We start from the raw sequence: 57,671 nt of genomic DNA, 5'->3' as shown, positions 1-57,671 counted from the left end.
AAGGCGTGGCTTTGCGCGAAAATGGCATCTACCTGCCCATTATGGTCATGAACCCCACAGTGGAAAGTTTCGAAACCTTGTTGCGCTATGATTTAGAGCCTGAAATATACAGTTTGCGCCTGCTGACCGAATACCTGCGCTTTTTGGAGGAAAACCAGAAAATGGCTTATCGCCAAAATAGTAAATTAAGCGAACAGGACTTGCAAAAACGCTATCCCATTCACCTCAAACTCGATACGGGCATGCACCGTTTGGGCTTCGAAGAGCAGGATTTGCCTCTCCTTTTAGACCTTTTGAAGCGCAACGAAGACAAGCTCAAAATTGTGAGCCTCTTTTCGCATTTGGCAGGGGCAGACCAAGCCCAATATGACGAATTTTCACAGGTGCAAATAGCCCAATTCCAACAAATGGCGACAAAGATTGAAGCCAGTTTGGGCATCAAAACGCTTAAACATCTTCTCAATTCGGCAGGTATCGCGCGTTTTCCACAAGCGCAATTTGATATGGTCAGATTGGGAATCGGTCTTTATGGCGTTGATAGTGCAGAGGTGCATCAAGACGCGCTTTTGCCTATTGGCACGCTCAAAACCACCATTTCGCAAATCAAGACGCTTGCCCCCGACCAGACCGTAGGCTACTCCCGAAAAGGAAAACTCAATAGAGTTTCCCGAATTGGTACGCTCGCGATTGGCTACGCCGACGGCTATTTGCGTGCCTTTGGCAATGGCGTTGGCTATGTCTATTTGCATGGCAAATTTGCGCCCACTATCGGCAATATCTGCATGGACATGTGTATGATAGACCTTACCGACATAGAGCAGGCAGCAGAAGGCGACGAAGTAGTGGTTTTTGGCGAAAAGCCTACCGTCAGCGAATTGGCAGAGCGAATTGGCACAATTCCCTATGAAATCTTAACGAATGTAGGCGAAAGGGTCAAGCGTGTCTTTTATGCTGATTAAATTTCTTCTCTTTAATTTACTACCCAAAATACATCAATCAAACTTATTCCTATGGATTTTCTTATCGCAGGCTTAGGAAATATTGGTCAGAAGTATGCCAATACGCGCCACAATATCGGTTTTATGATAGCAGATGCCCTTGCGAAGGAGGCTAAAATAGCATTTCGCACCAAACAAAATGCAGACCTTATGTTTTGGGACTATAAGTGGAATGGCGACATGCGGCGTATTCATATCATTAAGCCCACAACGTATATGAACAATAGCGGCACGCCTCTTTTGCATTGGAAGAAAAAAATGCAAATCCCGACCCAAAATATCTTGGTCTTGGCAGATGACATAGCCTTGCCTTTTGGTCAGATTCGCACCCGAACCAAAGGCAGCGCAGGCGGACACAATGGCTTGAAAAGCGTGGAAAATTCACTTGGAACCAACGAATACAACCGCATGCGTATTGGCGTAAAGGGCGATACCATGCCCGAAAAGATGGATTCCCACCAAACGCAAGTGGATTACGTCTTAGGCGATTTTACGCCGCAAGAAATGGAGCAGTTGCCCCTTATCATTGCGCATGCCGTAAAAGCCTGCCTTTATTTTCCTTTTTTGGGTATCGAAAAAATGATGAATAAATACAACGCCAATGTTTTAGAAGTGAAGACTCCGCCGCCACCACCCAAAACAGCACCCCAAGCACCGCCCCAAACATCACAAGATTAAAAATTGTATCTTAGAAAAGAAACCACACACCACAAAAAATGACCTTTCCTGCCTTCGCCCCTTCCGAACTTATCTTAAATCCTGACCAAAGTGTCTATCACCTGCATCTGCAAAAAGCGCATCTTTGCGACACCATCATTGCCGTAGGAGACCCTGAACGGGTAGGCGAGGTAAGCCGCCATTTCCAAAATATTACACACCGTATCCAAAAGCGCGAATTTGTAACCCACATTGGCACATACAAAGGCGAGCGGCTCATGGTCATTTCCTCTGGTATCGGAACGGACAACATCGACATCTTGATGAACGAATTAGACGCGCTGGCAAATATAGACTTCGAAAAACGCCAAGTCCGCCCCGATGTCCGTTCCTTTCGCCTTATCCGAATTGGCACTTCGGGAACGATACAGCCCAATATTCCTGTCGGTTCGTTTTTAGCCTCACAAAGGGCAGTCGGATTAGATGCTTTGGGTAGTTTCTACCAAATGCCACAAAGTGAGCAAGAAAAGCAAATGCTCGAAGCCCTACAAAAACAAATTGCCCTGCCTTTCCTACCCTACACTGCCCAAGCCGATAGTGCTTTGATAGACAAAGTTGGTTTTGATATGATACGCGGCACAACGCTTACGGCTTGTGGCTTTTATGCACCGCAAGGGCGCGTTTTGCGCTGCACGCCTGCTATGCCAAATCTAATTGAAAAATTGGCGGCGTTTCGGTATGATTTAGGGGCTGAATCCTTGCGTCTGACGAATTTGGAGATGGAAACGGCTGGTTATTATGCTTTTGGTAAGATTTTAGGGCATCAGGTGCTTTCGCTAAATGCCATTTTAGCCAATAGACAAACGGGCGAATTTGCTTCTAACCCTCAAATGTATGTAGAGGGGCTTATCGAGCAGACTTTGTCGCGCCTTTTTAGTTGAAATTGTGAATAAAAACGGAATCTTTATGCCTATTTTTCAAGCCAATTACGCGCGTGTGAGTCCTTTTTTTGAAGTGGCAAACCTACCGCAAAGGGAGGGGCAGATTGCCGATACGCCTTTGGATACGCTTACGCATTTTTGGGTGGCTTTTTTCCAAAAGCAAAGCCCTGCGCCTTTGAGCAGCTTTTTGGCGGAGAAATTAGGACAGGCGGCTTTTCCTACCGATACCTTCGAGCTATTGGCAGCCGAGGGGACAGCTTTGGTCTGGAATCGTTTGCAGGACGGTTCGGCAGCGAAAGAATTGTACTACCAACATCTGCCACAATATTTGGGCTTTTTTGCCTATCTGCACCCCCTTTGGCAGCCCGATTTCAAGTGGGATAGTGCAGAAAATTTAAAAATTGATTTTTATTTAGCACCCTTCAAAACTGCCATTTTAATAGACAAAACAGACATCTTGATAGATGAAAAACTCAAAAATGAAGGCGTGCAGGTTTTCTTTTTTTCTTCACAAGAAATTTTACAAAATAGTGCATCTTTGAAAGCGAAAATGGCTGCCTTGCACCATCATCTTTCCAAAAATCAGTTTAAAGAGCGTTTGCAAGCCTACCAAAGAGGGGCTTCTGTTTTCCTTTCACAGGCTTTGATGCGACAATTTTGGTTTCCTACCGCCTTAGCGCGTTTGGAACGCCTTTTTTTGGCACTTTTAGAAAGAAAGGCTTTGCGTTGGGACACAGAATGGAAACTTGCTTTTTTTTCTGTTGAAAGTGAGATAAAGCCTATTTTGGTTGAATGGGCATTTCAAAATTTGATGTTAAAATTTCAACATCTATCGGCTATCATAAACCCAAACTACCGCGCTACGCCTCCTCGCCTGACTTTGCACTGGTCAGAAGATAGAGAGGAATTGCGTCGTTTTAAAGCCCGCCACCAAGATTTTTTTGCGATAGATTTTTCTATTCGCCTGCACCAAACTGATGAACACCTTGCGGCACCCGAACTCATTTGGGTACGCAATACCTTTGATAATCAAGGACTTCGCGCCGAAAAGCACGCCTACGAGCCTACTTTTGCCCCTCCTCAAAATAAGACAAGCAATCAATCGAGTTGGGCTTATTTTTATGCCGAGTGGTTTTCACAAATGCCTCCTTCGGCTCAAAGGCAGTGGCATATTGCCCAGACCCTAAACCAAGTGCAGGGTGCAAATGCCTTTTTCTTTCCAGAGCGCAGCGAGCGACTTTTGCCGCTACTTTTGGTACAAAAAATGGCGGCTCTTTGGACAAAACAAACCACTTGTCTTTTCTTTCCTACCGAAAGTCTGATGCGTTTTTGGGTGAGAAGATTTGAAAAGTTGAATCTTAAAAACTACCTTGTCCTTCATAAAAAATTCGACTTCGCCCCTTTTCAGGATAATCCTGCACTTTTTTTGGCGCACGATTTTATTTTGCTCACTCCTGCCGCTTGGGATAATGCCATAAAAAATGAATTTTGGTCTAAAATCATAAAAAAAGCCAATGAAAATCATCAACTCTTTTGGGTCTTCGAGCAGGCGCATTTGCTTTTGGAATGGCATCAAGAGTTTAGTCTGCCCTATTTGCAGGCTCTAAGGCGCATCAAAGCCCTAACACAAGCCGATAAGTGGCGAGCGCAATTTCTTTCTTCTGCGGCTACTAAGGTGCTGCAAAAAGAACTGTGCCGTTTGGCAGAAATTTCACCAGAGGCGCGTTTTACGGCGTGGCACTATCAGCGCAACGATTTGAAAATCAACGTTTTAGAAGTAGGTGAAAATAAGTATTTGCCCCTAACGGTATTGTTGCGTCAGAAATTGGCAGCAGGGCAGAGGGGTATCGTTATCACGCCTCAAATCAATGGCAGTACGGGCTGTGTCCTATTGGCAGAAAGGCTCAAATTTGACCTCAAAACCGACGTTTTTTATTGGGCAGAGCAGCTTCCTACCGAACCAATCCAAGACGAGCGCGTCTTTTTGGCGTACCAGCAAGAGGTGGAGCAGCGTTTTTTTGAGGGTAGGATTGATTTGCTAACCACTACGGCGGCGTTGGCTTTGGGCATAGATTTGCCCGCCCTCGATTTTATTATCTTTTATGGGGCAAGCCTCACTTTTGACACTTTCTTCCAAACCATTGTGGCGAGTCGGGAAAGCGAAATTTTTGTGCTTTTTACGCCTGAAAAGCCTGAAAATGAAGAAGTTATGAAAAAACTTTTTCTGCCCCAAACGCCTCTGGACGCGCTTAAAAATCAAAGCCGTGAGATAAGTTGGTTCGGACAAGATGCCTATAAAGCCCTGCATCAATGGGCTTCCGAAAGGGATTCGCTTAGTGAAGATGCAGCTTTTGCCTTGCACCTTTATTCGCGTTTTGAAAAAGATTTCAAACAGAATTTGCCTTTTACCCTTTCCATCAAAGAGTTGGATTTCCGCTTTTTTGTGCGTGCTACGGATAGATTTTTAAAAGTAGAACAAATTTTAGAACTTTTTATCAAACTTCAAATCATTGAGGCTTGGCACTATAAAAGCGAAGATGCTTTTTATATCTTTCCGAAAGAACATCAAGACTTAACCTTAGAAAAAGCCTTCGAGCAGTGGCTACAAAGCACTTTTTTACCCGAAAGGATAGAAAGAGAAACCGTCAGCACTTACTTTCAAAGGGAAAAACACAAGACCAAAATAGAAACTTATTTAAAATATGGTTTGTATTTGCAATATCTTAGTGTAGGGGCATTTCAGCGAAAAGCCTATGAAAAGCAGTATGAATTTTGTTTGGCACAAAGCCGAAAAGAGGTCTTTGCACAGGAATTGCAGGCTGAATTTGAGGCACATAGCAGCACGCACCTATTTTTGGAATGGGCTACCTTGCCTTGGGAAAACGAAGATTTTGCCAAAAATGGCGAAGTACAAAATCAGATAAAGGAAGATATAGTACAATTTTTTAAATTTATAGAACAAGAAAATCTGCCTGCTTCGTTTTGGTTAGAAAAAATAAGGGCTTTCCTTGCCACTTTTGAAAAAGTTGCCCTTCTGCGGCTTTTGGAAGGCATCTGGGAGATTTGGGTAGAAGAGGCTAAAAAAGGTGCAGAAAAAGTAAAAGAAAATTTGTTTTTTATTCAAAAACATAGCTACTTGAAAGAGCTTTTTTTGGCGCAACTTTTAATCTGGATACAAGAAATGCCACAGGAAAGACGCGCTTTTGTGGCAGAGGCTTGGGCAAGCCATTTTCCTGACGACCTTGCACAGACTTTTGAGCAGTGGCAAGACGTATATAGCCTGCATTTTCTATTGGAAAAGGAAGCCGATAAACTTGAAGGGCTGACGCAACGGCTTCTTGGCGGTGCTTTTTTAGACCCAAATTAGACCCAAATTAGACCCAAAACATGGGCTAAAAGATAGTAAATTTGGCAGCACGATAATTGATAAGATAATAGATATGAGAAGACAACGAAAAGCGATAATCATACGTGGGTAGATTTTTTATATCTACGCGCACTTCAAACTGTTGGCTCAAATCTACAAGTGAAGTAAAAAAATCACGTGCCTCTGCATACTCTTCTAAAAAGACATGCACACGATTGCGCTTCAATTTACCCTCAGCAAGGGTGTAAATGTCCATTTTGAGCTTCTTGCCTAAGGCAGGTCTGATTTCTATGTGGTGAATTTGGGGGCTAAAAAAGCGCGTTCCATCTTGTCCGTATTGGGCTTCGATGCCATTTTGAGCGATTTTGAGCCAAGCCGCTCTTTTTCTAAGAATAAAGTAAAACAAAGAAGAAATAAAAAACTTTTTAGAAACCATAAATAAAACAAAAAGAGGAAAGAAAGAAAATAGAATAAAAATTATGACATAAACCATGTCAATATCAGTAGTTTCCATTTTCCAAGTTCCAATCGCACCTATCAGGAAAGCCAATAAAACGGGTGCGTCATCGACAGAGGGCAGATACCATTTGACAGTGCTGACCGCGCCGCGTGTCTGAAAAAGGGTTTCGCCGAGTTGGTATTTGGGCGATTTTAGGGTAAGATTTTCTGCCTGCGGCAGGGTGGCGAGTATTTTTTGTTGCCCACAGTGAGTCTGATTTAGGTAGAGCCAAGTGTCGACTAAAAAGACGGACTTGCAGGCGGCACAGAAGACGACGGTATCGCCTGCCTGAATGTTGTCGCCCGTGATGGGGTCTTGTCGCTTTTGTGCCAAAAAATCGGCGTGCAACTTTTCTTCTATAAGATGCTGATTCATCGTTGGGTTTAATCGGGTAGTTTTGGAGTGGGTCGCTGCCCTAATTTTGTGCTAATACGTAGCGGCTCCAAGATAGGTTTTTTTTCTAACTTTGCAGGCGTTTGAATTTTGATTACTCACCGCCTACCTTTTGCAGCCATGAGCCTTAGCGTTTCGCACCTTTTGGGTATAAAAAACCTAACCCTTGCCGACATAGAACTTATCTTTTCTACTGCCGACGAATTTAAAGACGTTATCAATCGTCCGATAAAAAAAGTGCCTTCCCTGCGCGACATCACGATTGCGAATGTCTTTTTTGAGAACTCCACACGCACGCGCATTTCGTTTGAATTGGCACAAAAACGCCTCTCTGCCGATGTCGTCAATTTTTCCGCCAGCGGCAGTTCGGTAAAAAAAGGCGAAACCCTCTTGGATACGGTCAATAATATTTTGGCTATGAAAGTAGATATGATAGTGATGCGCCACAGTAGCCCTGGTGCGCCGCATTTTTTGGCACGTCATACGCCTACTTGTATCGTCAATGCAGGCGATGGCACACACGAACACCCTACGCAAGCCCTTTTAGATGCCTATTCTATCCGTCAGAAATACGGCGAGGTAGCGGGCAAAAAAGTGGCGATTATTGGCGATATCGCCCATTCAAGGGTCGCGCTTTCAAATATTTTTGCCCTACAAAAGTTGGGGGCAGAGGTCATGGTTTGTGCGCCCGCGACTTTGATTCCTACTTATATGCAGGAATTGGGCGTGAAAGTAGAGCATCAGGTTCGGAAAGCCCTACTTTGGTGTGATGTGGCAAACGTGCTAAGGATTCAACTTGAAAGGCAGGAGGTCAAGAATATTCCTTCTTTGCGCGAATATAGCCTTTATTATGGCATCAATAAAAAACTATTAGAAAGCATAGACAAAGAAATTACCATTATGCACCCCGGTCCTATCAATAGGGGCATCGAGTTGGATTCTGATGTAGCCGATAGCGGACAGTCAATAATTTTAGACCAAGTGGAAAATGGAGTGGCAGTGCGTATGGCGGTCTTGTACCTTTTGGCAGAAAAACTCAAGCCCAATTTTAAAAAGTAAGTGGGCTTTGATTTGTTCGTTTTTTTCGCTAACTTGCTATTCAATTCTAATACAAGTGCATCTTCTTCAAAATACTTGCTGGTATGAACGATAGATTTGTCAATCTTTTTACAGATTTTGGCTTCAAAAAGATTTTTGGTGAAGAGCCAAATAAAGACTTGCTGCTTTCTTTTCTCAATAGCATCTTAGAAAAAGAGGGGGAGCAGATTGAAGAACTTACCTTTTTAGACAAAGAACGGCTGGGCTATCGTGCTTCGGAGCGAAGAGCCGTCTTTGACCTTTTTTGCAAAAATCAAAAAGGCGAAAAAATCATCATAGAAGTGCAAAGAGCCGAGCAGGAATTTTTCAAAGATAGGAGTATTTATTATTCTGCCTTTGCGATTCAGGAGCAGGCGCAGAAAGGTAAATTGTGGAATTACGAACTGAAAGCGGTTTATACGATTGCGCTTCTCGATTTTGCCTTCGAAAAAGAAAATAAGGAGAAACTGGCGCATTATATTCAACTTTTAGATAAAGAAACCTGTCAGGTTTTCTATAAAAAGCTAACCTATGTGTATTTAGAAGTTCCCAAGTTTTCCAAATCACTCGAAGAGTTAAGTTCTGACTATGAACGTTGGCTCTTTGCCTTTCAAAACTTACACAAGTTGCGCGATAAGCCTGCCCATTTGCAGGCAGGAATTTTTAGGCGTTTGATGGAATTGGCAGAAATTGCGCAATTCGAGCCGCAGGAGCAGGTGGCGTATCGTGAAAGTTTGAAAGAATATTGGGATTTGAAAAATGCCTTAGATACGTCTTTCAAAGAAGGCTTGGAGCAGGGTCTGCAACAGGGTTTGCAACAAGGTCTGCAACAAGGCGTAGAGGAGGGTAGGGTAGCGATGAAGCGCGACTTGGTTTTAAGTTTGTTACAAAAAGGAACTTTTACTGATGCGCAAATTGCTGAATTGCTCTCAATTGAGCGCGATTTCATTGAGAAAGTAAGGCAGAATTATTTATAGAATTTGGCTTTTGCCAAAAAGTGAGCTATCTTCGTATCGCTTTCTGTTATCTTTCCGCGCGTGCCTTTTTGCTTATTTTCTTGTGCTTGTCTTTCTGTGCGGGTACTCTTTTTTGTTGCTTTTTAAAACTTTATATGCGTATCTTCTCTTTTCCTTTGGTAGGGCGATGCTTTTGGGCGGCTCTTGTTCTTTTTATGATGGGCAATTCGGCTTGTCAATCGGATACCGCCGTAGAAACTTCGCAGGATTTGGCAGCGAATCAGTGGCTTTTTGAGGAAACCAAAACCTTTACCTTCGAAATTGCAGAGCCTAATGCCTATCAGCTTGATTTTTTTATCCGCCAGACTCCCCAATACCCTTTTTGCAACCTCTATACACATTACCAACTTATTTCTCCAAAGGGCGACACCCTCGAAAATAGGTTGGCACAGCACGACCTCTACGACTGCAAAACAGGAAAGCCCAACGGAAAAGGTATCGGCGACTACTACGAACACGCCCTGCCCCTACTGCAAAACTACCAACTTGACAAAGGAAAATATGAATTGCGACTACAGCAGTATATGCGCACTGATACCCTCTCTGGCGTAGCTTCTATCGGGCTGCGGCTTAAAAGGGCGGAGTAGCTTTCTAATAGTGAAATGTTTTTGGTAGGTCATTTTCAAAAAAAAAAAACCCACAAGGTCGCTTGTGGGGTTTGTTTTTAGCCTAATTTTTTGTACTTGATGCGCTTGGGGATTTCGTCGCCTAAGCGTTTTTTGCGGTCTTCCATATAATCGGAAAAGTTGCCTTCATAGAAGCGGACTTGCGAATTGCCCTCAAAGGCTAAGATGTGCGTGGCGATTCTATCTAAAAACCACCTATCGTGCGAAATGACAACGGCACAGCCTGCGAAGTTTTCAAGTCCCTCTTCTAAGGCGCGTAAGGTATTGACATCTAAGTCGTTCGTGGGTTCGTCTAAAAGCAGCAGGTTGCCGCCTTCTTTGAGCATCAGTGCCAAATGCACGCGATTGCGCTCGCCGCCTGAAAGGTCTTTGATTTTTTTCTGTTGGTCTGCACCATTAAAATTAAAGCGGCTTACGTAGGCACGCGAATTGACCTCTTTTTTACCCAAAAGCATCAAATCATTGCCGCCAGAGATGGTTTCCCAAATGGTTCTTTCGGGTTCTAAGTGGCGATGCTCTTGGTCGGCGTATGCAATTTTTACCGTCTGCCCAATCTTAAAGCTGCCTTTATCGGCGTTTTCCTGCCCTAAGATAAGCCTAAAAAGCGTTGTTTTGCCTGCCCCATTGGGACCAATCACGCCCACAATGCCGTTTTTGGGAAGCGAAAAGGTGAGGTTTTCGTATAAAAGCCTATCGCCATACGCCTTCGAAACGTCATTTGCCTCGATGACAACATCACCCAGACGCTCACCAGAGGGGATAAAGATTTCGAGTTTTTCTTCTTTTTGGTTGTTATCTTCCGAAACCATGCGCTCATAGGCGTTCAGACGCGCTTTCTGCTTTGCCTGTCTGCCCTTTGCACCTGCACGCACCCATTCGAGTTCCTTTTCTAAGGTCTTTTGGAAACGCGAAGCCGTTTTGTCTTGTGTGGCTAATTTTTGCTGCTTTTGTTCTAACCATTCCGAGTAGTTCGCTTTCCATGGCACGCCTTGTCCGTTGTCAAGCTCTAAAATCCAAGACGTAACGTTATCCAAAAAGTAGCGGTCGTGTGTAACGATAATAACCGTTCCTTTGTAGCCTCTTAGGTGGTGTTCGAGCCAATGCACCGATTCTGCGTCCAAATGGTTGGTTGGTTCGTCTAAAAGCAAAACATCAGGGGCTTGTAGCAGCAGGCGGCAAAGTGCCACACGCCTTTTTTCCCCGCCTGAAAGCGTGCCAATTTTGGCATCTTCGGGGGGCGTGCGCAGTGCGTCCATTGCTTTTTCTAAAACAGTGTCCAATTCCCAAGCATTGAGCGCGTCGAGTTTTTCCTGCACAGTGGCTTGCCTTTCGATGAGTTTTTCCATCTTGTCAGGGTCTTCCAAAACATCAGGGTCGGAAAAGGCGAGGTTGATTTCTTCAAACTCCTTCAAAAGCCTAACCGTTTCGGCTGCTCCTTCTTCTACAATTTGGCGGACGGTTTTTTCAGGGTCTAATTGTGGCTCTTGCTCCAAATAGCCCACTGTGTAGCCGGGCGAAAAAACGACTTCGCCTTCGTAATTTTTGTCGATGCCTGCAATGATGCGCAAGAGAGTAGATTTTCCTGCTCCATTCAGACCAATGACCCCTATTTTTGCCCCATAGAAAAAGGAAAGATAGATGTTTTTAAGAATTTGCTTATTAGGCGGATATTTTTTACTCACGCCTGCCATCGAGAAGATGATTTTTTCTTGACTCATTTTTTTGTTGGTTGTGAAATAGATTTGATAATAGGTAGGGAAAAGGCAAGCCCTGTCCGAATTTTGGTTAAATCATAGCACTAATATTTTCGCCTCACGCCGTTGTTTGTCGCCGTTGTTTGTCGCCGTTGTTTGTGTCCTCACAAACGACCAAACTCAACTACTGCCGCGTCGCCGTTGTTTGTGTCCTCACAAACGACCAAACTCACCAAACACAAGCCAAAGCCATAAACGCTAATTTTTTAAGCCTTTACAAAACGCAGGCTTGCGCCATATTGCTTGCTATTTTTTTCGCCTCTGATTTGAAGCAAATAAGTTCCTTGTTTGAGGCTTGGGGTTTGGCTTTTCAGATAGGCATTGAGCAGCGATAGCGTTCCTACTTTTTTAAATAAAACACTTCCCTTTGCATCGAGCAGGGTCAGATGCCATACTTGGGAGTCAAATTCTTGGGTTTCGAAGCGTATCTGCACTGCCTCTGGTGCAGGATTGGGGTAGAGCAGCACTTTTTGCGAAGCTACCAAATCTTCTACTGCCGTTGGGGTTTGGCTTTCTAAGGTTTTGAAACTTGCCGTATTGGAATAAAAAGAAAGACGGTTGCCGTTTTTGGCGCGTACCCTTGCGTAATAGAAAGTATTGGCTCGCAAATCGTTTAGGAGGGTGAAATTTTGGGTAAGCGTTTTGGGATTGTAGGCGGCTACGATTTGGCTAAAACGCGCATCAGTAGCAACTTGCAACTCGTATTCGCTGGCATCTGCTACCCCTTCCCAATCCAAATTTGCGCCCTTATCGGTGATATTCGAGGCTTCTATCCAAAGTGGTGCGTTCAGACCCTCGAAAAGGGCGGCATCAGGAAAGCCTACATAAATACCTCTGCCATGCGTACCAACGGCAATCGCGCCGTCTTTTTGGCGGTATTGCATCATCGTAACAACCGAATTGCCAATCACATCAGGACTTTCCAAGACCCATTCGGTCTGGTCGCCTGCCAAATTCTGACAAGAGTACAAACCCGTACTTGTGCCTGCCAAATAGAGCGTTTTGCCCCTGAAACTGTAAATCGTCGCCCAACGCACAGAAGCACCGGGTAGCGTTTCGCTGCCTGCCAAATTGCCCTCTACGGCGGTAAAACTTGCGCCCCCATCGGTGGAGTGGTACAAACTTACGACATTGTAGTTTGAAATTGAAATCATTAACTCATCGGCATTTTCAGGATTTACCGAAATATTAGAAATGAACGCGCCTCGTGGTATGTCGGCAGGTAGGGGCAGTTCGGTTGGCGTGCCAAATTCTGCGGTATGCGCCTCGTCCAGACGGTATAATTTGGGCGCAACATCATAGTAAGACGAAGCCGCCAAATAAAGCACGTGAGCAGGATTTTTTTGCGAAACTTCTATGGCAGAGATAAAATAATCGCGACCGGGATTGATAGAAGCGGCGCGTTTCCAACCTTGTTTTGTGCCTACGACATAATCGGGAATGGCTCTCAAATCATCTTGTCGCCAAACGGTGCGCCCGCCCAAATAGTACATCTTGTTGTTATCCGAAGGGTCTAAAATAAAAGGATTGATAAAACTCTGATTTTCAGCCTCTTCGGGGTATAAATAAGACCAAATAACATCATTTCCTACCAAACGAAAACGCGCCATAAAACCATTTTGAGAAGAAGCATACAGGATACGGTCTTTGACATCGAAGGCACAAAAAGCACCGTCGGCTTTGGTCAGGTCGTAAATTTTGGGTGAAAGGCTGCGCTGTTGGCTACTAAATTCTATCAAAGGCGAGCCATTGTCTTGGCAGCCGCCCATTGTAAAATCAGCCCAATTCGCAATCGCGACGGTGTAAAATTGGGTTACGTTGTAGCCATTATTGAGGCTTTCCCAAGCAATGCGCGGAGCGGTAATGTTGGTGCGCGAAAGTCCGCCGTCTGTGCCTGAAATGAGGATATTCGGATTCTGAACATCAAACCAAAGGGCTTGCTGGTCGGGGTGATGGTTGTCGTCGCCATAGCCGCCGCGGTTGTCGCTGTAAAAGCCGCCAATCCAATTTTGGGCAGGATTATTTACATCTACGGGCTGTGAAAAACCCGTAGCCGAGCGGAAAAGATTGATGCCTCCCATCAGCACAAAATTTTCATCATCGGGCTTTACTGCCAAGACCATGTTGTAATTGCCCTGCAAAGCCATCACGCCTACATTGCCATAGTTGGGAATATTGGCACTGCGGTCTTCGGCTTCGTTTGTTTGGAGGTTGTAATAAAAAAAGCGCGAATCTTCTACGGTATAAGGACTTTCTATCCCCGAAAGGCTATTGCCTGTGTTGGTAAAAGAGTAGAAAACGGCAGGATTAGAAGGGGCAAAGGCAAGTAGGGTGCGTTCGTGTTCGAGTGGAAAGCCGTCGGGGGTGATGTTTTGCCAACTTTGTCCGTCGTTGGTAGAAATATAAATCCCTGCACCTTCGCTTTGTTTTCCGCTCAAAGAAGCGACTAAATCGCCATTGGCATTGAGGGCGACATCAGAAAAGGTGTGCCTTCCGATTTGGGCTTCTTCCATTGCACCCAAGACAAGGGTGAAGGTTTCGCCCCCGTCGGTAGAGCGCAAGATGCCGTATCCGTTGGCAGCGACAAAGATTGTTCCGCTTGTCGGGCTAAGGGCAATGCGTAGGGTATAATTGAAGGCGTTGCGGCGGTTGTTTGTAAAACTTGTGGCAGGATTGCTCACGCGCTTCCAAGTAGTGGGTAGGCTAAGGGCTTCATATTGAAGGTAGTTCCACGTTTCGCCATTGTCAGAAGATTTGAAAAGTCCCGAACCGCCGTAAAAGGCTTTGAAGCCTCTATCGGCGGCACTATTTCCTACCAACTCGCCCATTGAATAGTACCAAGTATCCAAATTGATAGGGTCTTGTGTCAAAGAAGTAACACTAAGGTTGTAGTTTTTTTCCGTCTTCGATTGCCAAGACGCACCTCTATCAGTAGATTTCCAAACGCCCCCAGACGCGCCCCCTGCTATCATCACGTCAGGGTTGCGCAAATCTTGTGCAAAGGCGCGTGTTCTGCCCCCTACATCGGCGGGACCTACTTCTTGCCAAACGAAGGGCAAGTCGTCTTCTGTCCTGCCGTTGCGGTAGTCTTTTTTGGGCAAAGTGGCGGCGTATGCCAATTCTGCCATGCGGATACCCTGCGGAATTTCGTTGGTTTTGGGGTCGCGAAGGCGATAAAACCAGTAGTCGGCACGCGCTTTTTTGGCTAATTTCTTTTCGCTGCGGCTTAGTTTTTTGGTCGGGTGGTCTAATTTTGAAAAGGCGGTCTTCCAGTTGGTCTGTGTGAGGGTATGATTTGGTGTGTTTTCCTTTTGTAGCCAAAAAGAAAAGCCCAATAAGAGGAGCAAGACAAATCCGCTGCCTAAGCCGATTTGTAGGAAATGACGCTGGAAAAAGTGGTTTTTAGGCGGCATAAGTGAGAATGAGTTGGAGTGTGTAAAGGTGAAAATATTGGGTACGCCAAAACGCAAAGAGGTTTCAGAGCGATAGTATTAAATTCGGAAGGTTATCTGTTCAGGTAGGAATAAGGCACTGCTTTTTCTAAAATTTGATTAAAAAAAGACTTTTTTCAGACCTAAAACTTGCTTTCAATTTGAAAATACAAGGCTTTGGGCATAAACTCGTAGCATCGAGTTTTAACGATTTAGGAAAGGATAAAATCGGGGTCTTGATTAAAGGTACGCATAAGGTCGTGAATTTCAAAATTATCCTCGTCTTGCGTTTTTTTGAGCCTTTGTAGAAATTCGCTACGTGCGATGTGGCTTGCGCCAAAAGTGGCTAAATGTTCGGTATAGACTTGGCAGTCGATGAGCTTCCAATCATAACGCAGCAAGTTTTTGACAAAAACGACAAAGCCAATCTTAGAGGCATTGGGTTCTAAGGCAAACATGGATTCACCGAAAAAGCATTTCCCTAAAATTTCGCCATAGAGTCCGCCTACCAAACGCTCGCCCTGCCACACTTCTATCGAGTGGGCAAAGCCTTTTTGGTGTAAATTCAGATAGGCGGCTTCCATTTCGGAGGTTATCCAAGTGCCAAGCTGACCAGGGCGGTGGCGTGTCTTGCAGTTGCGAATAACTGCCTCAAATGCGCGATTGACGCTAATTTGATAGGGTGCTTTGCGAATTTGGGCGCGTAGGCTTTTGGCAAACTTGAAATCGGCGGGCAAGATAACGAAGCGCGGGTCGGGCGACCACCACAAGATAGGCTCGAAGCGCGAATACCAAGGGAAAATCCCCTGTGCATACGCCAAGCGCAGACGCGCCTCGGAAAGGTCGCCGCCTACTGCTAAAAGTCCATTGACATCGGCGTAGTGGGGGGCAGGAAAGGTAAGTTCTTGCTGATTTAGACGGTAAGCCATACAAAAAAAGGCAAAAAATAGGGAAACGGTAGCCAAAAGGGTTCGAAAAACAAAGATTGCGTAAAAATACAGAAAAATAGCCAACTTGCCTTTTTCCAAACCTTTTTATCGCAGCAGGATACTCAAATGGCACAAAAACGGCTAAAAAATCGTATCTTTACTACCCACCAAACCGCAAATTCTTATGGCAAAATACATCAATCCCTACACCGATTTTGGCTTTAAAAAGCTCTTTGGCGAGGAGGCAAATAAAGACTTATTGATTGATTTTCTGAATCAACTGTTGCCTTCTCACCACCAAATCGCCGACCTTAATTTTCGCAACTCTGAATCCTTATCTGAATCTTCGGAGGAGCGCAAGGCTATTTTTGACATTCACTGCCGCTCTTCTTCTGGGGAAAGATTTATCGTGGAGATGCAAAAAGCAAAAATTAAGTATTTTAAAGATAGAAGTTTATTTTATATTACCTTTCCGATTCGCGACCAAGCACAAAAAGGGGAATGGGACTTTAAATTAGAGCCGATTTATTTTGTTGCGATACTGGATTTTGAGTATGACGAGGCAGAAGAGCGTCGGAAATTTCGTCGTGATGTAGCCTTGAAAGACCAAGACGGTGATTTGTTTTTTGATAGACTTCACTTTAAATTTTTGCAGATGCCTTTATTTAATAAAAAGGCGAATGAGTTGGTAAGTAAGTTTGATAAGTGGTGTTATTTTTTGAAAAATTTAGAAAGTTTTGATAAAATTCCTGCCATTCTCAACGAGCCTATTTTTCAGAAAGCCTTTGACACGGCAGCTTTAGCGAGTCTAAGTGCTGAACAGCGCGATATGTACGAGCAGAGCCTGATTCATTATCGCGATTTGAAAAATGTCATCGATACGGCAGTGGAGGAGGCAGTGGAGGGAAATAAGGCTGAAATAGCCAAGACTATGTTGAGGGAAGATGAGCCGCTTGAAAAGGTGGTCAAATACACAGGTTTATCTCTCAATCAGGTGCAGCAACTTCGTCGAGAGTTGGATAAAAGTGGTTAAAAAGCCGTTTTTTTTTCATTTCTTTTTCTTTCAATACCCTTTCAATCGCCAATAAAGTCGTTTGATAAGTTTGATAGGATTGAGTGTGAATTTATTTTCTACCGTTATTACTTCGCCTATTGCTTCGCCATAGAAGACTCCGCCCAAAGTCAGGATTTCTTCCTCCAAAATGACATTAAGTTCTACTTTGGGGTGAATGGTTTCGATGATGGCATTTTCATAGCCAACAAAACTGAAATGTAGTCGCCCTCCTTCGGGCATATCAATTTGATAATTGCCGTTTGCGTCGGTTAGCGTTCCAATTTCTGTATCCACTACCAAAACCTGAACGCTGGGCAGTGCGTTCCCTTCCTTGTCTGTTACTTTTCCTTTGATTGTGTTTTTTTGATATAACTCTGAAACTACTTCGCTTACATCAATGACAATGCCTTCCATCTCGATTTTCACTTCCATGTCTACTGAATCGAGGATAATATTTTGATTTTCAATCATAAAAAGCTCCACGAAAGGCTCTGTTTTTATTTGGGCAGTGATGTCGAGAAAAAGAACTTCATAATTGGGGTGTGAAAGTATAAGTCTTTGATTTTCAGAAACTTCTATTTCAAAATATCCGTACTTGTCGGTTTGGGTATTTTGGTTTAGAAACTGAATTTGAACATTTGATAGGGCTTCTTTATTTTTACCTACTACCTTTCCTTTGAGCAAAAAAGGCACTTGGGCGGCTTTGTTTTGGGTAGGATTGATAACCTGCTGTGTCATGACATTCTGCTGCTGGTCGGATACATTTTGTGCCATCACCTGACCTTTGAAGGCAAAAAAAGAGAGAAAGGCAGCCACATAGCTCGAATGAGGTAGCCAATTTTTCTTTTTGGGTGCAAGAAGCGGACGATTGAGCTGCTTGGCGTGAAAGCGTCCGCAAGTAGGGACTTTGTTTTGCTTAAAAAAATCAATCAATTCTTGGTCGTTCATGCGGCTAAAATCTACAACAAGGGTCTGGCAGGAGGCGCAATGCCTACCTTTGTCTTGTGCCGTCATTTTTGCCCAATCTTGGTCGCAGGGCTTGGGGATTTGGATTTTCATGGCAATAAAATTTTGCGTTTTTTTAAGATTACGCTCAAAAGATGCGCTTTCGTTGCATTTTACACACATTAGAAGCGATAAAAGATAAAAAAGTAACTTGCCACGCAGAAAAGTAGGGACAAAAAAAAGCCGCTTACCAAATGGTGTGCGGCTATTCAGGGTCAGATTTATATTTCGTTCCGAGCGTAGTAAATTTTGTGTAGCAAACCTTCTCTGTGTGTGCGAAAACATGCCCCGATAAACAACAATTACGATTCAATAAAAAGCAACTGTACAAGGTATGCCGATTCAGTTTGCGCTTCGCCATTTGCTACGCTCTTCTGTGCAAATTTCAAATCTCGTTTCAATCTTACGACCCACTTACTCTGAAAACGGTTGCAAGCTACTCAAAAAAAAACGTAATTTTTTTCTTTCACCCGACTTTTTTTTCGGAAAAGACGCAACCTTTTCATAAATGCCTGATTTTGAGGCGTTTATTTTTTTCTATAAAAGAGAAATTGTGCCAAAAGAAGGCAGCTAAAGGTGAAAATTACGCTCACCAAACTTTTCAATAGGGTAGGAATCCATAGTTCGAGCGAAGCCGTATGGAGCATAAAAAGGAGTAGATGGTGCAATAGAAGCAGCGGAAAGGTGTAGAAGACAAACCACTGTCCGCCCAAAGCAAAAAGGCTGGGGAGGTAGGTATTTTCGTAGCCGCCCGAAGGTTTGGCAATTTGCAACGCCAAAGGGCGCAAAGCCGCCACCAAGACCGACGCTGCCGCCTGCATGCCCATTGTATCGTAGAAGGCATCAACGCAAAGCCCCATCAAAAAGGCTAACCCTAAGGCAAAACTGGTATTGATTTGCAGGGGTAGATAGAGGATAAAGCCGATATAAACGAAGGCGTAGGCACTCTCGAAAAGTACGACGTAGCGAAACAAAAAAACTTGCACCACGAAGTATCCTAAAAAACTAAGAAGCTGTTGTAGGTTTTGATTGAGCATAAGAGGGCAGAAAAAGAGAAGTTATTGCGCCTGCTGCTGGCTTTCCAATGTTTTCTGTTCGGTTTGGAAATAGTTGCGAATGACATAGACATAGGAAAGGTCGCTGAAATCACTTGCCAATCGGACGCGAACAATATTGAAGGTGCGTATCGGGCTGCGCTCGATGCTTTCTACATAACCAATGGTTAAATTAGGCGGAAAGATAGAGTTGAACGCCGAAGTAACGACGGTATCGCCTTTGATGATGTCGGCGGAAATGGTAGTTTCTTCCAAAAGCGTGTGTTGGTAGGATTTGCCGTCCCAACGGATACCACCAAAGACCTGATTGCGCTTGATGGCTGCCGAAACTTCGTTATTGAGGTGCAAAAGCGAGCGCACAGTGGCGTAGTTTTCAGATACCAATTCTACCTTCCCGATAATTCCTTCGGTAGAAACAACGCCCATGTTTTCTTTGATGCCATGTCGCCGCCCTTTGTTTAGGGTCAGATAGTTGTGTTCCAAAAATAGGGAGTTCTTCACCACTTTGGCAGGAATGTACTCGTATTGCGTCAGGCGCAGGCTGTCGGCAGATTCGGCAAAGGCTTGCTTATTAGATAAAGCCGCTCTTAGGCGTGCATTTTCAGCTACCAAACGCGCATTTTCAGGCTCTAAATTCCAGCGATGCGTTACCCATTGGGAGGCTTCCAAGAATGAGCCTACCACTACATTGGCAGAGGAGGCAAAGACTGTCCGTTGATAATGGTTGTTTTGTACCACCAAAATCAGACACAGCAATTCCAAAAAAAGGAAAAGTAGTAGGTTTTTAAACCGTACTAAAAGGAGTATGAGCTGCTGCATGCGGCACAGGAAAATTAAAACACAAGGAAATTAGAACGCAGAGAAATTAGAACACAAATGGAATTAAAACACAGACAAATCAAGAAAACAGAGGCATTGTTACAACGATAAAAGCCTTAAATGCACCCCACCCCAAACCCCGCCCCCATAGGGCGGGGCTTTTATGCGGTATCATTTTTTTATGCTCGCATAAAAAAATGATTTGTCTTTCGAACCCTTCCATAACGGCAGTGATGTTAAATTCTAAAAATCAAATGCAAATGTAGGGACAAGGCATTGCCTTGTCCGAAGTGAGATTGAAATAAAAAAGGATTTTCAGACCCCAAAATGGGTTCAGTCCAAATTTTATTTCGTGTCAAATTTGACAAAACAAGATTTTTTACAGAACTTAACATTACTGGGGCAGGGTGGGGGTTCAGGAGGCTTGAACGAAGCACCAAACCCCGTTTTTTTGACTTTCTGACCGTTGTAACAACGCTGAAAACAGAGAAATTAAAACACGAAGACCTCTGCCCTTGCAGCAAAAAGCCTTCGTGCCTATTCGCTCGTTTCTATCCTTAGTCTAATAAGACCGAACGGTAGCGTTCTACATTAGAAAGGGCAATCCCTGTACCACGCACAACAGCACGTAGGGGGTCTTCTGCAATATGAATCGGCAATTTAGTCTTGAGGCTCAAACGTTTGTCTAAACCACGCAAAAGTGCGCCGCCACCTGTGAGGTAGATGCCCTGTTCGTAAATATCCGCCGCCAATTCTGGAGGCGTAATTTCTAAGGCTTTCAAAACGGCTTCTTCTATCTTAGAAACGGATTTATCGATGGCAAAAGCAATTTCGCTATATGAAACCTTGACCACTTTGGGAATACCCGTCATCAAGTCGCGCCCACGAATGTCAAAATCATCAGGAGGGCTTTCCAATTCCGACATCGCCGCTCCTACTTCTATCTTGACGCGCTCGGCAGAACGCTCGCCAATAAGCAAGTTATGTTGGCGACGCATATAGTCTAAAATATCGCGGTTGAAAACGTCGCCTGCTGTGCGAATAGACTGGTCGCAGACAATACCCGAAAGCGCAATAACGGCGATTTCGGTTGTGCCACCGCCAATATCGACAATCATCGAACCCACAGGCTGCTCTATATCGATGCCAATACCAATGGCAGCCGCAATCGGCTCTTTTATCATATAAACCGTCTTGGCACCTGCTTGCTCGGCAGATTCTTTTACGGCGCGTTTTTCAACCTCTGTAATGCCCGAAGGAATACAAATGACAATCACTTTCGAGAGGCTCATCTTGCCGATGTCTATCATCTTGATAAGTCCCTTAATCATTTGCTGGGCAGCATCAAAGTCGGCGATGACTCCATCGCGCAGTGGGCGAATGGTTTTAATGTCTTCGTGCGTCTTTTCATGCATTTGCATCGCCTGCCTACCGATTGCCATCACCTTGCCTGTACGTTTGTGCAAGGCAATGATAGACGGCTCATCGACGACGATTTTTCCTTTGTGTATAATGAGCGTATTTGCCGTACCTAAGTCTATGGCAATGTCGCTGGTGAAGATATCGAAAAGTCCCATCTGGAAAGGGCGAAAAGGCTATAATTTGAGTAAATAGTTGAATTTGCTACTTTGCCTATTTCGCACAGTATTCGGTATGCTGCACGAAAAATCGCGGAAGCGCAGGTATTGTTTTTTCCCTTCGCGTCGCTTGCCTAACAAGCACGCTCAAAATCATCAAGGGGAAGGCAACTGTGCGTTTAAGACAACAAAATTAGGCAAAAAAAACGAACCCTAAGCAAATATTTCGCTTTTTCTCTACTCTTTTTCAGTACCTAAGCCTATTTTAAAATCCTTTTATGTTTTTTTTGCATTTGCACGCCTCTTATTTTATTTCAAAGCCCAGCGCAAACTCAACTCCAACTGCCTGCCTGCCATCGGATAAAGCGCGATAGATTGGTATTGAAAATTTAATACGTTGTCTATCCTAACCTGCAAAAATAAAGATTGTTTTTTTGAACCAGAAAAAAAGCCAAATCGCCACTCTTGCTGATAACCCAGATTGAATAGCCAATAATAAGGTAAAAATTGTGAGTTGCTGCTTGTCGTAAATCTGCGGCTAAAATATTGTGTTTCTAAGATGTAATTGCTCTTTTTGTGATACAAAGAAAGCGTACTTTTCTGACTCCAAAGTGGTACATAAATGAGCTGTTTGCCAAAAGAAGCATCACTGGCATTGAGCGCGGAGCGATTTATCGTTTCAGTGTAAGATTGTGTTAGAAAAAGCTCTAAATGTGCATCTTTTGTCCATTTTTTTGAAAACCTTACATTAGATTCTACGCCCAAAGCGCGTACCCTTCGCAAGTTTTCGGGTCGCCAATAGCCCGCAATGGCAGGCGACCAAAGTATCCAGTCTTCTATTTTGGCGCGAAAAAAAGTAGTTTCAAATTCTACCTGCCACTTCTCTTTGTTATTTTTTGAGGTAGAAGAGTTGCGCCAAATCAGACTCAACTCTTGCTGCCAACCCTTTTCAGGTCTAAGGTTTGGATTTCCTACGGGAAACCAAAATCTATCGTTGAGAGTGGGAAAGCGAAAATTCCTACTCATATTTGCCTTTAAAATCATTTGAGCAGAAAGGTTAAAATTCAGACCCAATACAGGCAGAAGTGGTGCGTATTCGTTTTGGCTTGGCGAAGGATTATTTTGTAAAGTGCTATCTATCAGGCTTCTATTTTGGTTTGTCTGCCAAAAGGTCTGTCTTAGCAAAAATTTGATGCCCCAAAAATCTTGTGGCTGCCATTCTATGTTTGTAAAAAAATTGTATTGCGTTTGGCTTGCCCTTTCTTTGTATGAAGTAGTTTGGGCTTGGTCGTGCTTGACTTGCAGGCTATTTTCTAAAAAAAGACTTTGAAACGGAAAGAGGGAACGCAAAACGCCTTTGGGCTGTGCCTGCCAACTAACTTTTCCTACCCAAGTTTGGGTACGGCTTTCCGAAACAACATTTGAAATTTTATTCTGATAAAGTAACTTATCTTGTAAAAAAGCACTATGAAATAAAATTTTGCTGTTCAGATTTTGCCTTTCATAACTAAAATTCAGCCGCAGGGCTTGGTCTTGTTGAAATTCGGCGTTTCTGCTCACCGTAAGCGGGGGAGGAAGCTCTCTATCCGATTTTTGCCACCAAAGGCGTAGGGCTATTTGCTCTCGCGCATTGATGAAAAAATAAAGCTCCTGCAAAAGTCCGCCCTGCACAAGGGCAGCATTTTGTTGTCGCCGTTTCGTGCCTGCAAAGCGAAAGGGAAAATCATTTTCCGCCCTTTTGAAAAAAAGGCGCGTGAGGCTCTGCCATCTTTTTGTTCCTATTTGGCTAAGAAAATGGGTCTTATAGGTTTGAAAACTACCCACACTTTGCAAAAGTAAGATTTGTTTTAAAAACGCATTTTCAGAGTCTTTTTCTTCACTGCTCAAAGGATTTTGTATCTGATTTTGCAGGTGAATAGCTCCACCAAACCCTCCTTCGCCACTTTGCAAACTTGCGCCGCCGTAGTCTATGCGTACCTTGTCGGTTAGTGCAATCGGAAAGAGTGAAAAATCTACCTGCCCCAACATAGGCGAGGCTATCGGAATGTCATTCCAAAAAACTTGCGTATGACCTGCCCCTGTGCCACGAAAGGCAGGCGTAGCCAAGCCTCCTACGCCATAGAACTTCAAAAAAATAGGCGTTTGGCGCGTTAGCAGTTCAGAAAGAGAGAGTTGCGCCATACGCGCAAGGGTAGCCGAATCGAAAGATTGGCTTTTGAAGCCCAAATCGAGTGGCGCAATCGGACTTGCCTCGATGGAAATTTCGGGCAGCAGGGTCGAATCTTGCTGCGCTTTTGCTGTGTTTTCTAAAAAAAAGCACAGGAAAAAAAAGATAGTGAGAAAGTGGAAATTGTACCCCACCCCAAACCCCTCCCCCATAGGGAGGGGCTTTAATTTCGCATCTTTTTTTTCGCATAAATGCAAAAAAAGAGATTTTATTTTCAAACTCTCCCCCTTGGGGGGAGGGAAGGGTGGGGGTTCGGAAACGCTATTCAATATGCTGACTACCTGCCGCAAGACTTTACAGACTTTGTTATTCCACATACAAAACTAATCCTTTGAGGTACTCGCCCTCTGGGTGATAAATATTGACGGGGTGGTCTAATGGCTGCGTGAGTTGTGCAATAATGCGGACTTCTCTTTTGGCAGCGGCGGCGGCGGAAAAGACCATCTTGCGGAACAAATCCCTATCTACACTACCCGAACAAGAGAAAGTAAAGACAATGCCGCCTTTTTTGACCTTTTTAAAACCCAACTCATTGAGGCTTACATAGCCACGCGCTGCCCTTTGTACCGCTTTTTTCGATTTGGCAAAGGCAGGAGGGTCTAAAATAATAACATCATAACTTTCGGCAGGCAGGGCTTTTAGGTAGTCAAAACAATCGGCTGCAATGGCTTTGTGGCGCGTCAGTTTGTCGTCTTGAGGCTCAAAATTTAGTTTGATTACTTGCTCACAGATGGCGGTTGCGGTTTTAGAAATATCTACCGAATCCACTTTTTTTGCACCTGCGGCTAAGGCATAGACGCTAAAACCTCCTGTATAGCTAAAACAATTGAGGACACTTTTATTGGCACTGTACGTGCCTAAAAGGGCGCGATTTTCTCTTTGGTCTAAAAAGAAGCCTGTTTTTTGTCCGTTTTCTATGTCTATTTCAAAAAGCAGGTTGTTTTCTTTCACGATAATAGGCAATTTGGGCGTATCGCCTACCCAACCCTTTGGAAGTTCTAATTGCTCTAAGTGCTTGACATTTTCTTTTACATTTAAAAAAATGTAGGAAAAGCCCAACTTTCTAAAAATTTTCTCTAAGGTAGGAAAAATAAGCTCTGTCCCTTTGATGAGTAGCTGCACGACCAAGACCTTGTCATAGGCATCAGCGATAATACCGGGCAGGAAATCGCCTTCGGCATGGAGGAGGCGATAGGCATTTGTAGTTTCAAAGTTGAGGTGTTGTTGTCTTAAATCAAAAGCCTGTTGTACTTTTGCTTCCCAAAAAGCCTCGTCTATGTGCAGGGGAGGGTCGTGTGCTGTTTGTGTAAAGGCAAAGACGCGGGCTGTGATTTGGCTGCTGGGGTCGTAAAAGGCATATCCTACGGCGCGTCCTTTGTGGTCTTGTACTTGAATGATGTCGCCGTTGTTGGCTTTTTTGGGCATCTTTTGTACTGCCCCCGAAAATACCCAAGGGTGGCGTTGGAGGAGAGATTTTTCTCTGCCTTCTTTTAAAACAAGAATAGGATAATCCATAAGTAAGTTGTAAAATGGGGCGTGTTGTTTTACCCCAAATCGATGACAAGTAGTGTGCAAAGTTACGGTTTAGGCGTTACATTTGGGTTTGTGGGGGCATTTTTTTTCGAGGGGTTTTATTTTTTCTTACCTTTGTTTGTCTTTGTCTGTTTTTTTTCCCTTTTTCAATATGCTTACGGTCAAAATCATCAACACTTCTACGAAGGCATTGCCACAGTACCAAACGCCTCTTTCGGCAGGCATGGACTTGTGTGCGCATCTGCCCTTGGGTAGTATTGCCTTAGCTCCTTTCGAGCGCAAACTTATTCCTACGGGCTTATTTATCGAGCTGCCCGAAGGATACGAGGCACAGGTTCGCCCCCGTAGTGGCTTGGCGATAAAACATGGCATTAGCCTTATCAATGCTGTCGGGACGATAGATGCGGATTATCGCGGTGAAATTTGTGTGCCTTTGGTCAATCTCTCACAAGAAACTTTTATGGTAGAAGATGGCATGCGGATTGCACAAATGGTCGTAACTTCTCATGAGCGTGTGTTGTGGCAGGCAGCCGAAAGCCTTTCCAATACCGAACGCGGCAGTGGCGGATTTGGAAGTACGGGAAAGTGATTTTGGTCTTATCCTACTTTATTCTGTCGCTCAATTTTCTTAATAAAGCATAGAAAATTTTGAAGGGCTGCTATAAAAACAATTTTTCATTATTTTGAACCCCAAAAATGGATTTTTCCTTTGTCATTACCTATCGCGATAGGGAAGTAGAGGCGGTCAAACGCTGCTTAGGCTCGCTTCTGAACCAGAAAACGACAAGCCGTTATGAAATTTGTTTTGTAGATTATGGCAGTCAGGAGCAATTTCGGCAGCCCTTAGCTGCTTTTATTGCCACGCAATTGCGTATCCGTTACGCCTACGCGCCTACGCGCGGGTGGCTTTGGTGTCGCTCGCATGCCAATAATTTGGGTTTGGATTTGGCACAGGGCAAATATATCGTCATGGTAGATGTAGATTTAATCTATCCCGACTTTTTTTTAGAAAAAATAAAAAAATACATAGACGAACAAACGCAAGTTTTATATCATTGCTATTTCGCACCAAAGGAGTTTGGCGATTATGATACACTAAATTTTACAAAAGCACAACCTTTTAGACACACTTCCGAAACCCTGACAGAAACAGGTTTGATGGCTGCTCCCAAAGTTGCCTTTCTAAAAGCGGCATATTACGACGAATACTTTAAAGTTTGGGGCATTGAAGATGCAGAAATGAACCAACGCATACAAAAAGTTGGTTACAAACCTTTCAAAATGCCCTTAGATGAGGTCTATGGCGTGCATCAGTGGCATCTTTCGAATACCTTGCTCGATATAATGCCCAAAAATTGGTATGATTTTATGAAAAGGAGAACTTTAAAAACAACACAAAAAACAGAAAGATATTATTTGCCTAAAAATGAGCTGGAAAGTCTAAGCCCGTTGCGGAAATTAGAAAACATAACACAATCGAAAATAGAAGGCTTATCTTATCAAAACTTTAAGTTTGAAGTACCCTTTGCTTATGATACCATCAAATTTTTTAACTTGTTTGAAAATCTCAAAAGCGGTGAAGCCTTACATGTCGCACAAAAATTTGAATGGATAGGGCAGGAAGGGGCTTCTAAAGTGGGAAAAATGCTCAATTTTTTTAATAAAAAGGCTTCACAATATAAAATTTCCTACCGCATTACAGAGGCACTTCCTTTTGAAACCGAAATGATAGATTTTCTGAAAGTGCGCGATTTTCTCTACTTTTTTTTAGTAGAAAACGAAAGTAGAATTTTAGATTATTTTTTAGAAGTAAAACCAAGAGAAAAAATAGAGCTTTTTATCATAAAAAGATAAGAAAGCTAAAAACAAAAGACTACCCCAAAAAACGAACCCTAAGTTCGGGAGTGGGCAAGCGACAAGCGTCAGTTTTGCCAAACCAACGGTAACGGTTGCGTGCAATTAGGTCATATACGCCATCGCGGAGAAAAGGTGGAACGGCTAAAAAGACACGCGCCCAAGACCAAATTCCAGAAAGATGTGAGGCAATACGCAGAGCTGCCGTAGAGCGGCGGTACACCGTCCCATTTTCATATAAAATCAGACTGCTATACGATTTTGTGTCAAGTCCTTGACTATCAAGTAGTTGTTTGCCTAAATCTGATTGTAGCGAAGCAAAACGCAACGAACCAGAGGGGTTGCGGTCTATAATAAAATTGACTGCTCCATTGCAGAGATTACAAACACCATCAAAAAAAACAATCGTATCGGCAGGGTTTAACGCGCTCATCTTACAAAATAAATTGACCTAAGTTCTACTTTCAAAACGTGCCTATGCGGAAAATGTTTTGCCCAAGCTGATGCAAAAATAACAAAACGTTTTTTATATCAATTCCACCGAAATTAGCCGCTTAGAAGATTTCCTACAACGTGATTTTTGAACAAAAAAAAGACAACTTCAAATTAGAAAAAGTCTATTTTTCTACAACAGAGGATTTTTCACGTTACCTCCACAGAATCAAATCGATTTGCAGGGGGCTACGCAAACACAGGACAACTACAACGCATTAGACCAAGACCTACTGCAAGAAGAGCAAACCCTATATCAGCAGCAAACCACAACAGACATTATTGCCATCTTAACCGAGCAGACAAAAAATCAACTCCGCTCAGAATGGCAGAAACTATATGCACAGCACTGCCTACAAAACCTAACCGAAACCTTTACCCTACGATACACACCCGACGAGTACCACTATACCCTCTACTACTACGACCAAGCGGGTTCCTTGGTGCAGACCGTACCGCCCGCAGGCGTGCAGCCGCTAACCGATGCACAAGCACAAAACTATGCGCAAAACCCCGTAGAGCCACAGCACCTACTCAAAACCCGCTATGCTTACAACACCTTAGGGCAGCCCACACAACAAGAAACACCAGACGCAGGAAAAACCACTTTCCTATACGACCAAAACGGACAACTGCGGCTCTCGCAAAATGCACAGCAAAAGCTCGAAGACAAGTACGCCTTCACTCGATACGACCAGCAGAGCCGTATCGTAGAAGTCGGCGTGCTACACACACAACTAACTCAAAACCAGTTGCTTACGGCGGTAGAAAATCCCGCTTTCCCTACCAACGCGCAGAACAAAACAGAACTCACACAGACCCTATACGACTACCCAACGGCACAGACCGAAGGGTTACCACAAACATTTTTGAGGGGCAGAGTGTCGTCGGTATCGGTGAAAGAGGACGGACAAACCGTTTCGAGCCGCAGCACGTACTCTTATGACGTGCATGGGAACGTGAAGACCCTTTGGCAGAAAGTGCCAGAGCTGCAAGAGGAGGAGCAAATTGTCAGGGGCAGTTTCCCGAATTGGCAGGTGCAGACGCTGCAAGTGGAGGCACAAAAGCGTGTAGATTACGAGTATGATTTGATTGCAGGAAAGGTTAATAAAGTAAAATACCAAGACGGAAAAGCTGATGCTTTTTACCACCGCTACCGCTATGATGCTGATAATAGGCTCATTAGCGTCAAGACTTCCGTAGATAACTGGCTCTGGAACGAAGAGGCACTATACCGATACTATGCGCATGGTAGTTTGGCAAGGGTAGAACTTGGCGAATATAAGGTGCAAGGATTGGATTATTTTTATACCTTGCAGGGATGGCTCAAAGGCGTGAACAACCCCTTAGGTGACGACATAGGCAGAGATGCGGTCGCCAACACGCAGTACAAGCACGTCAACGCCGATGCTTTCGCCTTCTCCTTAGACTACTTCCAAGGCGACTACAAGGCAATTAACAGCACCCAAACCTTCGCTACCACAGGCTACACCAGCCTCTATAATGGCAATATAGCGGCGATGACGACGGACTTAAAAGGGACTTTGGGGCTGCAAACCCGCCAATATCGCTACGACCAACTCAACCGTATCAAGTCGGCGCAGACGCTGGGAGCGGCGCAAAAGTTTCGTGAAACCTTCGCCTTCGATGGCAACGGAAATATCCTAAACTGCACCCTAAATGATGCAAATGGTACAGAAGTTGATAATGCTACCTACCATTATTTTGCAAATTCCAACAAACTTTCGTATATTGCCGACCAATACGGCGAAATATTCGCTGGGTTTGATTTGCCGAATCAAAGTGCGGGGAATTATCAGTACGATGCGATAGGCAATCAAATTCAAGACTTGCATAGAAATTTAAACCAAATTTCTTGGACAAGTTACAACAAGCCACGTGAGGCGATTAAGAATAATGGTAAAAAAGTAGTTTATCATTATGACGGTCTGAATAATAAAGTTAAACAGACTTATGAAGACCCTAACTCGCATGTGCGCCATACGTATTATGTGCGTGATGCCGTCGGAAACGTCTTGGCGGTGTATGAAAAAACCGATACCTTTCAACTTTCTGACCCTGATAATGCTGATAGTCAGCTTGTTAGGGTAGAAGGCGAAACGATTTTGAAGGAGCATAATCTCTATGGTTCTTCTCGTTTGGGCGTTGTTTTGGGACAGCAAACGAAAAAAGTTCGTCTTTTGGGTAGAAAAAATTACGAACTTTCTAACCACTTAGGCAACGTTTTAGCCGTCATTACAGACAACAAACGCAAAGTAGGCGCAAGTTATGAAACAAATGTAATTTCAGAAACACACTATTTAGCGTATGGATTAGCCTCTGAAAGTTACCACAATCCGCAAGCTCAAAAGTACCGTTTTTCGTTCAACGGCAAAGAAGACGACGATATTTTAGGTTGGCAAGACTACGGTTTCAGGCACTTTGACAAGCTCACACGACGATTTACGAGTGTTGACCCGCTGACACACGAGTATCCCTGGTATACGCCTTATCAGTTTGCAGGGAATAAAGTTATTCAGGCGATTGATTTGGATGGGTTGGAGGAGCATATCATTAATGAAAATGATAGAAATGATATGCTATTAGAACTGACTCTCGCAATCGGTGCAACGGTTCAAGATAGTTGGTATTCTGCTAGGAATGTAGTCAATATGGGGCTTGGACTTCCTTTCAGGTATAGAATACAAAATGGTAAATATCAGCTTGTACAAGTAAAGTCTTCTACATTTAGCGAATTTGCTGAAAACACGCTCAATGATGGCTTTGACCTTATGTCTGTGTTTGGTTTTAAAGCTGGAAAAGGTTTGTCAAGCCCTACTACTCTTTTTGCTAAAACACAGTCGAAGGGTACGGTGGCAGGGCAGGGCGGGAAACAACTTTTGCAAGCAGTAAAAACACAAAATATTGTAAATAAAGTAAAAGAAGGAGAAGAACTGATGACTGTTTATCGCTCTGTTGATTTAGTAGAACTTGGTTCTATAAAAAAAATATCTGGATTTGCACCTAATCCAAGTTTATTTCCTAAGCAATTTGATTTGAACTATGAGGATGCTATAAAAAGAATGAAAGAAACACCGGTTCATGGAAATAATACGCAAGTCTTATTAGAAGTAAAAATATCAAAACCAGAGTTTGAAAAAATGAGAAATAGTGTGCAGCTACAACAACTAGATGGACAAGATGCCTTGAGTGTCCCTGTTGGAGCAATACCCGATTTCAACAATACTGTTAGAAAAGTAGACATTATAAATCCTAATTAACAATGAAAAAAATAAAACTTCCTAAAAAATTATCTGTAGAAGTGCATACTAAATATCCACTTCCAAATTCTGTCTTTTGCTTAGAGCTAACTATTTTTGGAAAACACAAAACAAGAGATGATGGGTACTGCGTATTTCATGGATTTGATTATATAATTGCTCCTCTTTTTGCAATAAATGGTTCACTGGAGGTAAAGGAGGAGTTTCTTATGGATTTAATAAGAATAGAAAGAGCTTACAATTGGATGGAGTTTCAAGATATAAGTGAATACACTCCTTTTATAGAAATAAAACTAATGAATATTGAAAAAATACAAAAAAATATAGAATTTATGAAAAAGTATGATGCCTATGAAGAAATTTATAATATTAATAAAATGAAAAAAGAAAATTTTATTTATTTGTTAGAAAATAGTTCAAATAAATTAGTACATTATAATGAACATAGTATAAAAATAAGAGATATTTGGACAAATAAAAAAAATAAAAAATATAAAATTTTACTGCAAAATAAAAATATTGAAATATAACAAAAAAAACTTAATATGCGTACAAAACATTACTTGGACTGCCTACCACAAACGCCAACGGGTCGTCAAAGACAACGGCGACGAGGTTACTTATCAATATGATGCCATGAACAAACGCATTTATAGTAAGGTCAAAATCAACGCTTTAGATAGCGAAGGCAATCCCTTTGTGCAAATAGAGCGGACGCACTACTTGCGTGATGCGACGGGTAATGTATTAGCGATTTACAAAAATAATGAATTAGAGGAGTTAAATATCTATGGTTCGGCTCGTTTGGGTGCGCTCAAAGGCAAGGAAAACAAGAAGAAAAATCGTGTTTTAGGTAAAAAACAATACGATTTAGTCAATCACTTAGGCAATGTCTTGGTGTCTATTTCAGATAATAAAGAGGGCAATGCCGCTACAAATAGTTATCAAAATAGGGTAATTTCTGCACAAGACTACCTCGCCTACGGTGCCATCATGCAAGGCAGAAACACCACCTCCGCCCCCCGCCACACCTTCAACGGCAAAGAAACCGACCCCACCACAGGCTGGCAAGACTACGGTTTTAGAGATTATCAGACCGTTTATAAAAGGTTTGATAGGGTAGACCCGCTGGCATCTGAATATCCATGGAACTCTACTTATTGTTTTGCAGAAAATGATGTTATCAGAAGCATTGATTTAGATGGTTTAGAGAAAGCATTTGTATTTACCATTGGGAAGGATACTCACTACATGGGTACTGAGATGGAGCGTCAATTTCCAGATGTTGTACAACATATACCAATAGATATGAATAGCAATAGTGTAGAAGAAATAATACTGAGTTACTTAGAAAATTGCAAAGAAGATGTTGTTTTTGTCATGATAAACTCACATGGTAGTACCGATAGACTTTTTGGTATAGACGGTAACGATAATAATGGAGGTAGGTTAAAGCTTGTAAATATTGTAAACAAAGCCTTTAATCAAGAATTACCATTTACAAAAGAATCTTTATGTTTTATTTCAGGCTGTAACGCAGGAACTGAAAATACATTCTATCAATCTTCAATAGCAGAGTCTATGGCGAACTTATTAAAAATACCTGTTATTGCAGCCAGAAGGACAACAAACAAAGTTGAAGCCTGTCAAGTTTCTCAGGCTCTACCCAATCTTGGATATAAGCTTGGTAATACAGGAACTACGGATTTTTTTCTATTTAAAAACAAAGAGAAAATTAGTTTAGGAGATGACCCTATCTATCCAGTAGATTTGCTTAATAACGCTTTATCTGAATACAATTTTAGAAAAACAAAAGAACAATTTTTTAAACCTAAACCATTAAACACTTATGAAATAAAACAAGATTATCAAACTGAGCAAAATGTACGCATAGAAAATCAAAAAGTTTATTCTTCAAATTCTTCTAAAATTAAAAAAAGAAAATGAAAAAATTTATCTTTATATCTCTACTGTGTTTCTGTTTTATAGGAAGCATCTTCTCACAAACGGAATCTCCCTTTAACTTTGTTGAGGAAATAGAAATAAATATGCATAAAAAAGATACTAATTTAGTAAAGATAGTAGTACATTTATCAGACTTAGATAAAAATATTTATGCAGTTTTAATCCAGTCTTTAGATAAAAAAGATAGTATTATTTCAATAACTGCTCAACGTATTTTCGTAGAAAATGATGTAACAAAATCATATAATGCTTTTGTTGTAAGAGAAAATGTAGAAAATATAGATATTATTAATTCTAAAGTTCCGTATTGTTATACATTATCAAAAAGCGATAAATATAAAAATTCTTATAAAATAATGTATTATTCAAAAAAAGAATTTTGCAAAATTGAAGTAATAGTTTATCATAATGATAAGTCTAATGAATACTACAAAGAATTTGAACTTAATAACTGTAAATAATTAAAAAATATATTTTATAAAAAATATACCCCCGTTGTCCGTAGTGTTCCTCTTGCTGCCCGTAGTTTTTCAATAATTAAAAAACAAAACTAAAAGTTAGGCTTAGTCTGCGACTAAGACTTATCAATTCCGCAAATCTTAGATTTGCAGGGCTGCTACTATTAAAACATAGACAAAATAGCATTTTGTATTTGTTTTTTGCTATTTTTGCAGTATCTTACAACGCAAATCTAAGATTTGCCGCACTGATAGGTCGTAGTCGGAGACTACGCCCAACGGGGGTTTTAAGTCCAGATTGGCTAAATGCAAGAAGATTTCCTAACGTGATACCTGCTGATGGAAGAAACACTGTTGCATTGAAACCCTGTGAGGGTTCAAAAGTTATTGTGCAACTACAAATTACTGCATTTCGCCCTTTAATGTTTCATCTCGGAACATCTGACTACAACGATAGCCCTAATCCACGTTTTAATAGAAGAAAAAAATAACGATGAAAAATATATTAACTGTACTGTTTTTACTACTTTGTGTTGATGCTTACGCCCAAAATACTACGGGTTGGGGAATCTATGAGTACAACGATAAATATGATTCTTTAATAAAGAACATAAAAACAGAAAATTCAAAAATAAAATATTTATTTTTAAATAAAAATGTGATAAACACTCATATTTTTGATACTATTGTGGTGCAATATAAAAAAGATACTTCTACTTTTTCTATAGAAATAGAATTTAATGAAGATAGTCTATTATTTGACTCCTTTTTAGCTAGAGGTTGGAGAAATATAACAGGGATGGGAAGGACAGTCTATACGCAAACATATAAAAAATTAAAAATTATACGAAATATGAGTGGGGTTTATTTTTACAATGAAGACAAACTAATACTGTCATTAAATAAATACATTTTTTATGGAGACGCTATTTATATTTGCATTAGAAAAGAACAAGGCAATAGTTTATTTTATAAAACAATAAAAATATATATTATTCCAGAAGATGGTGTATTTGATTTGAAATCCCCATAGACGATATAGGCAGAGATGCCACCCCCCCGTTGTTCGTAGTGTTCCCATAACCCAAAAAATAACCCAAATGTTAGGCTTAGTCTGCGACTAAGACTTATCAATTCAGCAAATCTTAGATTTGCAAGGCTGCTGGTATTAAAACATAGACAAAACAGCATTTTGTATTTGTTTTTTGCTATTTTTGCAGTATCTTACAACGCAAATCTAAGATTTGCCGCACTGATAGGTCGTAGTCGGAGACTACGCCCAACGGGGAATTGCTTTAACATCCAAAACGCCTTATGTCTGCACTAAACAATAGTAACAGGTTTATATGTTTTTTTGTTGCTTTTTTTACTATTTTTTTATTATTAAATAAAATTTTATTTTTCTTAACGATAATTTTTTGCTTGTTATTAATGATAAATGTCATTAAGCTTTGCGAATCGTATTTAACTATATCTATCATTTGGCATCTATTATTGTTAGATATGTATAATTTTTTGTTTTTAATAGTGAATATGTTTTTGTCATGATTTTTTATAGCATAAAGTAAAGATTTTGCATATAAAGACTGATTAATACTTATTGAGTAAGCATTTTTTAGACTGTCTTTTATTTCCTTATTTTTTTCTATATTATAGAATATATCTAAATTTTTATTAGTAATATTTAGAACATTTATCATGCTATCTATAAAATCTTCAGAAGATTGCGCCGTTGCAAGAAAAGAAATACTATATATTAAGATAAAAAATAGGTTCTTTTTCATTTTTTTTTAATAATGTTATTATTTTTTAAATATATAGTTCTCACGCTCCCCCGTTGTGTATAGCGTTCTAATAACCAAAGCGTGAACTAAATGTTAGGCTTAGTCGCAAACTGCGTCCAATAATGGGTTTTCAGCCTTTTTCAAGTCCCTAAGTTGCCTGCGAAAGGCAGACAACCAAGCAGGACTTCTTTTTTCAGAGAGATAAGCCTAACTAAGGCGCACCGCCGTTCCGTATGCCAAAATTTCAGACGCGCCTTGCATGACCATAGAAGTAGCCAATCGTACATTGATGACGGCATCTGCGCCCATACTCAAAGCATCTTTTATCATGCGCTCCATCGCCTGCTCACGCGCCTGCGCTTGCAGTTGGGTGTATTCTTCAATTTCGCCGCCGACCAAACTTTTCAGACCTGCGAAAATATCGCGTCCTACATTTCGCGCTCGCACGGTGCTGCCACGTGCCACGCCCAAAATTTCTACTACCTCGCGCCTCGGCACAAAGTCGGTTGTGGTTACAATCATATTTTTACTTGTAGAAAGTTAAAACGAATAATAGTTGAAAAAAGTAGCCTTCGCGTTTTCATACGTGCTTCAAAAAGCAAGAAAGCAAATTCACAAAGTCAAATCGCCTTTTTATGAAAGAATTGCACCGAAACGGCACTAAACAAGGAAAAAGGACTTATTTTTGCCCTTCAAAAATACGAAATTTATCCAAGATGTGCAGCAACGTCGCTACCTTTTCTTGCATCTTGTCTGAAAATATGTTATTAAATTTTGAAAATCCTATAAAAAAATGAAAAAACTGTATCTACCTATCTTTTCAATGAGCCTTTTGATGGCTTTGCTTTTTCAAGCCTGCTCGTCGGGCAAAAAAAGTTTGCAGCGCGGCGACTACTACACTGCCTCCCTCCAAGCCGTCGAACGCCTTAGAAGTAGTCCCACCAACACGAAAGCACAGCAGACCCTAAGCCAAAGCTATTGGATGGCATTGGAAAATCTATTGCGCCAAACGCGCACCGCCGATGTTAATTCAAATCCTTTGAATTGGGAGCAGATTGCAGATTCTTACTATAAAATAAACCGTTTGGATAGAGAAATTCGAACTGCCCCTGCCGCCCTCAAAATCATTTCCGACCCCAAAAGCTACGTTAGCGAAGAAAATCAGGCACGCGAAAAAGCCGCCGAAGCACGCTATCAGGCAGGAAAAAAGGCGATGCAACTCAATACGCGCGAATCGGGAAAGCAAGCCTATGAGCATTTTCTAAAAGCTGACGGTTGGGTAAGTGGCTATAAAGATATTGTCCAACTGCTGCCCCAAGCCAAAATGATGGCGACTTTGAAAGTCTTGATGCAGCCTATCGGGGTGCCAAATAATTTCGCGCCTACCACCGATTTTTTCCAAAACCGCATGCGTACTTTTTTGGAAGACTACCGTCGCGGCAACGAATTTGTGATGTTTTTCACCCCACAGGAAGCGCAACAGTCGGGAATTTGCTGCCCCGACCAGTATTTGGTCATGAATTTCGACGAGTTTTCGGTAGGAAATATGGTCAATAATAACCACACAACTACACTAAAAGATAGCGTTAAAAAAGTGGTCAATAATCTAAGCGTCACCGAATTTGTGCAGGCAGATTTCACGCGCCACGAGCAAATTCTTATCTCGACAGGTATCATGGATTTGCGCGTTGTAGATGCCAAAACGAATCGCGTCTTGATGCAGGATAAAATTGGAAGCGAATTTCAGTGGAAACACGAATGGGCAAGTTTTAAAGGCGACGCACGCGCACTCAAAGCCGAACAAAGCAAACTTTTACAACAAAAAGCCTCACAGCCACCTGCCCCACAAGACCTCTTTGTAGGCTTTTGCGACCCTATTTTTAATAGAGCCACCGAGCGATTGAGGCAATTTTATAGAAGTTTTTAGCTTTCTGATAAGCCCAGTGGTGTTAAATTCTAAAAATTAGGTTCGAATGTAGGGCAAGGTATTGCCTTGTCCGCAGTGCGATTGAAATAAAAGAGGAATGAACCCCACCCTTCCCTCCCCCAAAGAGAGGGTATCAAAACCAAATTTTATTTTGTTTCTAATTTGATAAAATAAGGCTTTAAAAAAATAACAAACAAAACCCCAAGCCTCCTTGCAGAGTTGGCTTGGGGTTTTTATCTTAAAAGAAGACAACAAAACGAATCAAAATCGCTAAAACAACATCTTTAAAATAAAGAAGGATAAAGACAGATTTTATTCGGCAGGTGCTTCCGCGCTATCGGCAGCTTCGGCTTGTGCCGCCAGCTCGCCAATGGCTTTGTCTATGTGCCAGATGCCTTGTCCTTCTTCGCCGATGATGTCAAAAAGCTCGACGGCGCGTCTTGAAATAACTTCTTCTTCGCGCTGCTCCTGCACAAACCACTGCAAGAATTGGAAGGTAGCAAAGTCTTTCATCTTCAAACAAGCATCTACCAAATCGTTGATGGCATGCGTAACCTTAATTTCATGCGCTAAGGCATCTTCGAAGACTTCGCGCAGGGTTTCGAAATCGTATTTTACCTCTTTGATGGCAGGAGCTAAGGCATGTCCGCCTGCGTTGTTGAGGTAGTTAAAAAACTTCATCATGTGCATGCGCTCCTCTTCGGCGTGCTTGTAGAGATAGGCTGCTGACCCTACAAAGCCTTCTTTATCGCACCAAGAGGCGGCGGCTAAATACGCCCACGAAGAAACGGCTTCGAGCTTAATTTGCTGATTGATAAGCTCTTGCATTTCAGGCGTAACAGAAGTTTTGAGTGTAACAAAGGATTTTACTTTTCCCATAAGATTTATATCGAGTTTAGATGAGGATTCAGATTTGGAGGAAAGCCCATGTTTTTGAGCAGTGATGCTAAATTCTAAAAAACAGGTTCGAGCGTAGGGACAAGGTATTGCCTTGTCCGCTGTAAGATAGAAATAAAAAAGGATTTTCAGACCCAAAAATAGGGTTCTGCCCAAATTTTATTTCGTTTCGAATTTGACAAAACAAGGCTTTTCACAGAACGTAACGTTACTGCTTTTTCGAGTGGCTTTTGTGTATAGATACGTAATAAAAAGCGATGAGTTGGTGCAAATGTTTGTGCCTACCTTCAAAATTGCCAAACTTAAAATCAGTCTGAATAAAAGCCCTTTCCAAATGTAGGATAGGTTACAGTTCAATTTTTTGAATCTGCTGCACTGCCTCGCCACCTGCTTCTAAGGCTTCCATCATAGCAAAGACTTTATCCGACCAGCCTGCAATTAGAAACACATCTTTTTGTGCTTCTTCCAAAGGGAGGCTGCCGTAGCCTGCCAAGTCGAAAAGATAAAGTTTGGCATTTGGTGCAATTTTGCTTTTGTATTCATTCCAATAAGTAGCCAAATTTTCTTCGGTATATTGACTGTTCCAGAGTTGGCAGTCGGTAAAAATCAGGATTTTATCCATGACCACTTTGCGCGTAATTAAGTCTTTCAGAATCAAGTGTCCATTTGTAGAATAGCCAACTTCGCCTTCGCGCTTGCGCAGGGCTTCGGTATTGGCAAGGATTTGCGTTTGTGGCAGGTCTATGATTTTCCAAATATTGCCAAAAAGCCCCGAAACAACGGTTTGGCAGCGGTTTTTCAGAAGCATCGCCAAGACCAAGCCGATGTCGTACTGTTGAATGACGCTTTTTTCCGAAACAGACCAGTGCATCGAGCCAGATACGTCGCAGGCTAAAAGCACGCGCGTTTGGGCATCAAAGCCCTGCACATTTTCGGCACTCCATAAGGCGGCACGCTCCAAAGCGGCAATGAAAACTTCTTTGTTCGGATATTCGGAATACAAAAGTTCGCGATAAGCCGCCAAAAAGCGAAACGGAAATTGTTTAGACTGTAATACGGCGTTTTTGTTGCCGATATAATCCGCCACTTTTTGCAAGTGTGCAGCACTGACTTGGGCAGCCAAAATGTTGCGCAGGTTGCGCAAAATCGCCATATAGCCTACTTTTTTGCTATCGATGAGTTCTTCCCATTTTTGGCGAAAAGCCGCTGCTTTTTCGTTTTCGTCTGAAAAAGACTGCTGCCCTAAAACAGAAAGCTCTACTTCCCAAGTGTAGGGCGTTTCGAGGGTGTTGTTTGTGATTTTATCGAAAATAGCTTGTTGGGCTGCATCTTTGGCTTTTGGGTGTGAAAGGAAAAGTGCGTCGCGAAGTTTGATTTCTGTGGCGCGGTTGTATTTGGCAAACTGATATTCGTCAAATTTATTAAATGCTAATGCCAATCCTTTTTGAATTTGTTTCGAAAGTTTTCCTAATTTTTTGATACCCGCACGCTCATTCGAAGCCTGATAATAAGCCAATAGCTCGGTAATTTCATCTGCACGATTCACCACACGGCTGACCAAGCGGCTGACTAAGTCGTCGCCCCGATGCACCTTTGCCAATTCCACTGCCAAGACCAACGGAATAGAGCGCAAATACATCTGCTCACGCGCATAAACGGCTAATTGCGCCACAAAAAGAGGGTCATTTTTCCCTATCAAACTCACAAGACGCGCAATCCTTTTACCATTATTTTCATAAAACTTATCAGAAAGAGAAGTCGCAACAGTAGCCGCATAGAGTTCTAAGGCAGGCGAAAGCGGATAAGCAGGCGCACCTTCGTAGTTGGTAGGTGTGTTTTTTGAGGCTTTTTGGTTGAATCGCATCAGAGTAATAGATTAGATGAAGTAGCTTAAAAAGTGCATTTGATTAGAAAATGCGTAATGTTTTTTTGTATAATGCCTATGTAAAATAGGATTTTCTACACAATTAAAAATAAAAAAAAGAGGTTACAGGCGGAAAAACTGCTATTGGCTCTTTCGAGCTGGTCGCATCTTAGCCAATTAGACCATTGCTTTTTTGCAAAAGCAAGAGGGCTTCGAACCCCCAATCTCGACCCTGGAACGAAGTAAGTCTTTCCTACGACACTCTTTATTTTAAATATCTCAAATATTGACAAAAGAATTGCGAAAATATGCCAAAATAATAAAAAAGAGGCGACAGGCGCGAAGCGAAGACGCTCTAACCACTGAGCTACTCTCTTTGCAGAGAGGCAGGATTCGAACCTGCGACCTCCCGAAGCTTAGTCGAAGTATCGCTTCACTACGGCACTCTTTGGGGTAAGATACAAAATTTTACTGCATAAAGTTCGTGGCATGGGTATTTTTTTCATCTTTTTTTATGCAACAGAGTTGCAAATGCAAAAAATAGAGATTACTTTTGCAATAGTGTTGCATTTGCAAGTTTGTTGAATTTTCTAAACCCTTCTTGACAAATCCACTTCGGGGCTTGCCCATAGGCGAGCAACGAATTGAGCCAACTGTTGGGGCTTAAAGCGCGAAAAATGGCTATCCTAACGGCTGCACACGACCTCTTTCGTGCCAAACAAGTCGCAACCCAAATTGGCATCATGAAGGCGAGGCGACTGGAAAAATCGTATCGCGAGTCGGATATTTCCTTTCATGAATCGGAAAATCGCTACTTCGAAATTATTAATGCCCACTAAAACCTTTTTATAGATGAATTTCCTTACTAAAAAACTCCCCGTTACCGTTTTGAGCGGCTTTTTAGGCGCAGGCAAGACGACTTTGCTCAATCATATCCTACACAACAAGGAAGGCTTGAAAGTGGCAGTGATTGTTAATGATATGAGCGAAGTGAACATAGATGCCAATTTGGTGCGGCAGCAAAATGCTTTGAGCCGTACCGAAGAAAAGTTGGTAGAACTTTCCAACGGCTGTATTTGCTGCACGTTGCGCCAAGATTTGATGCAAGAAGTGGAGCGTTTGGCAAAAGAAGGGCGTTTTGACTACCTGCTCATCGAAAGCACAGGCATCAGTGAGCCTATTCCTGTGGCGCAGACTTTCACCTTCCAAGACCCCGAAAATGGAATAGATTTGAGCCAATTTGCTCGCCTCGATACGCTCGTTACGGTAGTAGATGCTTACAATTTTTTCAAAGATTTTGGCAGTGCTGATACTGTTTTGAGTCGAAACTTAAATGATGACCCCGAAGATACACGCACGATAGTCAATCTTCTGACCGACCAAATAGAATTTGCAGATGTCTTGATTTTAAACAAAACGGATTTAATTGATGCTCATCAACTCGGCACACTCAAAACTATCTTACACAAACTGAACGCTAAGGCGCAAATTGTAGAAAGTCGTTTTGGCAAAATCCCCCCCAATTTAATCCTCAATACCAATAAATTTGACTTTGAGGAGGCTTCTTCGGCGGCAGGTTGGATAGCCGAACTGCAAAAAGGGGTACATAAGCCCGAAACAGAAGAGTATGGCATCACCTCTTTTGTCTTTCGCAACAAAAAGCCCTTTCACCCACTTCGTTTCTGGACATGGCTTTCTGAAAACTTCCCTGCTACTATCATTCGCAGTAAGGGACTTTTTTGGTTGGCTTCGCGCCCCGAAGCGGCTTTAAATTGGTCGCAGGCGGGAGGCAGTTTGCGAGCCGAAAGTGCAGGAGTTTGGTGGTCGAGTATGCCTTTGCGCGAGCGCATGATGTACCCTTCTTTCGTTGAGTACAAAGATATGATAGAGGCAAGATGGGATAAAGATTTCGGCGACCGCCAGAATGAAATTGTTTTTATTGGTCAGGATTTAGACCAAGAACAAATTATCGCCGAATTGGAATCTTGTTTATGCAATCAGGCAGAAATAAAAGCGATGCAGGCAGGGAAAAAATTTGCCGACCCTTTCCCTATTTTCTCATAATTTTTAACAGTTATGAGCCTAATAGCGTTTTTATCCGCTCGATATTCTTTTTTCCTACCAAAATTTTGAACCACAAAATAAGGCTACCTTTGCCCTTCGCGCCCATCTTTTGGGCTTGCGCCAAATAGTGCCAAGCCTCGCTTCTTTTTCCATCTAAGTAGGCATGGACGGCACAAAAAAGGTAGCTATGTTTTCTAATGGTCTGAATTTGGTCGGGGTCTAAATGTAGTTCTTTGATGATTTTTTCGGTAGCCAAAAGTCTTGCCTGAATGACTTTGCTATGGTTTGCCATCGAGCGGGTGTCATGGTCGATGAGAGAAGTGGTTACTTTATCAATGACAAAAATTTCTTTTTCCCAAGTGTTTTTTATGATAAATATCCAATCTTCACAAATATTAAAATCTAAGGGGAAACCTATCTTAAAACTATCTTTCCTAACACAAAACATGGCATTGAAAAAGTTTCCTTTTAAAAACAGTTTGTAGTCATATCTGCCCTCTGCAATGCTAAAAGAAGCAGTAGGAGCAGAAATTCCCTTTTGTGTAATGAGTTGATGCTTCGTTGCAAAAAAATCTACGTCTTTTTCGGTATCGATGGCATTTTTGAGGGTCTGTAAATGGTCGGGGTGCATGGCATCATCAGAATCGAAAAAGACCACAAATTCGCCTTGTGCTTTTGCTACGCCGAAATTTCGTGCTGCCGAACGTTCTTCGTTTTGTTTGTAAAAATAGCGTAAGCGCGGCTCATTTTCAAAATGCTTTTCTACTTGTGTGGCTGTGTCGTCTTGGCTGCCGTCATCTACGACGACAATCTCGAAATCCGTAAAGCTCTGTGATACAACCGTTTGCAGGGTTTTGATAAGACGCGCAGCGCGGTTGTAGGTCGGAATGATAACAGAAAAAAAAGGCATACGGCAGAGGGAAAGATTCGTGGGTTAGGAAAGCAAAGTTAAACAAAAAAAAGCAACCCTTTTGGGGCTGCTTTTGGGTAAGACAACTTTCCCTTTGGCGGCTTATTCGTTAGGAATAAGGTCAAAAACTACGGTAGGTGTGTTTTTGTCTTGCTCTTCGGGTACAGTGTAAGTAATTCTGATGTTTTCTTCGCTTGCTTGCGCTTGAACGGTCTGTCCGCTAAAAGTCATCTGTGTGCCTGCGTCATTGACTGTCCAGTTACCAGAAGTTGCAGGGGCAAAATTGTATGCCAAGCCACCCAAGTTGATGCCGTAAGTGGTAGGGTTGGGTCCATCACTATTAAGCGTAAGGCGGAAGTTGGCGATATTGTCAGTAACACCCTGACCATCAACGGTGAGAGTTCTGATTTTCCACTGCTTAGAGATAAGCTCTACCAATGTTTTTTGTGGCTCTGGTTTTGGGTCGTCCTCCGAGCAAGAACATTTGGTAAGGAAAAGCACAGAGAAGAGGGTCATTAAAAGAAGAGAGAGGCGTAATGCTTTCATAAGTAAAGGCGAGTTAAGAATTGAAGAAAAGAAAATTTGCGTATAAAGATAAGACGTTTTTTTGAGATATGAAAGCGCGTTTTTAGTTTTTTTCGTAAAAACGGCTTTTTAGTTCGTGAATGTCTATTTTTTGGGTGCAAAACTCATACTCTTGCTCAAGGTTAGAGGCAACGATAACGACTTTTTGCGCTATCTGGCTCTCGATGTGGGTGCGATACCAACGTGCATTGAGGCTATCCAAATTAGAAGTTGGCTCATCGAGGGCTAAAATGGCAGTGTCGGAAAAGAGGGCGAAGGCAAGCCGTACTTTTTGCTTCATGCCTGAGGAGAAATGGCGAATTTCCTTCTTCCATACGCTCGAAGCGAAGCCAAGTGTTGCAGCCATTTCACTTTTATTAAGACTCATTTTTTTGAATTGGCTATGAAAGTGCCAAAGTTCGTGCAAAGTAAAGTCTTCTACCACTTCCATGTAGGGGGCAGCCCAAGCCAAGTGTGCAAAAAGGGCTTCGCTTGTAAGGTCTTTTTCGCCCATTTGATAGCGCAACAGACCTTCGGTAGGTAGATGAAAAGCCAAGATAGTTTTGAGCAGGGTGCTTTTGCCGCTGCCATTATTTCCCACTAAAGCCAAAGGTTCGCCTTTGGTGATGGAAAGTGAAAGGTGGCGAAAAATCCATTCGCGTCCGTATCGTTTGCCTATGTTTTCGAGCGCAATTTTCACAACTGTTCTAAAAAGGATAGCAATAAAATAAAATGCAATGATACAAACAAAACGCCTAAGAATCAAGCCCTAAGCGAAGATGTAAGAATTTGGGAGCAAATATTTAAAACTATGCGACTACTACTGTCTTGATGTTACAAAATTCCTGAATCCCAAAATCAGAAAGCTCTCTGCCGAAGCCCGAATTTTTGATGCCCCCAAAGGGTAGGATAGGGTCGGATTGCACCATTTGGTTGATAAAGACACTGCCCGATTCGAGGTTTTGTGCCATTTTTTCTGCCTTTTCTATATTTTTTGTCCAGATAGAAGCACCCAAGCCATACGCACTGACATTAGCCCATTCGAGGGCTTGTGTTTCGTCTTCCACGAGGCTAAGGGCTGCCACTGCCCCAAAAAGCTCCTGACGAAAGGCTATATTTTCTTTACTTACATTTGTAAGAATTGTAGGAAAAAAGAAGTTATTTTCTCTTTTTCCCCCTGTGAGTAGTTTCGCGCCTTCGGATAGGGCTTGCTGCACTTGCTTTTCTAAGGTATCTGCCAAATCTGGACGCGCCAACGTGCCAACTTGGGTAGCCAAAGAGAGTGGGTCGCCTACGACTAATTTTTCCATCTTTGCTTTGAAAAGCCTTGTAAATTCTTCTGCAATTTCTTTTACCACAAGGAAGCGTTTGGCGGCGATACAACTTTGTCCACTATTCTGACAACGCGACAAAACTGCCATATCACTTGCCACTTCGAGGTCGGCATCTGCCAAGACGATAAAAGGGTCGCTGCCGCCCAACTCTAATACGCTCTTTTTTAGATACTTACCTGCCAACGCTGCCACACTTGCTCCTGCCCTTTCGCTGCCCGTAAGCGTTACGGCTCGCACGCTGGGGGTGGCTATTATTTTCTCAACATCTTCTACTTTTAAAATCAAATTCTGAAAGACTTGAGCAGGAAAGCCCACTTCTTTAAACAAATTTTCTATGGCAAGGGCGCAGCCAAAAGTATTAGGAGCATGTTTTAAAAGGGCAGTATTGCCTGCCATCAAGGTAGGCACTGCAAAACGGAACACCTGCCAATAGGGGAAGTTCCAAGGCATGACGGCAAAAATCGTCCCCAAAGGTTCATAACGTACATAGCTTTTTGAAAAGTTACTTGTGTAATTTTTTTCAGATAAAAACACAACTGCTCTTTGGGCGTAGTAGCGACAAAGTTTGGCACATTTTTCCACTTCTGCGCGTGCCTGTGTCAGGGGTTTGCCCATCTCTTGGGTTGCGATTTGGGCTAACTCATCGCGTTTTTTTACCAATAAATCTGCCATTTTTTCAAAAAGTGCTGCCTTTTCGCTTATTTCTACTTTGCGCCAAAAGCGAAAGGCGCGGTCAGCCGCTGCCACTTTTTGCGAAAAAACTTGTTCATCTTCAAAAGTATAAGTTTGAAGGGCTTTTTGTGAAAAGGGATTGTAGGTAGTGTAAGTTTGCATCTGAAATAGGAGGGAAATGGACAATAAAGGTAAAGCGAAGCAGAAATGTAGATTTTTTTTTTGAGAAGGCAAAATTTAGAGATTTTGAAAAGGTAGCCCTATTTTTTTTGGAAAGTTGCAAGTTAAGAAATTGTAAAACGACTTTTTTTCAAAATTTTCGCCTGCTTTTGGGGCTTTGCCTCTTGTTTATATGACAAGCATTTGATTTTTAGCGAAATTTTGTTTATACTTGCCTACCCTTTAAGCCTTCAAAATATCTCACCTCTCACAGAACTTCGCATTATGAACAAGCCAAAACTATCTTTTTATTTCTTTTTTTTTATTTTTTTTAGGATTGATTACTTCCTCTGTGTGGCTTATCGGTTGATTTTAGTGCAGAAAATAGCGGGCTACAGCACATCTTTTATATCACTATGTTAAAATGTTGATATAAAACTATAACATACTTGTATTTAGGTTGGTTAATAATATTTGTTTTACTTCTAAATTCAAAAACATGAAAACTTTTCTAAAAAGTGTTGTGCTATTGCTTTTCTTTTTACTTGCACACAACGGACTTTTGGCACAAAGCGAATCCCCCTCGAGCGATATGATGCCAGACAAAGCTGCATTTTCTTCTCAATATGATTATGAAAAAGCCTTTCAAGTTTGGGCAAATCAGCATATTGATTTGTATGTGCAACTAATTGAAACCAACGCCGAAGAGGTCAGAGATGGACTTCCGCTCTTTCTTGATACGGGCAATTACAATGAAGATGCGCTGCGCTATGAGCGATTGAAAAAGATATGGATTGCGAATAATCCTGACAGGTATCGCACTATTATATCAAAATAACAAAAATTAAAAAAATATTATGAACAATAAATTTACTCTATTTTTACTTTTTCTGCTTTGGTTTTCGGCAGAAAGGGTGAGCGCACAGTGTCCTACTGCGCCGCCAGACGTAACGATTGCTTGCGGGAGTTCGCATTTGCTCAATGCTCAATCTATGAATGTTGCTTACAACGTAACGGCAACCTCCTGCACACCTGTAGCAATTACGGGTACAAATGCCTTCCCTACGGCTTGTGATGACTGTGTTACTGGGCAGATACCTATCGGTTTTAACTTTGATTTTTATGGAAATAATTACACAACTGCTGTTATCCAAAGTAATGGTTTGCTTGGCTTCGGTGCTTTCACTTACACAGGTTATACACCCTTTCCTATTCCTGCCGCAGGCACGCCAAACAATTACATTGCAGGTTTTCATGCCGATATAGATATTAGGTTTGGCGGCACGATAACATATCAAACCGTTGGCACTGCGCCCAATAGGAGGTTTGTTGTAAGTTACAACAACGTTGTACCGTATTCATTTGGTACGGGAGCTGGTATTGGTACGGCTTCGTTTCAAATCATTTTGAATGAAAATGGGAGTTTTAATGTCGTTGTATCACAACTTTCAGCGAATTGGAATGCTACCACTTCGGGTGCGCTTGCTACTTCGGGTGCGGAAAACAATGACGGTACTTTAGCCTTTCCTGTGCCGGGGCGAAATAATACAGACTGGCCTGGCATTGTACCTGCTAACCAAGACTGTCATCTTTTTTCACGAATAGAATGTAGTTTCGTCAGATGGGAGGTCGCAGGAGTTTCGGTTTCAACTTCATCTTCCTATTCAGTATCGCCTGCGGCAACTACCACCTATACGGCTGTTTGGAATTGCATAGGAGGGGGTGCGCCACCAACTTGTACCGATAATGTAACAGTTACCGTTTCGCCAAACTTACTCACAGGAACAGGAGCAACGATTTGCCAAGGTGCGCCAAGTGTTGCCCTGACTACAAACAACGCCTGCGGAGGGGCACCCATCAGTCAAGGAGCTGTTTTTAATGCAGGCGAACTAACCGTTTCAGACCCCACGTGGAATAGAAATTCAGGCGGAACTACCTGCGGTGCAAGTGCTGGTACAAATCAATACTATGATGTTTTTGCTTTTACGGTCTCAACGGCAGGCTCTTATACGTTTGATGGTTGTTTTCCTACCATTGATGGGCATGCTTCTTTATATCAGAACGCCTTTGATGGTTCTTCACCTTGTGCTGTGCCGAGTAATTTCATTGTCGCTTTAGTGCCGGGCGTAGTCTATTACATCGTTTCAACCACTTTTGGTTCTGGAAGCACTGGGGCTTATAGTTGGACATTTAGCGGTCCGGCAGGTGCTACCATTTCAAGTGGTCTTGGTGGAGTTGAATGGTACACGGCAGCAAGTGGAGGTACGCCGATAGGCACAGGCACGAATTTCAATCCTGTGGGTGTGGCTGGCTCAGGGCTTGCCAACACAAACACAGCTGGCACAACAACTTACTATGCCGCTTGCGCCTCAACGCCTAATTGTAGAATTGCTTTAAACTATGTCATCTCTGCCGCGCCTTCTATTAGTGCGATAAGTTCTAATACAACCGCTTGTTCGGGTGCGTCTGTCAATCTTAGTGCAACTTCTGCGGGCAATACAATTAGGTGGTATAATGCGCCAACAGGAGGCACGCTATTGGGTACAAGTGCAAGCGGCGCAAACTTTGTAGTTTCACCACTTACCACAACAACCTACTACGCCGAAGCCTATGATGGAAGTTGTGCTACTCTTACAAGGTCTGCCGTTACGGTAACCGTTTCTGCACCGCCTTATGATAACTTCTGTAATGCTGCGCCTGTTTTTGTGGGTTCAAATGGTACTTTTTCCAATACTTGCGCCACAGTAGAGGGCGGCGAAATTGGCGGCTCTTGTTTTACCGCTACCAATGCCGTTACGAATAGCATCTGGACGGCTTTCACCCCTGCCGTTACCGCTCCTTATGCCATTAGCATCACACAAGGTACTGACAATACCTTTGCCGCAACGGGAGGCTTTTTCGATTCCGAATTGGCAATCTTTACCAATTCCGCTACCTGTCCTGCTGCCCCAAGCCTTACCCAACTTGCCTGCAACGACAACGGTGCTACTGCCATTGAGCCTGTCTTTTCGGCGATAGCTTCTGTCAATCTTACGGCAGGGGTTACTTATTATATCCAAATTGATGGAAAGGCTTATTTTGATGCAGGAAACGCATTTTTGGGTGCTTCCAATGCAGACGATATTATCCTTTTCATAGAACAGCTCGACCCGCTCCCTGTAGAGTGGAAACGCTTTGAAGGGCAGGCTGAAAAAGCACACAACCTGCTACTTTGGGAAACGGCGATGGAAAAAGACATAGCGCATTTTGTAGTAGAAGCCTCTACCGACGGAATCGCTTTTGAGGCACTTGGAAAGGTAGCACCTCACCAAAGACCCTCTGAATACAAGTTTGTCCATCAAAACCCCGAACATCTTACTTACTACCGCCTAATGGAGGTGAGCTTGGCAGGCGAGAAGTCGTATTCTAAAACACTTCTTTTGAAGCGCGAGGGCGTAGAAAACAAAGTCGGACTCTTAGCCGCCTATCCTAATCCTACCAAAAACAACCTCAATTTGCGCCTTTATACCCAAGAAGCCGAATTGATGCAGTTCCAACTGACGGACATGCGTGGGGTAGTGGTGCTGACTTCTTCCCTACAAACGGCGGCACGCCAAACTACTGAAACGGAATTTTCTTTGCAAAATCTGAAAGCAGGCGTTTATATGCTTATCCTGACAGGAAAAAATGGCAAAGAGGTTATCAAGATTGTCAAAGAATAGCATTTTCTACATAGAATTGGCTTTTTGCTGGTAATGGTCTTGTGTTTTCATAGAGGCACACTACCTTTCCTAATTTGTCCCTAAAACTTGTCCATAAAATTGTCCCTAATAGAGGCGCTGCTTTTATTAGGGACAAGTTTTTTAATTTGGCTGCCAAATCTGCCTCAATCTGCATACAACGCTGTGCGTAGAGATAGGCAGAAACTTGTCTTTATTTGCCGTTGTCTGTGAAAAAAGTTATTTTTGCAGGGTCAGAAAATAAAGCCTACAAAGCCCTGAATGAGGCTCACGCCATTTTGGGAGCAGGCTCAAATTATTTTCGGTTTTAATCTTCGCTACCTTTTGGCTACTTCAATGGAAAACGACCTCAACTTCCTGCCTTTTTTGTATCAGGGCGATATGTTATTTTTTCAACGCCTCGAACCGACACAAAAAGAGCAACAAGAAACCACACAAAACGCTTCTTCCGAACCTATCGCCCCTTCGCCAGAAAGTTCTGTGCCTTCTTCCCTTTCAGAAGAAAAGGCGGCAGTTCCTGCGCCAAAGGTTGAGCCCAAAGAGCTTGTGTTTCGCTTTGTAGGAAAAAATCAGAAACAGATTTTGGTGTTGTTGGAAGATGAGGAATCGGCACAGATGCTGCTTTCACCCACGCATCAGAGTTTTTTGGAAAACGTCTTGGGCGCAGGTGGCGTATCGCTTGCCGATGTTGCCATTTTAAATTTAAAATCTCAATCCCTTCCCGAACCGCGCCTTTTTTGGGCAAGTGTTCGCAAACAGTTTGCGCCGCGCTATATTTGGGTAGTGGGCAATCTAATGCCTATTTTGGGGCTACCTGCTGCCAAATTGTATCTTCCGACAGAATACAAAGACCTTGTTTTTTTGGTTTCAGACCCCTTTGAGGCATTAGAACAAGATAGACAGAAAAAGTTTGCCCTTTGGCAGGCACTCAAAACGCTACCTTTTTATCAGGGCTAAATTTTATGCTAAATGCTTCTCTATTTTGCCCATTGTTCTATCTTAGTTGCCCATTTTTCATTGTCTGAGGTTCTCATTATTTTCTTGCCGTTGTCTGTGTCCCCACAGACGACTATAGGTTGCTTGTGGGACACAAGCAACGGCGGGGGCAGGCAGGGCAGCAGGGCAGGCACTCAAAACACTACCTTTTTATCAGGGCTAAATTTTATGCTAAATGCTTCTCTATTTTGCCCATTGCTCTATCTTAGTCGCCCATTTTTCATTGTCTGAGGTTCTCATGATTTTGTTGAAATTTGTGATAAAATAAGGCGTAAGGGTATGATTTCCATTGACAATCGTAAGGCGTAGGGGCTTGAAGGTAAAGCCTGCCGAAAAATCTTCTAAGTTGGTAAAGAAGCCATCGAAACCCAAAAAGACGCGCTTGATTTGCGCACCACTGCACAAAAGTAGGTGTGGTTCGCCTGTTTCGGTGTCCTTGCCTTCAAATTCCAAGATGTCGTCGTAGAGGCGCAGTTCGCCCAAATAGCGGTGTATGGGTTCTAATTGCATCAGGCGCATCGAAAGTTTGAGGCGGTCGGTTAGGGTGCGCTGTTGGAAATCTTCTTGATAGATGAGATATGTGGAGGTTTTTTGGATAGGCATGGGCGTAGCAGCTTAGGGGTTAGGCTTTGAAATATGCTGAAAATAAGTAAAAAGTCAGAATATAACAAACCAAAGTAGCCAAAACCAGCCAATAAAAATTTTGCCAGTTACCCAAGATGGGGGGCTTTTCATCGGAAGTGGAAGCAGGCGCAAGGTCGGTCATAGGGGAAGGTGGAATCGCTAAATGGTGGGCAGGTTGCTCAAAAAGCCTTATCTTTGTAGCCAATATCAAGGCTCTCCAAAGGAACAAAAAAAAACGTACTTTTCCAAATGTCTGCCCATTTCTCTACTTCCGATACGCATTATCAAGAGGCACTTGCTACTTTTGAGGCGCAAATTGCAGCCCTACGCCGCAGTCAGTTGCGCATTGCGGCAAATTTTTCTTCTGCCATTTCCCTTATCTTGGATTGTGTGCAGCGCAATAGAGGGAAGGTCGTTGTTACGGGAGTAGGAAAATCAGGCATCATTGCACACAAAATTTCGGCTACCTTTGCCAGCACAGGCACGCCTTCGGTCTTTCTCAATGCTTCCGAAGCTCTGCATGGCGACTTAGGCATGGTCGGTCAGGGCGATGTCGTCTTGATGCTCTCTAAAAGCGGCACTACCCTCGAACTTATCAAAATGATTCCTACCTTGCAGCGTGTTGGGGCAAAGACGATAGGCATTTTTGGCAATATCCAGACGCGCCTATCAGAGATGCTCGATGTGGTCTTAGATGGCAGTGTGGAGCGCGAAGCCTGTCCGCTGAATTTAGCACCTACCAGCAGCACTACCGTTGCGCTCGTGATAGGTGATGCCTTAGCAATCGCTTTGATGCAGGCGCAAAATTTCCGCCCTGCCGATTTTGCTCTCTATCACCCTGCGGGGCAGTTGGGGCGAAATTTGCTCCTTACGGCTGCCGATGTCATGCACAAAGGCGAAAGGCTGCCCCTTATTGCCAAAGAGGAGTCGCTCAAAAGTGCCGTTTTAATCCTGACACAAAAAAACTTAGGTGCGCTTTGTGTCTGCAATGCAAAGGGAGAGTTAGAAGGTATCCTTACAGATGGCGACATCAGGCGTTGGCTCACCAAAAGCGACAACCTACACGAAAAGGTAGAAAATCTCATGACGGCTGCACCCACTACGGTTGCGCCCAGCGATACCTTAGCGCAGGTAATGAGCGTGATGGAAAATCCGAACAAGCAAATTTATATCGTACCCGTAGTAGAAGGCAAGATTTGTGTCGGATTGGTACGCATGCACGACATTTTACAACAGTAGCGCGAAGCTCCAGTTTCGCGTTTCTAAGAAAAGGCTTTTTTTGCCAAATTTGATACAAAATAAAATTTGGACTGAATCCTACTTTTTGGGTCGGAAAATTAGTTTTTCATTTCAATCTCACTGCGGACAAGGCAATGCCTTGTCCCTACATTTGAACCTAATTTTTAGAATTTAATATCACTGCGCATGGGGTTTTCGTCTGAAACCTGCGATTCTGATAACTTTTTCACAAATCGGAGGCTAAGATTAGGTTTTTACACAAAAAAAACAGAAATTTGCAAGTCCAACTCTAATTGTTTGATTTTAAGGCTTTCATTTAGAAAAACACCTTTCAAACGCAGACCGAAACCTCTCTTTTTTCATAGCGCAATGTTAGAAAACTTAACTGCCCGCCTTGACCGTGCCGTCAAGACCTTGAAGGGGGAAGGGCGCATTACCGACGTAAATATAGCGACCACTATCAAGGAAATCCGCCGTGCCTTAGTAGATGCCGACGTTGATTACAAAGTGGCAAAAGCCGTTACTGACGAAATTAAAGATGAAGCCATTGGGCAAAAAGTATTGATTGCGGTCAAGCCCGGCGAGTTATTTACTAAAATCGTCTATGAAAAGCTCGCCGAATTGATGGGGGGTAGCCGAAAGGATATGAACCTCACAGGCGCACCTGCTGTTGTACTTTTAGCAGGTCTTAACGGTGCAGGAAAGACTACTTTCGCTGCCAAATTAGCCAATCATATCAAAAAAACAGGCAAGACCGTCTTATTGGCTGCCTGCGACGTGTACCGTCCTGCCGCCATCGAGCAGCTCAAAGTCTTAGCCGAGCAAATTAGTGTAGATGTCTATGCCGAGCCTGAAAATAGCTCTGATGTAGTAGGCATCGCGCAGCGTGCAGTGGCGTATGGCAAAGAAAAAGGCTTCCGCGTCGTCATTATCGATACCGCAGGGCGTTTGGCTATCAACGAAGAGCTAATGCAGGAAATTGAAGCCGTCAAAAAAGCCCTCAACCCTTCCGAAACCCTCTTTGTAGTAGATGCCATGACGGGGCAAGATGCCGTCAATACCGCCAAAATTTTCAATGAGCGCATCAATTACGACGGCGTTGTCCTGACTAAATTAGATGGCGACTCGCGTGGTGGTGCAGCTCTCTCTATCCGTCGTGTGGTAGAAAAGCCCATTAAATTTATTGGTACGTCTGAAAAAATAGATGGCATCGATGCGTTTCACCCCGACCGTATGGCGCAACGTATCTTGGGTATGGGCGACGTACTTTCTTTGGTAGAGCGTGCGCAGCAGGCTTTTGATGAAGACGAAGCCCGCCGCATCAATAAGAAAATCCGCAAAAATCAGTTCGATTTCAATGACTTTATCTCACAAATCGAGCAAATCAAGCGCATGGGTAACATCAAAGATTTGGTAGGCATGTTGCCCGGTATTAGCAAAGAATTGAAAAACATCGAAATAGACGATGATGCCTTCAAACCTATCGTCGCTATGATTCAATCTATGACTCCCGAAGAGCGTGGCAATCCCGACCTTTTAGATGGCAGCCGCAGAAAGCGCATCGCCAGAGGTAGTGGCAGAACCATTCAGGAAGTTAATAACCTTATCAAACAGTTTGGTGAAATGCGCAAACTCATGCGCAAGATGAACCAAATGTCTGCTCCCAAGCAGAAATTGGCAAAGATGATGAAGCGCAAATAAATGGTAAGCCCATAGCGGCAATTTCCTTTTAAAGCCAAAAAAAGACCCTTTCGTTTTTAAAGCGGAAGGGTCTTTTCGATGTTATTTTTTAGAAAGAAAATCGTTGCTTTTACGAGTCGTTTGAAATTTTAAAAAATATTGTAAAGAACAAAATACAAAATATCGTTCTGCTTGCTTGTTTTTTGCCAACGGTTTACTGTGAAATTAGCCAAGCCTGTGCTTCTTCCACATCTTTGAATTGGCTTAATTGTAGTGCGCCCCCAAAAAGGGTCGTGCGTCTTTCTGCATTGTTGATAGCCACTTGATAGAAAACATCATCAGAAAGTACAATCGCAACACGTATTTTTCCACTTACCTTTATCATTTCAGGTACAATTTCGCCAAAGACCCACTCCAAATGCCCCGGTGGAATTACTTTGCCTAAGCGGTCGTCTAAAAAGAGCTTGCCCGTTTTATTTTTTTGTACTAATTCTAAGATATGTCGCCAAAGTTCTTGGTATTGGTCGAGGCGGTAGTAGGTCTTGGCAGAGGCATAGACCCATTTATTGGTAGCGTTGTAGCCTGCCGTAGCGAAGGCGGTATCAAAGGTAATGGTGAGATTTGCTGACATAAAAGCGAAATTTGAAGCGTGAAGGAAACTGAAAAAGGGTGAAGGCTCACCCTAAGTCGCGCGTCAAATCGAGTTCGCTTTGTTCAAGGGTGGCTTCAGTTACGAATATAGGTTTTCCGTAAATAACTTCAAACTTTGAGAAGGGAAAAGGTATAATTTTTTTGTCCCAATCGCCTGTACGGAAATAGCTTTTGTAACGAAACTGTATGGGAATGATAGGTTTGCCCGATAAAAGGCTTAATCGCAAAGCCCCTTTTTTTAGCACCTTTGCCGGACCCAAAGGACCATCAGGCGAAATGGGAATGTTGTAGCCCTCCTTCAAAAGTTTGCTAAGTTTGATAAAAGCCTCTTTGCCCGAATTGCCCGTAGAGCCTAAAATCAGTTCATCATATCCAAGCCAGCGCATGAGCGTGTGCGAGGGCTTCATGTATCGCGCAGGGTGCAGCATAACGGCACTTTTGGGCTGCCTTTGGTGCGAAAAAAGCCCAAAATACGTAACCCAGTTTTCATGCCAAAGGGCGTAGAGTGCGCCTTGCTGTGCTTCGGATTCCGCTTGGTCTTCCCCCTTGTACTCGATGCGACACGTCCAATATATCGTTTTGAGCAGCGCAAGCAGGCAGAAAGCAAAAAAATGATGCCCGTAATAGTAGAGTGCTGCCCGAAAACGGAAGGGCTTGCGAGCCGTTGTTTCCTCTGTTTTTAAGGTAGGCGAAGGAGCAGAGTCTTCTTTTTGCGAGGATTTGAACTTTGGAAAGGATTGTTGCTCGAAGGGAAAGGAAAGGGGAGAGTGAGGATAGTTAGAAAGGTGATTCATGGCTTGTTCTATTTTATAGTGTGATAGAGGAGTGAAGGTCTAAGGGGTAACCCTTGTTTTTTGTAGCAACACAATAGAAGCCGATGGCGTTTTGAGAGAAGAGAGCAGTTGGGCTGCCTCTTGTTGTAATTTTGACCGTAAAATCCTACTTTTTTACGTACCTTGCAAGTATAATCGCATCTCAAAATTGTATGCTTGTGTGATAAAAATGCCATTTGGTAGCTAAAATTGGCACGCCAAAAGCAATTACAAAAAAAACAATGCAGTTATTAAACCTACTCAAAATAAAACGTAGAAGGTTTGATATAGCACTTTTTTAAGCGAAATCCGTATTTTGGGAAAAGAAAACGACGAAAAAAAGCAAAAAGGTACATAGAAAAGAAAAATGCCTTTTTTTCATTTCTCAGCAGGCTTAAAAGTCCTTGCCAAAAGCTAAAAGTATTTCCATTTTTTGATTTTTTCACATTTATTCACATTTGCCTCTTTGCGCTTTTTACATGCCCTGATGCCAGAAAATAGCATTTTTGAGTAGGCGCGATAGCGGATAGAGTAGCCAAATGAAAGCCAAAGTCCAAGCCAAAGTCCAAGCCAAGATACGCCATAATTTGTTTGTTTTCTTTGTATTTATATCATAAAAAAGTACTTTTTCTAAATAAAATCCTAATCCTACCCAATGCACCAAAAAAAAGGGCGCAAGCAATCTTTCGCCATCTGCCGCCTGTATCTTGCCCAAACTATTGAGGGCGACGAAGTAAAAAAAAGCAGCCCCATAAAAAAGCGACAAGGTTTTGTTTTTTGTAAAAAAAATAAAAAGAATACCCAAACCCAAAACCAAAAAAATGGCGATACCTGCACCCAAATAAGTAGGCAATTTTTCAAACTCGAAACCAAAGAAATGCCAAAGGTGAGAAAAAAGCGAATCGGGTAAGAGGCTATTCCAAATTTTAGAGCCATATAAGGTTAAATTTTCTACCAAACTTGAACCGTAGGCGTGAGATTGCGCCCTAAATTTGCCTTCGGAAAGGTGAAAGCCGCGCCATTGCCAAAAAAGAAAAAAGAGAAAGGCAGGCAGAAAAAGAAGCGATAGATAAAAAAAGTGTGAAAATGTTTGATAAAAATAAGCATAAGACTTCCATTTTTCTGACTTAAAAAAATCTTGGCTACTTGCTGTAAAAAGCATCATAAGCAAGCCCAAAAGCCAAAAAATGCCAGCATTGCGCTGCATCACCAAAAGAAGCGCGAGCAGTGCAAAACAAAGAGATTGAAAGGTAAAACTTTTTGATGTATTTTTTTTATCAGGGTAAAAATACCACAAAGCCGCCAAAAGGAGCAGGAAAAAACTTTCCGACCAGAGAAAAATCGATACCATAAAGAGAGGCAGAGCCGTTAGCAGTGCCAAAAAAGTCCAGATTCTTGCTATTGCACTTTTGACATTTTTTTTTATAATTTGGTATAAAAAAAAGTATAAAATTACAGAAAAAAACAACTGTTGGGCGGCTACAAAAGGCAGAATCTCACCCTTATTTTTTCCGATACAAGCGAGCAAGGCAGGATAGAGAGGAGTCCAATGCACAAAAGGCTTGCCGTTGGCGCGAAGTAAGGCGTTTTTGACGTGGAGGCTTTGGGCGGCAGCAAGGTAGTCGAAGGAATCTGCCGTTAGCCAAATGCCTGCTTGTGTGGCATATTGTTGTAGCAAGCCCCAAAAGAGGATACCCAGCGCAGCGAGGTAGGCAAATTTTATCTTCTCGAAGGCTTGAAGGGGATTTTTTTTTGAAAGCATCAGGATTTTTTCTTACTTTGCAGGTTCGAAGGGGAGGTTTCTTACACGTCATTTACAAGACAAACGCAAGACCAATATGGAAGATATTTTTGGAAAAATAGACCTGACCGTGATGCGACACGTGGTTTTTGTCCTTTTGATGGCACTCACGACGGCGCGTTTGGCAAAGGCTGCCGTTAATAACTACTTGGTGCAATTAGGCGAAAAAAATGATTACGACAACACCACACGCATCAAGTTTTTTCGCAACACCATCAATTTTTTGGTCTTTACCGTTGCTTTTTTGCTCATTACCTACGCCATTCCCTTTTTGCGCTCTATTGCCGTTACGCTATTTGCAGGTGCAGGTATTTTCGCTGCCGCTATTGCCTTTGCCTCTCAAAAGGCATTTAGCAATATCGTGAGCGGCATTTTTATCGTGGTCTTCAAGCCTTTTCGAGTGGGCGATATGATTACGGTTGGGACAAATATCGGTTTTGTGGAAGATATTACGCTGCGCCATACCATCATCAAAAGTTTAGAAAATAGGCGTGTTATTATTCCCAACTCTACCATTAGTTCGGATACGATTGTCAATTCTTCGATAGAAGACCCCAAGACGTGCATTTTTGTCGAGATTTGGGTACAGCACCAGACCGACCTTAGAAAAGCCATCGAGCTAATGCGCGAGGCGGCTTTGGCACACCCAGAGTGCATCGATAACCGAAGCGAGGAAGATAAACTCAACGGCGATTCGCCTGTAACGGTGCGCGTCATCAATATCACCGAAGTAGGAATTTTGCTTCGTGCCTACGTTTGGGCGCGAACCCCCGATATTGCCTTCGTAACCAAATGCGACCTTTTAGAAACCTACAAAAATACCTTCGAGGAAAACGGCGTGCTTTTGGCTCTGCCTCGTCGCCTGCTTTCGTATGAAAAATAAAATGCACCCTGTCAAATTTTTGCCGAAAAGTGTTTTACCCCACCCCAAACCCCTGCCCCCAAAGGGAGGGGCTTTCTTTTCGC

Annotated in this window: 49 protein-coding genes (1 of these 49 cut by a window edge); 25 read left to right on the top strand and 24 right to left on the bottom strand. The window is 42.6% G+C overall.

Annotation, left to right across the window (positions count from 1 at the left end; genetic code table 11):
• The 4 genes in view from G500_RS0115060 to G500_RS0115045 are tightly spaced (at most 51 nt apart) and all read left to right on the top strand, a layout consistent with a single transcriptional unit that may run on beyond the window.
• Positions 1-959 carry the end of a bifunctional UDP-N-acetylmuramoyl-tripeptide:D-alanyl-D-alanine ligase/alanine racemase gene (locus G500_RS0115060; protein WP_342664611.1) on the top strand. Its footprint begins 1,654 nt before the window's first position, so the window shows 959 of its 2,613 coding nt (coding positions 1,655-2,613); the start codon falls outside the window, past its left edge; it ends in the stop codon at positions 957-959.
• A gap of 51 nt (positions 960-1,010) precedes the next feature.
• Entirely contained in the window at positions 1,011-1,676 is a 666-nt protein-coding gene (pth, locus tag G500_RS23725; RefSeq protein WP_051203696.1) for an aminoacyl-tRNA hydrolase, read from the top strand.
• Positions 1,677-1,714: 38 nt separating this feature from the next.
• A complete protein-coding gene (locus tag G500_RS0115050) occupies positions 1,715-2,596 on the top strand; it encodes a nucleoside phosphorylase (protein ID WP_027003158.1) in 882 nt (293 codons plus the stop codon).
• Positions 2,597-2,621: 25 nt separating this feature from the next.
• Complete coding sequence (locus G500_RS0115045; protein ID WP_027003157.1) at positions 2,622-5,963, top strand: helicase-related protein; 3,342 nt, start codon at positions 2,622-2,624, stop codon at positions 5,961-5,963.
• A 25-nt stretch (positions 5,964-5,988) separates the two neighbouring features.
• On the opposite strand, the gene G500_RS0115040 is transcribed toward G500_RS0115045, so the two are convergent.
• The gene (locus tag G500_RS0115040; protein WP_027003156.1) at positions 5,989-6,837 is read right to left on the bottom strand and encodes a hypothetical protein; all 849 of its coding nucleotides are present in this window, start codon (positions 6,835-6,837) and stop codon (positions 5,989-5,991) included.
• Between the two features lie 138 nt (positions 6,838-6,975).
• Here G500_RS0115040 and G500_RS0115035 point away from each other — a divergent pair, with 138 nt between their 5' ends.
• From G500_RS0115035 to G500_RS25190, 3 genes are all read left to right on the top strand, one after another.
• Positions 6,976-7,914, top strand: a complete 939-nt coding sequence (locus tag G500_RS0115035; protein WP_027003155.1) for an aspartate carbamoyltransferase catalytic subunit — start codon at positions 6,976-6,978, stop codon at positions 7,912-7,914.
• Positions 7,915-7,997: 83 nt separating this feature from the next.
• Complete coding sequence (locus G500_RS0115030; RefSeq protein WP_027003154.1) at positions 7,998-8,909, top strand: Rpn family recombination-promoting nuclease/putative transposase; 912 nt, start codon at positions 7,998-8,000, stop codon at positions 8,907-8,909.
• 134 nt (positions 8,910-9,043) lie between these two features.
• Positions 9,044-9,535 (top strand): gliding motility lipoprotein GldH, encoded by a 492-nt coding sequence (locus G500_RS25190; RefSeq protein ID WP_154657174.1) that lies wholly within the window; start codon positions 9,044-9,046, stop codon positions 9,533-9,535.
• 77 nt (positions 9,536-9,612) lie between these two features.
• On the opposite strand, the gene ettA is transcribed toward G500_RS25190, so the two are convergent.
• From ettA to aat, 3 genes are all read right to left on the bottom strand, one after another.
• Positions 9,613-11,292: an energy-dependent translational throttle protein EttA gene (ettA, locus tag G500_RS0115020; RefSeq protein ID WP_027003153.1), complete on the bottom strand. Its 1,680-nt coding sequence runs from the start codon at positions 11,290-11,292 to the stop codon at positions 9,613-9,615.
• 242 nt (positions 11,293-11,534) lie between these two features.
• Positions 11,535-14,741 (bottom strand): hypothetical protein, encoded by a 3,207-nt coding sequence (locus tag G500_RS0115015; RefSeq protein ID WP_027003152.1) that lies wholly within the window; start codon positions 14,739-14,741, stop codon positions 11,535-11,537.
• A gap of 230 nt (positions 14,742-14,971) precedes the next feature.
• A complete protein-coding gene (aat, locus tag G500_RS23715; RefSeq protein WP_035757691.1) occupies positions 14,972-15,688 on the bottom strand; it encodes a leucyl/phenylalanyl-tRNA--protein transferase in 717 nt (238 codons plus the stop codon).
• Positions 15,689-15,872: 184 nt separating this feature from the next.
• On the opposite strand from aat, the gene G500_RS0115005 reads away from it, so the two are divergent.
• Positions 15,873-16,721 carry an Rpn family recombination-promoting nuclease/putative transposase gene (locus tag G500_RS0115005; RefSeq protein WP_035757630.1) on the top strand — a complete coding sequence of 283 codons (849 nt, stop codon included), beginning with the start codon at positions 15,873-15,875 and terminating at the stop codon, positions 16,719-16,721.
• 30 nt (positions 16,722-16,751) lie between these two features.
• On the opposite strand, the gene G500_RS0115000 is transcribed toward G500_RS0115005, so the two are convergent.
• The 6 genes from G500_RS0115000 to G500_RS0114965 form a co-directional block, all read right to left on the bottom strand.
• A complete protein-coding gene (locus tag G500_RS0115000) occupies positions 16,752-17,801 on the bottom strand; it encodes a carboxypeptidase-like regulatory domain-containing protein (protein ID WP_027003150.1) in 1,050 nt (349 codons plus the stop codon).
• A gap of 473 nt (positions 17,802-18,274) precedes the next feature.
• Entirely contained in the window at positions 18,275-18,784 is a 510-nt protein-coding gene (locus tag G500_RS0114990) for a hypothetical protein (RefSeq protein ID WP_027003149.1), read from the bottom strand.
• A 21-nt stretch (positions 18,785-18,805) separates the two neighbouring features.
• On the bottom strand, positions 18,806-19,621 hold the full coding sequence (gene mreC / locus G500_RS0114985) for a rod shape-determining protein MreC (protein ID WP_027003148.1): 816 nt from the start codon (positions 19,619-19,621) through the stop codon (positions 18,806-18,808).
• A gap of 557 nt (positions 19,622-20,178) precedes the next feature.
• Positions 20,179-21,198 (bottom strand): rod shape-determining protein, encoded by a 1,020-nt coding sequence (locus G500_RS0114975; protein WP_027003146.1) that lies wholly within the window; start codon positions 21,196-21,198, stop codon positions 20,179-20,181.
• Between the two features lie 309 nt (positions 21,199-21,507).
• Positions 21,508-23,577: a TonB-dependent receptor gene (locus G500_RS0114970; protein ID WP_161626145.1), complete on the bottom strand. Its 2,070-nt coding sequence runs from the start codon at positions 23,575-23,577 to the stop codon at positions 21,508-21,510.
• 154 nt (positions 23,578-23,731) lie between these two features.
• Positions 23,732-24,940, bottom strand: coding sequence for a class I SAM-dependent rRNA methyltransferase (locus tag G500_RS0114965; protein WP_027003144.1), 1,209 nt, complete (start codon positions 24,938-24,940; stop codon positions 23,732-23,734).
• A 169-nt stretch (positions 24,941-25,109) separates the two neighbouring features.
• Between G500_RS0114965 and dut the strand changes: the two genes are divergently transcribed.
• Positions 25,110-25,547 (top strand): dUTP diphosphatase, encoded by a 438-nt coding sequence (gene dut, locus G500_RS0114960; protein WP_027003143.1) that lies wholly within the window; start codon positions 25,110-25,112, stop codon positions 25,545-25,547.
• Positions 25,548-25,654: 107 nt separating this feature from the next.
• The gene (locus tag G500_RS0114955) at positions 25,655-26,812 is read left to right on the top strand and encodes a glycosyltransferase family 2 protein (protein WP_027003142.1); all 1,158 of its coding nucleotides are present in this window, start codon (positions 25,655-25,657) and stop codon (positions 26,810-26,812) included.
• Between the two features lie 19 nt (positions 26,813-26,831).
• Here G500_RS0114955 and G500_RS0114950 read toward each other — a convergent pair whose 3' ends face one another.
• Entirely contained in the window at positions 26,832-27,245 is a 414-nt protein-coding gene (locus G500_RS0114950) for a thiol-disulfide oxidoreductase DCC family protein (RefSeq protein ID WP_027003141.1), read from the bottom strand.
• A gap of 238 nt (positions 27,246-27,483) precedes the next feature.
• Here G500_RS0114950 and G500_RS0114945 point away from each other — a divergent pair, with 238 nt between their 5' ends.
• From G500_RS0114945 to G500_RS0114925, 5 genes are all read left to right on the top strand, one after another.
• Complete coding sequence (locus G500_RS0114945) at positions 27,484-30,585, top strand: RHS repeat domain-containing protein (RefSeq protein ID WP_027003140.1); 3,102 nt, start codon at positions 27,484-27,486, stop codon at positions 30,583-30,585.
• A 2-nt stretch (positions 30,586-30,587) separates the two neighbouring features.
• Positions 30,588-31,115 (top strand): hypothetical protein, encoded by a 528-nt coding sequence (locus tag G500_RS0114940; protein WP_027003139.1) that lies wholly within the window; start codon positions 30,588-30,590, stop codon positions 31,113-31,115.
• A gap of 106 nt (positions 31,116-31,221) precedes the next feature.
• The gene (locus G500_RS25185) at positions 31,222-32,532 is read left to right on the top strand and encodes an RHS repeat domain-containing protein (protein WP_161626144.1); all 1,311 of its coding nucleotides are present in this window, start codon (positions 31,222-31,224) and stop codon (positions 32,530-32,532) included.
• Positions 32,529-33,011: a hypothetical protein gene (locus tag G500_RS0114930; RefSeq protein WP_027003137.1), complete on the top strand. Its 483-nt coding sequence runs from the start codon at positions 32,529-32,531 to the stop codon at positions 33,009-33,011. Before G500_RS25185 ends, G500_RS0114930 begins: the two co-directional genes overlap by 4 nt.
• A 490-nt stretch (positions 33,012-33,501) precedes the next feature.
• Positions 33,502-34,041 carry a hypothetical protein gene (locus G500_RS0114925; protein WP_027003136.1) on the top strand — a complete coding sequence of 180 codons (540 nt, stop codon included), beginning with the start codon at positions 33,502-33,504 and terminating at the stop codon, positions 34,039-34,041.
• Positions 34,042-34,303: 262 nt separating this feature from the next.
• Here the strand turns inward: G500_RS0114925 and G500_RS0114920 are convergent, their stop codons facing one another.
• Positions 34,304-34,792: a hypothetical protein gene (locus G500_RS0114920; RefSeq protein WP_027003135.1), complete on the bottom strand. Its 489-nt coding sequence runs from the start codon at positions 34,790-34,792 to the stop codon at positions 34,304-34,306.
• Between the two features lie 207 nt (positions 34,793-34,999).
• Positions 35,000-35,314 carry a YbjQ family protein gene (locus tag G500_RS0114915; RefSeq protein WP_027003134.1) on the bottom strand — a complete coding sequence of 105 codons (315 nt, stop codon included), beginning with the start codon at positions 35,312-35,314 and terminating at the stop codon, positions 35,000-35,002.
• Positions 35,315-35,585: 271 nt separating this feature from the next.
• On the opposite strand from G500_RS0114915, the gene G500_RS0114905 reads away from it, so the two are divergent.
• The gene (locus G500_RS0114905) at positions 35,586-36,719 is read left to right on the top strand and encodes a hypothetical protein (RefSeq protein WP_027003133.1); all 1,134 of its coding nucleotides are present in this window, start codon (positions 35,586-35,588) and stop codon (positions 36,717-36,719) included.
• Positions 36,720-37,031: 312 nt separating this feature from the next.
• Here G500_RS0114905 and G500_RS23700 read toward each other — a convergent pair whose 3' ends face one another.
• Positions 37,032-37,598, bottom strand: coding sequence for a ferritin (locus G500_RS23700; protein WP_035757624.1), 567 nt, complete (start codon positions 37,596-37,598; stop codon positions 37,032-37,034).
• Positions 37,599-37,791: 193 nt separating this feature from the next.
• On the opposite strand from G500_RS23700, the gene G500_RS26045 reads away from it, so the two are divergent.
• Positions 37,792-37,956: a hypothetical protein gene (locus tag G500_RS26045; RefSeq protein WP_161626143.1), complete on the top strand. Its 165-nt coding sequence runs from the start codon at positions 37,792-37,794 to the stop codon at positions 37,954-37,956.
• A 6-nt stretch (positions 37,957-37,962) separates the two neighbouring features.
• Here G500_RS26045 and G500_RS0114885 read toward each other — a convergent pair whose 3' ends face one another.
• Positions 37,963-39,480, bottom strand: a complete 1,518-nt coding sequence (locus G500_RS0114885) for a TROVE domain-containing protein (RefSeq protein ID WP_027003131.1) — start codon at positions 39,478-39,480, stop codon at positions 37,963-37,965.
• Positions 39,481-40,124: 644 nt separating this feature from the next.
• On the opposite strand from G500_RS0114885, the gene G500_RS0114875 reads away from it, so the two are divergent.
• Entirely contained in the window at positions 40,125-40,319 is a 195-nt protein-coding gene (locus tag G500_RS0114875; protein ID WP_027003130.1) for a hypothetical protein, read from the top strand.
• Between the two features lie 13 nt (positions 40,320-40,332).
• Complete coding sequence (locus tag G500_RS0114870) at positions 40,333-41,544, top strand: GTP-binding protein (protein ID WP_027003129.1); 1,212 nt, start codon at positions 40,333-40,335, stop codon at positions 41,542-41,544.
• A gap of 10 nt (positions 41,545-41,554) precedes the next feature.
• On the opposite strand, the gene G500_RS25180 is transcribed toward G500_RS0114870, so the two are convergent.
• The 4 genes from G500_RS25180 to G500_RS0114850 form a co-directional block, all read right to left on the bottom strand.
• Positions 41,555-42,454, bottom strand: a complete 900-nt coding sequence (locus tag G500_RS25180) for a glycosyltransferase family 2 protein (RefSeq protein WP_027003128.1) — start codon at positions 42,452-42,454, stop codon at positions 41,555-41,557.
• A 102-nt stretch (positions 42,455-42,556) separates the two neighbouring features.
• Entirely contained in the window at positions 42,557-43,000 is a 444-nt protein-coding gene (locus G500_RS0114860; protein ID WP_027003127.1) for a hypothetical protein, read from the bottom strand.
• An 82-nt stretch (positions 43,001-43,082) separates the two neighbouring features.
• Positions 43,083-43,718: an ABC transporter ATP-binding protein gene (locus G500_RS0114855; RefSeq protein ID WP_027003126.1), complete on the bottom strand. Its 636-nt coding sequence runs from the start codon at positions 43,716-43,718 to the stop codon at positions 43,083-43,085.
• A gap of 109 nt (positions 43,719-43,827) precedes the next feature.
• Complete coding sequence (locus G500_RS0114850) at positions 43,828-45,186, bottom strand: NAD-dependent succinate-semialdehyde dehydrogenase (protein WP_027003125.1); 1,359 nt, start codon at positions 45,184-45,186, stop codon at positions 43,828-43,830.
• A 496-nt stretch (positions 45,187-45,682) separates the two neighbouring features.
• On the opposite strand from G500_RS0114850, the gene G500_RS0114845 reads away from it, so the two are divergent.
• From G500_RS0114845 to G500_RS0114830, 3 genes are all read left to right on the top strand, one after another.
• On the top strand, positions 45,683-46,021 hold the full coding sequence (locus G500_RS0114845) for a hypothetical protein (protein WP_027003124.1): 339 nt from the start codon (positions 45,683-45,685) through the stop codon (positions 46,019-46,021).
• Positions 46,022-46,040: 19 nt separating this feature from the next.
• Entirely contained in the window at positions 46,041-48,884 is a 2,844-nt protein-coding gene (locus G500_RS0114840) for an Ig-like domain-containing protein (RefSeq protein ID WP_027003123.1), read from the top strand.
• Positions 48,885-49,163: 279 nt separating this feature from the next.
• A complete protein-coding gene (locus tag G500_RS0114830; protein ID WP_027003121.1) occupies positions 49,164-49,859 on the top strand; it encodes a hypothetical protein in 696 nt (231 codons plus the stop codon).
• Positions 49,860-50,081: 222 nt separating this feature from the next.
• Here the strand turns inward: G500_RS0114830 and G500_RS0114825 are convergent, their stop codons facing one another.
• Together G500_RS0114825 and G500_RS26175 are read right to left on the bottom strand one after the other, a co-directional pair.
• The gene (locus G500_RS0114825; protein ID WP_027003120.1) at positions 50,082-50,501 is read right to left on the bottom strand and encodes a hypothetical protein; all 420 of its coding nucleotides are present in this window, start codon (positions 50,499-50,501) and stop codon (positions 50,082-50,084) included.
• A 19-nt stretch (positions 50,502-50,520) separates the two neighbouring features.
• Complete coding sequence (locus tag G500_RS26175; protein ID WP_035757621.1) at positions 50,521-50,751, bottom strand: hypothetical protein; 231 nt, start codon at positions 50,749-50,751, stop codon at positions 50,521-50,523.
• A gap of 20 nt (positions 50,752-50,771) precedes the next feature.
• Here G500_RS26175 and G500_RS0114815 point away from each other — a divergent pair, with 20 nt between their 5' ends.
• Positions 50,772-51,761, top strand: coding sequence for a KpsF/GutQ family sugar-phosphate isomerase (locus tag G500_RS0114815; RefSeq protein WP_027003119.1), 990 nt, complete (start codon positions 50,772-50,774; stop codon positions 51,759-51,761).
• Positions 51,762-52,130: 369 nt separating this feature from the next.
• Complete coding sequence (gene ffh, locus G500_RS0114805) at positions 52,131-53,462, top strand: signal recognition particle protein (protein WP_027003118.1); 1,332 nt, start codon at positions 52,131-52,133, stop codon at positions 53,460-53,462.
• Between the two features lie 193 nt (positions 53,463-53,655).
• Here ffh and G500_RS0114800 read toward each other — a convergent pair whose 3' ends face one another.
• The 3 genes from G500_RS0114800 to G500_RS0114785 form a co-directional block, all read right to left on the bottom strand.
• Complete coding sequence (locus tag G500_RS0114800; protein ID WP_027003117.1) at positions 53,656-54,072, bottom strand: hypothetical protein; 417 nt, start codon at positions 54,070-54,072, stop codon at positions 53,656-53,658.
• Positions 54,073-54,118: 46 nt separating this feature from the next.
• Complete coding sequence (locus G500_RS25175; RefSeq protein WP_051203690.1) at positions 54,119-54,886, bottom strand: lysophospholipid acyltransferase family protein; 768 nt, start codon at positions 54,884-54,886, stop codon at positions 54,119-54,121.
• Positions 54,887-55,379: 493 nt separating this feature from the next.
• Positions 55,380-56,666 carry a hypothetical protein gene (locus tag G500_RS0114785; RefSeq protein WP_027003115.1) on the bottom strand — a complete coding sequence of 429 codons (1,287 nt, stop codon included), beginning with the start codon at positions 56,664-56,666 and terminating at the stop codon, positions 55,380-55,382.
• A gap of 76 nt (positions 56,667-56,742) precedes the next feature.
• On the opposite strand from G500_RS0114785, the gene G500_RS0114780 reads away from it, so the two are divergent.
• Positions 56,743-57,588, top strand: a complete 846-nt coding sequence (locus G500_RS0114780; protein WP_035757619.1) for a mechanosensitive ion channel family protein — start codon at positions 56,743-56,745, stop codon at positions 57,586-57,588.
• The last annotated feature ends 83 nt before the right edge of the window (positions 57,589-57,671 follow it).

This window comes from Hugenholtzia roseola DSM 9546 (assembly GCF_000422585.1).
In the GTDB taxonomy this organism is placed as follows: Bacteria; Bacteroidota; Bacteroidia; order Cytophagales; family Bernardetiaceae; genus Hugenholtzia; species Hugenholtzia roseola.
The sequence above is the reverse complement of the archived record's forward strand: the minus strand, read 5'-3'. Positions and strand labels throughout refer to the sequence as shown.

Excerpts from the sequence above, each read along its gene's own strand:
- pth (WP_051203696.1), top strand. The coding sequence starts at position 1,011 with ATGGATTTTCTTATCGCAGGCTTAGGAAATATTGGTCAGAAGTATGCC.
- G500_RS0115050 (WP_027003158.1), top strand. The coding sequence starts at position 1,715 with ATGACCTTTCCTGCCTTCGCCCCTTCCGAACTTATCTTAAATCCTGAC.
- G500_RS0115045 (WP_027003157.1), top strand. The coding sequence starts at position 2,622 with ATGCCTATTTTTCAAGCCAATTACGCGCGTGTGAGTCCTTTTTTTGAA.
- G500_RS0115040 (WP_027003156.1), bottom strand. The coding sequence starts at position 6,837 with ATGAATCAGCATCTTATAGAAGAAAAGTTGCACGCCGATTTTTTGGCA.
- G500_RS0115035 (WP_027003155.1), top strand. The coding sequence starts at position 6,976 with ATGAGCCTTAGCGTTTCGCACCTTTTGGGTATAAAAAACCTAACCCTT.
- G500_RS0115030 (WP_027003154.1), top strand. The coding sequence starts at position 7,998 with ATGAACGATAGATTTGTCAATCTTTTTACAGATTTTGGCTTCAAAAAG.
- G500_RS25190 (WP_154657174.1), top strand. The coding sequence starts at position 9,044 with ATGCGTATCTTCTCTTTTCCTTTGGTAGGGCGATGCTTTTGGGCGGCT.
- ettA (WP_027003153.1), bottom strand. The coding sequence starts at position 11,292 with ATGAGTCAAGAAAAAATCATCTTCTCGATGGCAGGCGTGAGTAAAAAA.
- G500_RS0115015 (WP_027003152.1), bottom strand. The coding sequence starts at position 14,741 with ATGCCGCCTAAAAACCACTTTTTCCAGCGTCATTTCCTACAAATCGGC.
- aat (WP_035757691.1), bottom strand. The coding sequence starts at position 15,688 with ATGGCTTACCGTCTAAATCAGCAAGAACTTACCTTTCCTGCCCCCCAC.
- G500_RS0115005 (WP_035757630.1), top strand. The coding sequence starts at position 15,873 with ATGGCAAAATACATCAATCCCTACACCGATTTTGGCTTTAAAAAGCTC.
- G500_RS0115000 (WP_027003150.1), bottom strand. The coding sequence starts at position 17,801 with ATGAAAATCCAAATCCCCAAGCCCTGCGACCAAGATTGGGCAAAAATG.
- G500_RS0114990 (WP_027003149.1), bottom strand. The coding sequence starts at position 18,784 with ATGCTCAATCAAAACCTACAACAGCTTCTTAGTTTTTTAGGATACTTC.
- mreC (WP_027003148.1), bottom strand. The coding sequence starts at position 19,621 with ATGCAGCAGCTCATACTCCTTTTAGTACGGTTTAAAAACCTACTACTT.
- G500_RS0114975 (WP_027003146.1), bottom strand. The coding sequence starts at position 21,198 with ATGGGACTTTTCGATATCTTCACCAGCGACATTGCCATAGACTTAGGT.
- G500_RS0114970 (WP_161626145.1), bottom strand. The coding sequence starts at position 23,577 with ATGGGGGAGGGGTTTGGGGTGGGGTACAATTTCCACTTTCTCACTATC.
- G500_RS0114965 (WP_027003144.1), bottom strand. The coding sequence starts at position 24,940 with ATGGATTATCCTATTCTTGTTTTAAAAGAAGGCAGAGAAAAATCTCTC.
- dut (WP_027003143.1), top strand. The coding sequence starts at position 25,110 with ATGCTTACGGTCAAAATCATCAACACTTCTACGAAGGCATTGCCACAG.
- G500_RS0114955 (WP_027003142.1), top strand. The coding sequence starts at position 25,655 with ATGGATTTTTCCTTTGTCATTACCTATCGCGATAGGGAAGTAGAGGCG.
- G500_RS0114950 (WP_027003141.1), bottom strand. The coding sequence starts at position 27,245 with ATGAGCGCGTTAAACCCTGCCGATACGATTGTTTTTTTTGATGGTGTT.
- G500_RS0114940 (WP_027003139.1), top strand. The coding sequence starts at position 30,588 with ATGAAAAAAATAAAACTTCCTAAAAAATTATCTGTAGAAGTGCATACT.
- G500_RS25185 (WP_161626144.1), top strand. The coding sequence starts at position 31,222 with ATGAACAAACGCATTTATAGTAAGGTCAAAATCAACGCTTTAGATAGC.
- G500_RS0114930 (WP_027003137.1), top strand. The coding sequence starts at position 32,529 with ATGAAAAAATTTATCTTTATATCTCTACTGTGTTTCTGTTTTATAGGA.
- G500_RS0114925 (WP_027003136.1), top strand. The coding sequence starts at position 33,502 with ATGAAAAATATATTAACTGTACTGTTTTTACTACTTTGTGTTGATGCT.
- G500_RS0114920 (WP_027003135.1), bottom strand. The coding sequence starts at position 34,792 with ATGAAAAAGAACCTATTTTTTATCTTAATATATAGTATTTCTTTTCTT.
- G500_RS0114915 (WP_027003134.1), bottom strand. The coding sequence starts at position 35,314 with ATGATTGTAACCACAACCGACTTTGTGCCGAGGCGCGAGGTAGTAGAA.
- G500_RS0114905 (WP_027003133.1), top strand. The coding sequence starts at position 35,586 with ATGAAAAAACTGTATCTACCTATCTTTTCAATGAGCCTTTTGATGGCT.
- G500_RS23700 (WP_035757624.1), bottom strand. The coding sequence starts at position 37,598 with ATGGGAAAAGTAAAATCCTTTGTTACACTCAAAACTTCTGTTACGCCT.
- G500_RS0114885 (WP_027003131.1), bottom strand. The coding sequence starts at position 39,480 with ATGCGATTCAACCAAAAAGCCTCAAAAAACACACCTACCAACTACGAA.
- G500_RS0114870 (WP_027003129.1), top strand. The coding sequence starts at position 40,333 with ATGAATTTCCTTACTAAAAAACTCCCCGTTACCGTTTTGAGCGGCTTT.
- G500_RS25180 (WP_027003128.1), bottom strand. The coding sequence starts at position 42,454 with ATGCCTTTTTTTTCTGTTATCATTCCGACCTACAACCGCGCTGCGCGT.
- G500_RS0114860 (WP_027003127.1), bottom strand. The coding sequence starts at position 43,000 with ATGAAAGCATTACGCCTCTCTCTTCTTTTAATGACCCTCTTCTCTGTG.
- G500_RS0114850 (WP_027003125.1), bottom strand. The coding sequence starts at position 45,186 with ATGCAAACTTACACTACCTACAATCCCTTTTCACAAAAAGCCCTTCAA.
- G500_RS0114845 (WP_027003124.1), top strand. The coding sequence starts at position 45,683 with ATGAAAACTTTTCTAAAAAGTGTTGTGCTATTGCTTTTCTTTTTACTT.
- G500_RS0114840 (WP_027003123.1), top strand. The coding sequence starts at position 46,041 with ATGAACAATAAATTTACTCTATTTTTACTTTTTCTGCTTTGGTTTTCG.
- G500_RS0114830 (WP_027003121.1), top strand. The coding sequence starts at position 49,164 with ATGAGGCTCACGCCATTTTGGGAGCAGGCTCAAATTATTTTCGGTTTT.
- G500_RS0114825 (WP_027003120.1), bottom strand. The coding sequence starts at position 50,501 with ATGCCTATCCAAAAAACCTCCACATATCTCATCTATCAAGAAGATTTC.
- G500_RS0114815 (WP_027003119.1), top strand. The coding sequence starts at position 50,772 with ATGTCTGCCCATTTCTCTACTTCCGATACGCATTATCAAGAGGCACTT.
- ffh (WP_027003118.1), top strand. The coding sequence starts at position 52,131 with ATGTTAGAAAACTTAACTGCCCGCCTTGACCGTGCCGTCAAGACCTTG.
- G500_RS0114800 (WP_027003117.1), bottom strand. The coding sequence starts at position 54,072 with ATGTCAGCAAATCTCACCATTACCTTTGATACCGCCTTCGCTACGGCA.
- G500_RS25175 (WP_051203690.1), bottom strand. The coding sequence starts at position 54,886 with ATGAATCACCTTTCTAACTATCCTCACTCTCCCCTTTCCTTTCCCTTC.
- G500_RS0114785 (WP_027003115.1), bottom strand. The coding sequence starts at position 56,666 with ATGCTTTCAAAAAAAAATCCCCTTCAAGCCTTCGAGAAGATAAAATTT.
- G500_RS0114780 (WP_035757619.1), top strand. The coding sequence starts at position 56,743 with ATGGAAGATATTTTTGGAAAAATAGACCTGACCGTGATGCGACACGTG.